Source organism: Granulicoccus phenolivorans DSM 17626 = NBRC 107789 = JCM 15570 (assembly GCF_000423085.1).
Lineage (GTDB): Bacteria > Actinomycetota > Actinomycetes > Propionibacteriales > Propionibacteriaceae > Granulicoccus > Granulicoccus phenolivorans.
Map to the genome: position 1 here is coordinate 1 of NZ_AUHH01000014.1, position 55,592 is coordinate 55,592.

The 55,592-nt window shown below is 69.5% G+C and carries 57 protein-coding genes and 1 riboswitch (1 of these 58 running past the window's edge); of the genes, 23 read left to right on the forward strand and 34 right to left on the reverse strand.

Annotation, left to right across the window (positions count from 1 at the left end; translation table 11 throughout):
* The coding region (locus G531_RS21105; protein ID WP_035758144.1) for a hypothetical protein at nucleotides 1–351 on the reverse strand (351 nt) is incomplete at its 3' end.
* 335 nt (nucleotides 352–686) lie between these two features.
* Nucleotides 687–2,276 (reverse strand): malate synthase A, encoded by a 1,590-nt coding sequence (gene aceB, locus G531_RS0107130; protein WP_026926710.1) that lies wholly within the window; start codon nucleotides 2,274–2,276, stop codon nucleotides 687–689.
* 208 nt (nucleotides 2,277–2,484) lie between these two features.
* On the opposite strand from aceB, the gene G531_RS0107135 reads away from it, so the two are divergent.
* Entirely contained in the window at nucleotides 2,485–3,960 is a 1,476-nt protein-coding gene (locus tag G531_RS0107135) for an XRE family transcriptional regulator (RefSeq protein WP_026926711.1), read from the forward strand.
* A 4-nt stretch (nucleotides 3,961–3,964) separates the two neighbouring features.
* Here the strand turns inward: G531_RS0107135 and ribH are convergent, their stop codons facing one another.
* The 4 genes from ribH to ribD are packed head-to-tail and all read right to left on the reverse strand — an operon-like array spanning nucleotide 3,965 to nucleotide 7,410.
* Nucleotides 3,965–4,432: a 6,7-dimethyl-8-ribityllumazine synthase gene (gene ribH / locus G531_RS0107140; protein ID WP_026926712.1), complete on the reverse strand. Its 468-nt coding sequence runs from the start codon at nucleotides 4,430–4,432 to the stop codon at nucleotides 3,965–3,967.
* A gap of 3 nt (nucleotides 4,433–4,435) precedes the next feature.
* Nucleotides 4,436–5,722: a 3,4-dihydroxy-2-butanone-4-phosphate synthase gene (gene ribB, locus G531_RS21110; RefSeq protein WP_051215188.1), complete on the reverse strand. Its 1,287-nt coding sequence runs from the start codon at nucleotides 5,720–5,722 to the stop codon at nucleotides 4,436–4,438.
* Nucleotides 5,715–6,329 carry a riboflavin synthase gene (locus G531_RS0107150; protein WP_026926713.1) on the reverse strand — a complete coding sequence of 205 codons (615 nt, stop codon included), beginning with the start codon at nucleotides 6,327–6,329 and terminating at the stop codon, nucleotides 5,715–5,717. Before G531_RS0107150 ends, ribB begins: the two co-directional genes overlap by 8 nt.
* Nucleotides 6,310–7,410 (reverse strand): bifunctional diaminohydroxyphosphoribosylaminopyrimidine deaminase/5-amino-6-(5-phosphoribosylamino)uracil reductase RibD, encoded by a 1,101-nt coding sequence (gene ribD / locus G531_RS21115; RefSeq protein WP_373277318.1) that lies wholly within the window; start codon nucleotides 7,408–7,410, stop codon nucleotides 6,310–6,312. Before ribD ends, G531_RS0107150 begins: the two co-directional genes overlap by 20 nt.
* A gap of 177 nt (nucleotides 7,411–7,587) precedes the next feature.
* A riboswitch (FMN riboswitch) is annotated at nucleotides 7,588–7,723 on the reverse strand.
* Between the two features lie 128 nt (nucleotides 7,724–7,851).
* On the opposite strand from ribD, the gene G531_RS24440 reads away from it, so the two are divergent.
* Complete coding sequence (locus G531_RS24440; protein WP_145978761.1) at nucleotides 7,852–8,832, forward strand: hypothetical protein; 981 nt, start codon at nucleotides 7,852–7,854, stop codon at nucleotides 8,830–8,832.
* 97 nt (nucleotides 8,833–8,929) lie between these two features.
* Nucleotides 8,930–11,290, forward strand: coding sequence for a HelD family protein (locus tag G531_RS21125; RefSeq protein WP_245630528.1), 2,361 nt, complete (start codon nucleotides 8,930–8,932; stop codon nucleotides 11,288–11,290).
* Here the strand turns inward: G531_RS21125 and metF are convergent.
* Nucleotides 11,226–12,140: a methylenetetrahydrofolate reductase [NAD(P)H] gene (gene metF / locus G531_RS0107170; protein ID WP_026926715.1), complete on the reverse strand. Its 915-nt coding sequence runs from the start codon at nucleotides 12,138–12,140 to the stop codon at nucleotides 11,226–11,228. The two genes, G531_RS21125 and metF, sit on opposite strands and share 65 nt — an antisense overlap.
* A 49-nt stretch (nucleotides 12,141–12,189) precedes the next feature.
* Here metF and G531_RS0107175 point away from each other — a divergent pair, with 49 nt between their 5' ends.
* A complete protein-coding gene (locus G531_RS0107175; RefSeq protein WP_026926716.1) occupies nucleotides 12,190–13,296 on the forward strand; it encodes a polyprenyl synthetase family protein in 1,107 nt (368 codons plus the stop codon).
* Nucleotides 13,297–13,336: 40 nt separating this feature from the next.
* Here G531_RS0107175 and G531_RS26900 read toward each other — a convergent pair whose 3' ends face one another.
* Genes G531_RS26900 through G531_RS0107190 form a run of 3 tightly spaced genes read right to left on the reverse strand, consistent with a single transcriptional unit; the run spans nucleotide 13,337 to nucleotide 14,963 of the window.
* Nucleotides 13,337–13,690 carry a barstar family protein gene (locus tag G531_RS26900; protein ID WP_051215190.1) on the reverse strand — a complete coding sequence of 118 codons (354 nt, stop codon included), beginning with the start codon at nucleotides 13,688–13,690 and terminating at the stop codon, nucleotides 13,337–13,339.
* Complete coding sequence (locus G531_RS26680; RefSeq protein WP_245630527.1) at nucleotides 13,687–14,223, reverse strand: guanyl-specific ribonuclease; 537 nt, start codon at nucleotides 14,221–14,223, stop codon at nucleotides 13,687–13,689. The genes G531_RS26900 and G531_RS26680 overlap by 4 nt, the downstream gene beginning before the upstream one ends.
* Nucleotides 14,220–14,963: a thiamine phosphate synthase gene (locus tag G531_RS0107190; RefSeq protein WP_026926718.1), complete on the reverse strand. Its 744-nt coding sequence runs from the start codon at nucleotides 14,961–14,963 to the stop codon at nucleotides 14,220–14,222. The genes G531_RS26680 and G531_RS0107190 overlap by 4 nt, the downstream gene beginning before the upstream one ends.
* Before the next feature lie 157 nt (nucleotides 14,964–15,120).
* Here G531_RS0107190 and thiS point away from each other — a divergent pair, with 157 nt between their 5' ends.
* The 3 genes from thiS (at nucleotide 15,121) to G531_RS0107205 (ending at nucleotide 18,270) form a co-directional block, all read left to right on the forward strand.
* Entirely contained in the window at nucleotides 15,121–15,312 is a 192-nt protein-coding gene (gene thiS / locus G531_RS0107195) for a sulfur carrier protein ThiS (protein WP_026926719.1), read from the forward strand.
* Nucleotides 15,313–15,491: 179 nt separating this feature from the next.
* The gene (locus tag G531_RS24445; RefSeq protein WP_060930026.1) at nucleotides 15,492–17,864 is read left to right on the forward strand and encodes a Stk1 family PASTA domain-containing Ser/Thr kinase; all 2,373 of its coding nucleotides are present in this window, start codon (nucleotides 15,492–15,494) and stop codon (nucleotides 17,862–17,864) included.
* 88 nt (nucleotides 17,865–17,952) lie between these two features.
* Nucleotides 17,953–18,270, forward strand: coding sequence for a hypothetical protein (locus G531_RS0107205; RefSeq protein ID WP_026926720.1), 318 nt, complete (start codon nucleotides 17,953–17,955; stop codon nucleotides 18,268–18,270).
* 486 nt (nucleotides 18,271–18,756) lie between these two features.
* Here the strand turns inward: G531_RS0107205 and G531_RS0107210 are convergent, their stop codons facing one another.
* The 4 genes from G531_RS0107210 to G531_RS0107225 all read right to left on the reverse strand — a co-directional run bounded on the left by G531_RS0107210 (nucleotide 18,757) and on the right by G531_RS0107225 (nucleotide 22,889).
* Nucleotides 18,757–20,136 (reverse strand): class II 3-deoxy-7-phosphoheptulonate synthase, encoded by a 1,380-nt coding sequence (locus G531_RS0107210; protein ID WP_026926721.1) that lies wholly within the window; start codon nucleotides 20,134–20,136, stop codon nucleotides 18,757–18,759.
* A gap of 119 nt (nucleotides 20,137–20,255) precedes the next feature.
* Complete coding sequence (locus G531_RS0107215; RefSeq protein ID WP_026926722.1) at nucleotides 20,256–20,924, reverse strand: response regulator; 669 nt, start codon at nucleotides 20,922–20,924, stop codon at nucleotides 20,256–20,258.
* Nucleotides 20,921–22,129 (reverse strand): sensor histidine kinase, encoded by a 1,209-nt coding sequence (locus G531_RS24450; protein WP_051215192.1) that lies wholly within the window; start codon nucleotides 22,127–22,129, stop codon nucleotides 20,921–20,923. The genes G531_RS0107215 and G531_RS24450 overlap by 4 nt, the downstream gene beginning before the upstream one ends.
* Nucleotide 22,130: 1 nt before the next feature.
* Nucleotides 22,131–22,889 carry a lysophospholipid acyltransferase family protein gene (locus G531_RS0107225; RefSeq protein WP_026926723.1) on the reverse strand — a complete coding sequence of 253 codons (759 nt, stop codon included), beginning with the start codon at nucleotides 22,887–22,889 and terminating at the stop codon, nucleotides 22,131–22,133.
* Nucleotides 22,890–23,018: 129 nt separating this feature from the next.
* On the opposite strand from G531_RS0107225, the gene G531_RS0107230 reads away from it, so the two are divergent.
* Nucleotides 23,019–23,831, forward strand: a complete 813-nt coding sequence (locus G531_RS0107230; RefSeq protein ID WP_026926724.1) for an alpha/beta hydrolase — start codon at nucleotides 23,019–23,021, stop codon at nucleotides 23,829–23,831.
* The gene (locus tag G531_RS0107235) at nucleotides 23,824–24,309 is read left to right on the forward strand and encodes a hypothetical protein (protein ID WP_026926725.1); all 486 of its coding nucleotides are present in this window, start codon (nucleotides 23,824–23,826) and stop codon (nucleotides 24,307–24,309) included. The genes G531_RS0107230 and G531_RS0107235 overlap by 8 nt, the downstream gene beginning before the upstream one ends.
* A 135-nt stretch (nucleotides 24,310–24,444) precedes the next feature.
* On the opposite strand, the gene G531_RS0107240 is transcribed toward G531_RS0107235, so the two are convergent.
* Both G531_RS0107240 and G531_RS21145 read right to left on the reverse strand, forming a co-directional pair.
* Nucleotides 24,445–25,644: a C40 family peptidase gene (locus G531_RS0107240; RefSeq protein ID WP_145978759.1), complete on the reverse strand. Its 1,200-nt coding sequence runs from the start codon at nucleotides 25,642–25,644 to the stop codon at nucleotides 24,445–24,447.
* Nucleotides 25,645–25,778: 134 nt separating this feature from the next.
* Nucleotides 25,779–26,045: a hypothetical protein gene (locus tag G531_RS21145; protein ID WP_174522485.1), complete on the reverse strand. Its 267-nt coding sequence runs from the start codon at nucleotides 26,043–26,045 to the stop codon at nucleotides 25,779–25,781.
* 122 nt (nucleotides 26,046–26,167) lie between these two features.
* On the opposite strand from G531_RS21145, the gene G531_RS21150 reads away from it, so the two are divergent.
* Nucleotides 26,168–27,883 carry a DEDD exonuclease domain-containing protein gene (locus tag G531_RS21150; protein ID WP_051215194.1) on the forward strand — a complete coding sequence of 572 codons (1,716 nt, stop codon included), beginning with the start codon at nucleotides 26,168–26,170 and terminating at the stop codon, nucleotides 27,881–27,883.
* A gap of 74 nt (nucleotides 27,884–27,957) precedes the next feature.
* Here G531_RS21150 and qcrB read toward each other — a convergent pair whose 3' ends face one another.
* The 4 genes from qcrB to ctaE form a co-directional block, all read right to left on the reverse strand.
* Nucleotides 27,958–29,667 carry a cytochrome bc1 complex cytochrome b subunit gene (gene qcrB, locus G531_RS21155; RefSeq protein ID WP_081683914.1) on the reverse strand — a complete coding sequence of 570 codons (1,710 nt, stop codon included), beginning with the start codon at nucleotides 29,665–29,667 and terminating at the stop codon, nucleotides 27,958–27,960.
* Nucleotides 29,667–30,797 carry a cytochrome bc1 complex Rieske iron-sulfur subunit gene (qcrA, locus tag G531_RS0107260; protein WP_081683915.1) on the reverse strand — a complete coding sequence of 377 codons (1,131 nt, stop codon included), beginning with the start codon at nucleotides 30,795–30,797 and terminating at the stop codon, nucleotides 29,667–29,669. The genes qcrB and qcrA overlap by 1 nt, the downstream gene beginning before the upstream one ends.
* Nucleotides 30,794–31,639, reverse strand: a complete 846-nt coding sequence (qcrC, locus tag G531_RS0107265; protein WP_026926728.1) for a cytochrome bc1 complex diheme cytochrome c subunit — start codon at nucleotides 31,637–31,639, stop codon at nucleotides 30,794–30,796. The genes qcrA and qcrC overlap by 4 nt, the downstream gene beginning before the upstream one ends.
* A 70-nt stretch (nucleotides 31,640–31,709) precedes the next feature.
* Nucleotides 31,710–32,399, reverse strand: a complete 690-nt coding sequence (gene ctaE / locus G531_RS0107270; protein WP_428829748.1) for an aa3-type cytochrome oxidase subunit III — start codon at nucleotides 32,397–32,399, stop codon at nucleotides 31,710–31,712.
* Nucleotides 32,400–32,561: 162 nt separating this feature from the next.
* Between ctaE and G531_RS0107275 the strand changes: the two genes are divergently transcribed.
* Entirely contained in the window at nucleotides 32,562–33,002 is a 441-nt protein-coding gene (locus G531_RS0107275) for a response regulator transcription factor (RefSeq protein ID WP_051215195.1), read from the forward strand.
* Entirely contained in the window at nucleotides 32,999–34,045 is a 1,047-nt protein-coding gene (gene trpD / locus G531_RS0107280; protein WP_026926731.1) for an anthranilate phosphoribosyltransferase, read from the forward strand. Before G531_RS0107275 ends, trpD begins: the two co-directional genes overlap by 4 nt.
* A gap of 7 nt (nucleotides 34,046–34,052) precedes the next feature.
* Here trpD and G531_RS24455 read toward each other — a convergent pair whose 3' ends face one another.
* The 3 genes from G531_RS24455 to G531_RS26975 form a co-directional block, all read right to left on the reverse strand.
* A complete protein-coding gene (locus G531_RS24455; RefSeq protein ID WP_145978758.1) occupies nucleotides 34,053–34,730 on the reverse strand; it encodes a prepilin peptidase in 678 nt (225 codons plus the stop codon).
* A gap of 10 nt (nucleotides 34,731–34,740) precedes the next feature.
* Entirely contained in the window at nucleotides 34,741–35,280 is a 540-nt protein-coding gene (locus G531_RS0107290) for a hypothetical protein (RefSeq protein WP_026926732.1), read from the reverse strand.
* 241 nt (nucleotides 35,281–35,521) lie between these two features.
* The gene (locus G531_RS26975) at nucleotides 35,522–36,607 is read right to left on the reverse strand and encodes a sunset domain-containing protein (RefSeq protein WP_035758157.1); all 1,086 of its coding nucleotides are present in this window, start codon (nucleotides 36,605–36,607) and stop codon (nucleotides 35,522–35,524) included.
* A 123-nt stretch (nucleotides 36,608–36,730) separates the two neighbouring features.
* Between G531_RS26975 and G531_RS0107300 the strand changes: the two genes are divergently transcribed.
* From G531_RS0107300 to G531_RS0107320, 5 genes are all read left to right on the forward strand, one after another.
* Entirely contained in the window at nucleotides 36,731–37,240 is a 510-nt protein-coding gene (locus G531_RS0107300) for a peptidylprolyl isomerase (protein ID WP_026926733.1), read from the forward strand.
* A gap of 2 nt (nucleotides 37,241–37,242) precedes the next feature.
* Nucleotides 37,243–38,262 (forward strand): rhomboid family intramembrane serine protease, encoded by a 1,020-nt coding sequence (locus G531_RS0107305; protein WP_026926734.1) that lies wholly within the window; start codon nucleotides 37,243–37,245, stop codon nucleotides 38,260–38,262.
* 77 nt (nucleotides 38,263–38,339) lie between these two features.
* A complete protein-coding gene (locus G531_RS0107310; protein WP_026926735.1) occupies nucleotides 38,340–38,615 on the forward strand; it encodes an Lrp/AsnC family transcriptional regulator in 276 nt (91 codons plus the stop codon).
* Nucleotides 38,616–38,649: 34 nt separating this feature from the next.
* A complete protein-coding gene (locus tag G531_RS0107315; RefSeq protein ID WP_026926736.1) occupies nucleotides 38,650–38,862 on the forward strand; it encodes a hypothetical protein in 213 nt (70 codons plus the stop codon).
* 21 nt (nucleotides 38,863–38,883) lie between these two features.
* Nucleotides 38,884–40,347, forward strand: coding sequence for a GuaB1 family IMP dehydrogenase-related protein (locus G531_RS0107320; protein ID WP_026926737.1), 1,464 nt, complete (start codon nucleotides 38,884–38,886; stop codon nucleotides 40,345–40,347).
* 125 nt (nucleotides 40,348–40,472) lie between these two features.
* Here G531_RS0107320 and G531_RS0107325 read toward each other — a convergent pair whose 3' ends face one another.
* The 9 genes from G531_RS0107325 to G531_RS0107365 form a co-directional block, all read right to left on the reverse strand.
* A complete protein-coding gene (locus G531_RS0107325; RefSeq protein WP_026926738.1) occupies nucleotides 40,473–40,901 on the reverse strand; it encodes a cytochrome c oxidase subunit 4 in 429 nt (142 codons plus the stop codon).
* On the reverse strand, nucleotides 40,898–42,670 hold the full coding sequence (ctaD, locus tag G531_RS21170; protein WP_051215197.1) for an aa3-type cytochrome oxidase subunit I: 1,773 nt from the start codon (nucleotides 42,668–42,670) through the stop codon (nucleotides 40,898–40,900). The genes G531_RS0107325 and ctaD overlap by 4 nt, the downstream gene beginning before the upstream one ends.
* Before the next feature lies 1 nt (nucleotide 42,671).
* On the reverse strand, nucleotides 42,672–43,538 hold the full coding sequence (gene ctaC / locus G531_RS26430) for an aa3-type cytochrome oxidase subunit II (protein ID WP_162143154.1): 867 nt from the start codon (nucleotides 43,536–43,538) through the stop codon (nucleotides 42,672–42,674).
* A gap of 224 nt (nucleotides 43,539–43,762) precedes the next feature.
* A complete protein-coding gene (locus G531_RS0107340) occupies nucleotides 43,763–44,446 on the reverse strand; it encodes a dihydrofolate reductase family protein (protein WP_051215198.1) in 684 nt (227 codons plus the stop codon).
* A gap of 27 nt (nucleotides 44,447–44,473) precedes the next feature.
* Nucleotides 44,474–45,079, reverse strand: a complete 606-nt coding sequence (locus G531_RS0107345) for a class III extradiol ring-cleavage dioxygenase family protein (RefSeq protein WP_035758161.1) — start codon at nucleotides 45,077–45,079, stop codon at nucleotides 44,474–44,476.
* A complete protein-coding gene (gene folP, locus G531_RS0107350; protein WP_035758164.1) occupies nucleotides 45,076–45,960 on the reverse strand; it encodes a dihydropteroate synthase in 885 nt (294 codons plus the stop codon). The genes G531_RS0107345 and folP overlap by 4 nt, the downstream gene beginning before the upstream one ends.
* A complete protein-coding gene (locus G531_RS21175; protein ID WP_051215199.1) occupies nucleotides 45,960–46,838 on the reverse strand; it encodes a glucosyl-3-phosphoglycerate synthase in 879 nt (292 codons plus the stop codon). The genes folP and G531_RS21175 overlap by 1 nt, the downstream gene beginning before the upstream one ends.
* A gap of 20 nt (nucleotides 46,839–46,858) precedes the next feature.
* A complete protein-coding gene (locus tag G531_RS0107360; protein WP_026926743.1) occupies nucleotides 46,859–47,917 on the reverse strand; it encodes an LLM class F420-dependent oxidoreductase in 1,059 nt (352 codons plus the stop codon).
* 92 nt (nucleotides 47,918–48,009) lie between these two features.
* Nucleotides 48,010–48,573, reverse strand: a complete 564-nt coding sequence (locus G531_RS0107365; RefSeq protein ID WP_035758167.1) for an HdeD family acid-resistance protein — start codon at nucleotides 48,571–48,573, stop codon at nucleotides 48,010–48,012.
* Nucleotides 48,574–48,815: 242 nt separating this feature from the next.
* Here G531_RS0107365 and G531_RS0107370 point away from each other — a divergent pair, with 242 nt between their 5' ends.
* Both G531_RS0107370 and G531_RS0107375 read left to right on the forward strand, forming a co-directional pair.
* Nucleotides 48,816–49,949 (forward strand): thiolase family protein, encoded by a 1,134-nt coding sequence (locus tag G531_RS0107370; RefSeq protein WP_026926745.1) that lies wholly within the window; start codon nucleotides 48,816–48,818, stop codon nucleotides 49,947–49,949.
* Between the two features lie 37 nt (nucleotides 49,950–49,986).
* Nucleotides 49,987–50,835: an alpha/beta fold hydrolase gene (locus G531_RS0107375; protein ID WP_026926746.1), complete on the forward strand. Its 849-nt coding sequence runs from the start codon at nucleotides 49,987–49,989 to the stop codon at nucleotides 50,833–50,835.
* A gap of 43 nt (nucleotides 50,836–50,878) precedes the next feature.
* Here G531_RS0107375 and G531_RS0107380 read toward each other — a convergent pair whose 3' ends face one another.
* Entirely contained in the window at nucleotides 50,879–51,541 is a 663-nt protein-coding gene (locus G531_RS0107380) for a FadR/GntR family transcriptional regulator (protein ID WP_035758170.1), read from the reverse strand.
* Between the two features lie 126 nt (nucleotides 51,542–51,667).
* Here G531_RS0107380 and G531_RS0107385 point away from each other — a divergent pair, with 126 nt between their 5' ends.
* The 4 genes from G531_RS0107385 (at nucleotide 51,668) to G531_RS0107400 (ending at nucleotide 55,121) form a co-directional block, all read left to right on the forward strand.
* The gene (locus tag G531_RS0107385; RefSeq protein WP_026926748.1) at nucleotides 51,668–52,552 is read left to right on the forward strand and encodes a fumarylacetoacetate hydrolase family protein; all 885 of its coding nucleotides are present in this window, start codon (nucleotides 51,668–51,670) and stop codon (nucleotides 52,550–52,552) included.
* A gap of 38 nt (nucleotides 52,553–52,590) precedes the next feature.
* The gene (locus G531_RS0107390) at nucleotides 52,591–53,352 is read left to right on the forward strand and encodes an alpha/beta fold hydrolase (RefSeq protein ID WP_026926749.1); all 762 of its coding nucleotides are present in this window, start codon (nucleotides 52,591–52,593) and stop codon (nucleotides 53,350–53,352) included.
* Nucleotides 53,353–53,436: 84 nt separating this feature from the next.
* Nucleotides 53,437–54,708, forward strand: a complete 1,272-nt coding sequence (locus tag G531_RS0107395) for a metal-dependent hydrolase family protein (RefSeq protein WP_060930025.1) — start codon at nucleotides 53,437–53,439, stop codon at nucleotides 54,706–54,708.
* Nucleotides 54,709–54,758: 50 nt separating this feature from the next.
* The gene (locus G531_RS0107400) at nucleotides 54,759–55,121 is read left to right on the forward strand and encodes a DUF1636 family protein (protein WP_026926751.1); all 363 of its coding nucleotides are present in this window, start codon (nucleotides 54,759–54,761) and stop codon (nucleotides 55,119–55,121) included.
* 15 nt (nucleotides 55,122–55,136) lie between these two features.
* Here G531_RS0107400 and G531_RS0107405 read toward each other — a convergent pair whose 3' ends face one another.
* Nucleotides 55,137–55,592: the 3' portion of a DUF488 domain-containing protein gene (locus G531_RS0107405; protein ID WP_211221792.1), read on the reverse strand. Its footprint extends 129 nt past the window's final position; only the last 456 of its 585 coding nucleotides appear in the window; its start codon lies off the right edge, out of view; it ends in the stop codon at nucleotides 55,137–55,139.

A 55,592-nucleotide genomic window follows, 5' to 3' on the forward strand; every position in this document is an offset into this window, starting at 1 on the left:
CTGCGACTTCCACCCGCGAAACGAGCTCATCCTCTCCTCGAGAAAGGCCTCCGCGGTCGTCTGCTTCAGGATCGAAGTTGGCTCGTCGACCCCGCCTTCGGCGGTAATCCGATCCTCTTCACGCAGATAGGTCCAGTAGGCCTCCACGAACTCCGCCTGAAGCCGCTGGGTCTCCGCCTCCTCCGCAGTGCAGGCGACCGTTCCCAGGGTACAACTGGGTGCCACCGTCAGAGCTGACTCCTCCGCCCCCTCCGGCTCACCCCCACCACATGCGGTCACCAATAACACACCCAACGCAACAACAACACCAGCCACACGCATGACAACCTCGGCAAACTCGGGGGCGAGCACTCCCGCCGATCCTGCCCCACCCCAGGCCCCCAGAACACCCGGCCACCGACCTATCCACACCCAACATTGCGTGAACACACCATGACCAACCCGACCCCGGAACCCCGACCAACCGTCACTTTCGGTGCACCAAAATCCCGAACCCACACGCCCCGAACGACATTTCCCCCAGTCAGAGAAAAATCCACCCCAACCGGGAAAAATCTGCTGCACCGAAAGCGACGGTTTCGCGGTCAAGCCCAGCCGAAAACGCCACCGGGGCCGGTCCGCGCCTCACGCGGACCGGCCCCGGTATGCCGTACCTCCCGGTCGTTTCCCGACCGGGAGGAACCGAGTCAGTTCTCCAGGTAGTGGTCGTACCCGGGGATGGTCAGGAAGGCCGGGTACTCATCGGCCAGCGCCACCTCTTCGAACAACTTGCGGGCGTTGTCGAACTTGTCCCCCTCGGTGCGCGGCAGCTTGGTGAACTCCTCCTCGATCAACTGCTCGATCCAGTCCCGGGTCACCGTCTGCCCCTCGGCGGTCTTCGATCCGCAGTGGATCCACTGCCAGATCTGCGAGCGCGAGATCTCGGCGGTGGCCACGTCCTCCATCAGGTTGTTGATGCCCGCGGCACCGTTGCCCCGCAGCCAAGCCTCGAGGTAGCGGATGCCGACCTCGACGTTGGTCCGCACCCCGGCCTCGGTGATCTGTCCGCCCTCGATCTTCAGGTCGATCAGCGACTTGTCGTCGGGCACGACGTCCTCACGCAACCGGTCGATCTGGTTCGGCTTGTCCCCGAGCACCGCGTCGAACTCCTCGCGGCAGATCGGCACCAGGTCCGGGTGTGCGACCCAGGACCCGTCGAAGCCATCATTGGCCTCGCGCTTCTTGTCCTCGTGCACTGCGGCCAGTGCCTTCTCGGTCACCTGCGGATCGCGCCGGTTCGGGATGAACGCGGCCATGCCACCGATCGCGTGCACGCCCCGCCGGTGACACGCCCGGACCAGCTGCTCGGTGTAGGAGCGCATGAACGGAGTGGTCATCGTGACCTGCTTTCGGTCGGGAAGCACGAACTCCTCCCCGCGCAGCCGGAAATTCTTGATGATCGAGAAGATGTAGTCCCACCGACCCGCGTTCAGGCCACCCATGTGGTCGCGCAGCTCGTAGATGATCTCCTCCAACTGGAACGAGGCGGTGATCGTCTCGATCAGCACGGTCGCCCGGATGGTGCCGGGGATCCCGAACTTCTGCTCGGCGTGGTTGAACAGGTCGTTCCACAGCCGCGCCTCGAGGTAGGACTCGGTCTTCGGCAGGTAGAAGTACGGCCCGCGCCCCACCGACAGCAGGTGCTCGGCGTTGTGGAAGAAGTAGAGCCCGAAATCGACCACGCCGCCGGACATCCGCTCACCGTCCACGGTGATGTGCTTCTCCTCCAGGTGCCACCCCCGCGGCCGCATCACGATCGTCGGGGTCTGCTCGTAGGGCACCTGCAGGCGGTACTCCTTGCCCTCCGGCGAGGTGTACTCGATCTGGTCGCGGTTGGCGTCGTACAGGCTGACCTGGCCGCCGATCACGTTCTGCCAGTTCGGGGTGTTGGCGTCCTCCTGGTCGGCCAGCCACACCTTGGCGCCGGAGTTCAGCGCGTTGATCGTCATCTTCTTGTCGGTCGGACCGGTGATCTCGACGCGACGATCGGCCAGGCCCGGCCCGATCGGGGCGACCCGCCAGGAGTCGTCCTCGCGGATGTGCTTGGTCTCCTCCAGGAAGGTGGGGTTGAAGCCGGCGCCGATCTTGTCGCGCAGTTCCTGCCGCGCCTGCAGCAGTTCGGCGCGGCGGCCGGCGGCGATGTCGTGCAGTTCGACCAGAAAGTCCAGCGCCTCGGGGGTCAGGATCCGCTCCTGGCCCTCGACCGGAGCGCCGTTGATCTCAATGCGGGAGTTCACAATTGGGTCCTTTCGTTGCAACCTCGACAGACGACCGGACCCAAGTCTTCCCTGCTCGCCGACCGGCCGGTCCGCGGGGTAGGACGACCGGGTCGGTCCTGGCGCTGGGGCGCTTCCTGCGCCACTCGCGAACAACAATGCTGGAAAAGGGCGCCGTCGGTGCACGAAACCGAACGAAAGATTTTGAAATCTTCTCTACACTGAAAAGGTGACCGCTCCCGCCTCGGCTCTGCCCGTCCGGCAGACTCCCGCCGCCGATCTTCTCGACAGTTTCTCCGTCGGCCGCCACCTGCGCCAGCTGCGCAAGCAGCACAACCTGACCCTCGCCCAGGTCTCCACCGCCACCGGCATGGCGTCCTCCCAGCTCTCGATGCTGGAGAACGGCAAGCGGGAGGCCAAGGTGTCCCAGTTGCACAAGCTCGCCCAGTTGTACGCCGTGAGCCTCGACACGCTGACCTCCGGCACCCCCGACCGGCGCACCGCGCTGGAGATCGAGCTGGACCGGGCGATGAACTCCCCGCTGGCGCAGCAGCGAAATCTGCCCCAGGTGCGCATCTCCCCGCGGATGTCGACCGAGGTGCTGGAGGCGCTGGTCGGTCTCTACCGCGAGATCGAGCATCAGGCCGATCAGACCGCCGCTACGCCCGAGGAGGCCCGGCGGGCCAATGTCGACCTGCGGGCCGAGATGCGGGCCCGCAACAACTACTTCCCCGAGCTCGAGGCCGAGGCCGGCAAGCTGCTGGCGAAGGTGGACTATCACCAGGGTCCGCTGTCCCAGCACGCGATCGGCGCGATCACCGAACACCTGGGTTTCACCCTGCACCACGTGACCGACCTGCCCCACTCGACCCGGTCGGTGACCGACCTGGACCAGATGCGGATCTACCTGCCGCAGGCGCGCAACTCCGACCACGATCCGCGCACGGTGCTGCTGCAGGCACTGGGCCACTACGTCCTGGGCCACCGGGCGCCGACCAACTACGGCGACTTCCTGCGCCAACGGGTGGAGACCAACTACTTCGCCGCGGCGCTGCAGATGCCGGAATCCTCGACGGTGCTGCACCTGCGCACGGCCAAGAAGAACAAGCAGTTGGCCGTGGAGGACCTGCGGGACTCGTTCGCGGTCTCCTACGAGTCGGCTGCCCACCGGATGACGAACCTGCTCACCCACCACCTGGAACTACCGGTGCACTTCCTGCGGGTGCACGAATCCGGCACGATCTACAAGGCCTACGAGAACGACGGGGTGTGTTTCCCCGCCGATCACACCGGCGCGATCGAGGGGCAGCCGGTGTGCCGGTTCTGGACCGCCCGGCAGGTGTTCGAGGTGGCCGACCAGTTCAACTCCTTCGACTCCTACACCGATACCCCCAGCGGCACCTTCTGGTGCACCGCCCGGGTCGAGCATGCCTCCGGCGGCGATTTCGCGACCAGCCTGGGAGTGCCGTACGTGCACGCCAAGTGGTTCCGCGGCCGGATCACCAAGTACCGCGACACCTCCAGCTGCCCCGATGAGCGGTGCTGCCGCCGCCCGCCGGAGCGGATGGCGCGCCAGTGGGAGAAGCGGGCCTGGCCGAGCGCCCGCGCCCACTCGCACCTGCTCGCCGCGCTGCCGCCGGGTGCCTTCCCCGGGGTGGACGAGATGGCGGTGTACGCCTTCCTCGAGGCGCACGCCGAGGACTGAGCGCTCAGACCGCCGCGGCCAGCACCAGGGCCGTCGCCACCGCCGCGGTGGCCGCCTCGTGTCCCTTGTCCTCCGCCGATCCGGGTAGCCCGGCCCGGTCCCGGGCCTGCTGCTCGTTGTCACAGGTGAGCACCCCGAACCCGACCGGGGTCCCCGAGGTCACCGAGACGTCGGTCAGCCCCATCGTGGCCGCCTGGCAGACGTACTCGAAGTGCGGCGTACCGCCCCGGATCACCACGCCCAGCGCGACCAGTGCGTCGTAGCGTTCGGCGAGCCGACCGCACACCACCGGCAGTTCGAAGGCGCCCGGGACCCGGATCAGGTCCGGGTCGGTGATCCCGGCATCGGCCAGGCCACGCCGGGCGCCGCCGATCAGTCCGTCCATCACCTCGGTGTGCCAGGAGGCGGCGACGATCGCGACCTTCAGGTCGGGGGCAGCGACGTCGAGGGTGGGAGCTCCGTGTCCGGCCATGATTCAGGCGCCTTTCTGGGTGTGTTCGAGGTTGGTGTGGTCCGGATCGACGGGCAGCACCGGGATCCGGTGTCCCATCCGGTCCCGCTTGGTGCCCAGGTAGCGGGCGTTGTGCGGGTTCGATCCGGTCAGTGAGGGGATCACCTCGCTGACCTCGACCCCGAACTCCCGCAGTGCGTTGACCTTGGCGGGATTGTTGGTCAGCAGCTTCACCCGGTCGATGCCGAGGTCGGTCAGGATCGCCGCCGCCGCGCCGTACTCACGCGCATCGATCGGCAGCCCCAGTTCGACCTGGGCGTCCACGGTGTCGAAGCCGCCGTCCTGCAGTTCATAGGCGGCCAGCTTCTGCAGCAGCCCGATCCCCCGACCCTCGTGGCCGCGCAGATAGACCACCGCGCCGCCGTGCTGGGCGACATGGGCCAGGCCGTGGTTCAGTTGCGGACCGCAGTCGCAGCGCATCGACCCGAACACGTCCCCGGTCAGGCATTCCGAATGCAGCCGCACCGCGGGCGGATCCCCGATCAGCCCGAGCGGGGAGATCAACGCCATGTGTTCGGCCCCGGTCCGCAGGTCGCGGTACCCGTGGACGGTGAAGGTGCCCCATTCGGTCGGGAGCCGGGTGGTCGCGGTCCGTTCGATCCGCGGCCGGGGCGCGATGCTGGCGGCCGCGTCGATCGGATCGTGGGTGCGGCGCCACTGGGCCAGTTCCTCGATGGTGATCACCGGCAGGTCGAACTTCTCCCCCAGCCGCAGCACGTCGGGAGTCCGCATCATCGACCCGTCATCGTGGACGAGTTCCCCGATCACCCCGACCGGCTGCATCCCGGCCAACCGGCACAGGTCGACGGTGGCCTCGGTGTGCCCACGGCGGACCAGCACCCCACCGGTACGCGCGCGCAGCGGCACCACATGGCCGGGGCGGCGGAAGTCACCGGGGGTGGCGTCCGGGTCGGCGAGCAGGCGTACGGTCAGCGCCCGGTCGTGGGCACTGATCCCGGTGGTCGTGCCGACCGCCGCGTCGACGGTGATGGTGTACGCGGTGCGCAACAGGTCGGTGGACTGCTCGACCATCAGCGGGAGCTCCAGCCGGTCGGCCCACTCCTCGGGCATCGGCGCACACAGATAGCCCGAGCTGTACCGGATCGCCCAGCCCAGCCATTCGCTGGACAGGCCCTCGCCGGCGAGGATCACATCCCCCTCGTTCTCCCGGTCGGCATCGTCGAGGACCAGCACCGGCTTGCCGACGCGCAGTGCCGCCAGCGCCTCCTCGATCGCGGCAAACTCACTCATCGGTCTTGTCCTCCTCCTGTGACGCCCGATTCAGGCGTTCGACATATTTGGCGATCACATCGACCTCCAGATTCACCCGGTCCCCGGGCCGGCGCCGCCCCAGCGTGGTCAGCGCCAGGGTGGTCGGGATCAGCGAGACGCTGAACGTGTCGTCGGTGACCGCCGACACCGTCAGCGACACCCCGTCCACGGTGATCGAGCCCTTCTCCACCACATAGCGGGCCAGCGCCGGCGGCAGATCGAAGGTCAGCACTTCCCAGCGGTCGCCGGGTTCGCGGGTGAGCAGGACGGCGGTGCCGTCCACGTGCCCCTGCACGATGTGCCCACCGAAGCGGCCGTCGGCGGGCATCGCGCGTTCCAGGTTCACCGGATCGCCCACCGCGAGCGAGCCCAGGCTCGAGCGGTGCAGGGTTTCGGCCATCACGTCCACGCTGAAGCTCTCGGCATCGGAGTCGACCACGGTCAGGCACACGCCGTTGACGCTGATCGAGGCGCCGTGGGTGGCGTCGGAGACCACCAGGGGGCCGCGCAGCCGTAGTACCGCGGAGTCGGTCGCCGGCTCGATCGCGGCGACCTCCCCCAATTCTTCAACGATTCCGGTGAACATGGGCTTCCTCCTGGGCAGATCCGATGGGGTGGGTGGTTGATCCGGGCTGGGCGGGAGCCGACGGGGTCGGCTCCAGGGTCAGGCGCAGATCCGCGCCGATGCGGCGGACGTCGCCGAACTGCAGTCGGGTGATCCCGGTGATCGTGGTGATGCCGAGGTCGCCGATCGCGGTCGCGCCGGCGCCGAGCAGGGCGGGGGCGAGGTAGGCGTAGGTGCGATCGACCAGTCCGGCGCGCCAGAAGGCCGCGGCCAGCCGCGGGCCACCCTCGAGCCAGACCCGGCGGATGTCGCGGCGCTGCAGTTCGGCGAGCACGTCAGCCGGGGATCCGCTCAGCTGCAGGGTTTCGGCGGCGGTGTCGCGGACCCGGGCGTCGGCGGGGATCTCGGTCCGCCCGACGACGACCCGCAGCGGCTGCCGGTCGCGCAGGGTGCCGTCGGGCCAGCGTACGGTCAACTGCGGATCGTCGGCGAGGACGGTTCCGGTGCCGACCAGGATCGCCCCGGCCGTGGCGCGCAGGTCATGGACGTCGGCGCGAGCGGCGGGGCCGGTGATCCATTGCGAGGTGCCGTCGGCGGCCGCGCTGCGCCCGTCCAGAGTGGCGGCGTACTTCCAGATCACCTGGGGCCGGTGCCGGGTGACCGCGAAGCCCCAGGCCTCGTTCAGCGCCTCGGCCGCCGCGGCCAGATCGGGCGCGACCGTCTCCCCGGACGCCACCTCGACCCCGGCGGCGCGCAGGGTGGCCGCCCCGCCGCGGGCACTCGGGTTCGGATCGCTCGCGGCGTGGACGACCCGGACGATGCCGGCGGCCAGCAATGCCTGGGCGCAGGGTCCGGTCCGGCCGGTGTGGTTGCACGGCTCCAGGCTGACGTACGCCGTTCCCCCGGCGGCAGCCGCCCCGGCCGCCCGCAGGGCCTCGACCTCGGCGTGCGGCGTACCCGCACCGTGGTGGAATCCCTCCCCCACGATCGCCCCGGTCGGGTCGGTGATCACCGCCCCCACCCGGGGATTGGGGTCGGCGAGCGGCCCCAGCGCGGCCAGTGTCAGCGCGCGCTGCAGCAGATCCCGGTCCCGGGCCGGCAGTGGCGTCATCCGATCCTCCTCGAACACTTCCGCGGGACACGCAGTCATGCCCCGCCGTACGCAGGGGATCGAGGGAGGAAACACGGGCGTGACCGACGGCATCACGAGGATGCCACCAACACCGAGTGGACCCACCACAATGGGCACCCACCCATTGCGCCGGGGCCTGCCGGCCACGTACGCGCTGCCTCCCATCCGGACTTTCACCGTCGGTCTCGGAATTTCACCGAGTCAGCCGACCACCCGTTGCGGGGTGACCGGTTCGCGGACTATCACCGCCGGTTCGGAATTACACCGACCCCGGAGCACGTGCTACACAGTATGCCTCATTGCGGCGAGTCCTGCCGACCGGTCCGTTCCGGCCACCGAACCGCGGGTCGGTTATGTTCGGGACGCGAACCGACTCGGTTTCTGGGCCGAATCAGGCCTACGCTCGTGTTCATGAGCCGGATCAACGTATTGGGCGAGACCCTCGCCGGAATGGCTGCCGCGGCGCGGTTGGCCAAACTGGGCCATGAGGTCACCCTGATCAGCGACCCCGCTGCCGAAGCGGAGTTGGCATGCACCCCGCCCCTGCCGGAACTGCTGATGCTCCCCGCCGCCTGGCGGGACCTGTTCAAGAAGTCGGGCCGCCCGTTGGAGGCCGAACTGGCCCGGGCCGGGTGGCAGTTGCGCGCGGTGCCCTCCCGCGAGGTGCCGACCAGCCACGGCACCTTCGTCCTGCCGACCGATCGGGGCGAACAGTTCGTCGCGATCCGGGAGGCCTTCGGCACCGAGTACGCCACCTCCTGGCGCGACCTGCTCGACGGCCTGGGCCAGATCTGGCAGGCCCGACGGCTGTCCGGGATGGAGGCCGAACTCCAGCCGGAACACCTTGCGGAGATGAGCAGCACCTGGTGGTGGCACACCACCGTCGCCGAGGTGGCCACCGCCGTCGACCACCGGGTGCTGTCCCCGCTGGTGCTGGCCAGCGCCCAGGACGACGACCCCGAGCACTCCCCGGCCGCCGACACCATGTGGCTGAATGTGGAGCGGACCTTCGGGCTGTGGCAGGTCACCGATTCGGTCGGGATCCCGGTCGGCAACCAGGCGTTGATCACCGCCCTGCGGACCCGGCTGGAGACCCGCGGGGTACGCCGCGCCGACGAGCCGCCGGCCCACGCGGATGCCACGGTGGTGGCGTACGGGGAGATTCCGCGTCGCAAGGGGCTGCTCGGCCGGCGCCGGCCGGTCCCCTGGCATCAGCGCACCGGGCCCCGGTTCGAGGGGCGCTACACCTGCGGGCGGCACACCACAGCCGGGTCGAACGTTACCGGGCAGTTGCTGTCGGCCGCGCTGGCCACCTATGCGGTGCATCTGGACCTGACCGGGGTGAACGTGCACCCCAGCAACCGGGAGCTCAGCATCAGCCGGCTGGGCTGAGCGCGACCGAATCCGAACCGGGGAGCGAAACCGGACTTTCGTCCTCAGCGATTCTGCGGCGTAGACTCAGTTGTCTGTCTCCTGGGAGGACTCCGGTTTGACTTCGCACGATCGCACCCTGGACCGTCCGTCGAGCGACCGCAATGGATCGCCGGACTCCGAGGAACCCCTCGACCATTCCCACGATGCCGTCCTGGCCCGGGAAATTGCGATCGAGCAGCGCCACGTCGATCGGGTGTACGACCGCCTCGGGGACGCCCATCGCTCCGCCGAACAGGTGGCGGCCCAGGGGAAGACCCTGTTCGAGCGCGATCGTGCCGACTTCGTCCGCGAGGAGGACGGGACCGGGCTGTTCGAGCGCGATGTGTTCGCCTTCCAGTCGGCCCGCCGGTTGGCCACGCTGAATGCCGAGCACGAGGGGTTGGTGTTCGGCCGGCTGGATCTGTTGGCCGAGGAGATCCGCTACATCGGCCGGATCGGCGTCCGCGACGAGGACTACGAGCCGCTGGTGATCGACTGGCGCGCCCGCGCCGCCGAGCCCTTCTACCGGGCGACCTCCGCCGAACCGATGGAGGTCATCCGGCGCCGGGTGCTGCGCTCGCGCAGTGACCGGGTGATCGGCATCGAGGACGACCTGATCGACGGCGAGAACGCTCCCGAGGACATGGTGGTGATCGGCGAGGGCGCCCTGATGGCGGCCCTGAGCCGGGCCCGCGGACCCCGGATGCGGGACATCGTGGCCACCATCCAGGCCGAGCAGGACGAAGCGATCCGCGCCCCCTATCACGGGTTCACCATCATCGCCGGCGGCCCGGGCACCGGAAAAACGGTGGTGGCGCTGCACCGCGCGGCGTACCTGCTGTATTCGAACCGGCGGCGCTTCGAGAACGGCGGCGTGCTGGTGGTAGGCCCGTCGCGGGTCTTCATGAACTACATCGAACGGGTGCTGCCCAGCCTGGGCGAGGACTCGGTGACGCTGCGCGCGCTCGGGTCGGTCGCCTCCGATGTCTTCGGGTTCCGCACCGAACGGATCGATTCGGCCGAGGCCCATGCGATCAAGGGGTCGCTGCGGATGCTGCCGCTGCTGCGCCGGTTGATCAACGAACCGGTGCCCACCGGCGACCCCAGCGCCGGCGAGGCCACCGAGCTGCGGCTGCGGCTCACCGTGAAGGGCGAGGTGTTCACCATCGGCGCGGCCCAACTCGAACGCATCCGGACCGAGGTACTGCGCCATCAGAAGGTCAACCAGGCCCGGCCCTCGGCCGAGGCGGCGCTGCTGACCGCGCTGTGGCAGAAGAAGCCGGCCGATCTGGACCTGGAGCGGGCGGAGTTCGAGGAGTACGTCACCGAGTCCCAGGCCTGGCAGGACTTCCTGCCGCAGTGGTGGCCGTCGCTGCGCGCCACCCGGGTGCTGCGTCGGCTGGCCGATCCGGAGTTGGTCCGCCGGGTCGCCGCCGATCAGCTCTCCCCCGAACAGATCCGGATCCTGGCCGATTCGTACGCCGAACACACCGACTGGTCGATCGACGATTCCGCACTGCTGGACGAACTGGCGTACCGGCTGGGCCCGGTCACCGAGGAGACCGAGACCGAGGTTCCGCTGTTCCTGGCCGACGGCACCGACGTCACCGAGGTGGTGACCACGATGGAGCGGGTGCAGGCCCGGGTCACCGAGCGGGAGGAGTACGACGACGACTTCCGCACCTACGCCCACGTCCTGGTCGACGAGGCGCAGGACGTCACGCCGATGGCCTGGCGGATGTTGCGCCGCCGCGGCGCCCAGGCCTCCTGGACCGTGGTCGGCGATCCGGCCCAGAGTTCCTGGCCCGATGCCGCCGAGACCGACCGGGCGATGACCGATCTGGTCGGCAAGGCACCGGTACGCCGGTTCCGGATGAGCACCAACTACCGGTCCCCGGCGGAGGTGTTCAACCTGGCGGCCAAGGTGGTCGTCGAGGCGTACCCGGACGCCGACCTGCCCACCGCGGTCCGCTCGACCGGGGTCGAACCGGCCCTGCTGACCACCACCCCCGCCGATCTCATCGACACGATCATCGAACAGGTCACCGAGCTGGGCGAGGTGGTCGAGGGCAGCATCGGAGTGATCTGCCCGCCCAGCCGGATCGCCGCGGTGACCGCGGCCCTGCTGCCCGCCGCGGCGAACGGATCCGGCGAGGCAGCCGGGGCGAACGGATCCGGCGAGGCAGCCCGGACCGCCGGCTCGCCACTGCCCGCCGAGATCGCCGAACGGCTGGTCGTGATCGGCCCGCTGGAGGCCAAGGGGCTGGAGTATGACGCGGTGCTGGTCGTCTCCCCCGACGAGATCGTGGCCGAGTCGCCCGGCGGGGTCCGCGTCCTCTATGTGGCGCTGACCCGGCCCACCCAGCGGCTGGTCACCCTCGACCTGACCGGGGGCGGACGGTGGCGGCGATCTCTCGGGTCGCGCGGGACCGATTGAGCGTGTAGTAGTGCAGCCCCGGCGCTCCCCCGGCCAGCAGGGCCTGGGAGAGCTCGGTGGCGATGTCCACGCCGACCTTGCGGACGTCCTCGGGGTTGTCGGCGACCGCGTGCAGCCGGTCGGTCACCCGGGCCGGCAGTTCGGCGCCGGACAGGGCCGCGAACCGCTCGATCTGCTTGATGTTGGTGACCGGCTGGATGCCGGGAATGATCGGCAGGTCGCAGCCCAGGGCCCGGACCCGCTCGACCAGGCGGAAGTACGCGTCCGGATCGAAGAACAGCTGGGTGATGGCAAAATCGGCGCCCGCCTCGGCCTTGTCCACCAGGATCCGGGCATCCAGGTCGAAGTCGTAGTGCTCGGGATGGGCATCGGGGAACGCCCCCACCCCGACACAGAAGTTGCCCAGGCTCTTCACCAGCCGGACCAGCTCGGTGGCGTTCTGCAGCCCGTCGGGATGTGCCTGCCACGGCACCGTCGGCCCACCGGGCATATCGCCGCGGACCGCCAGAATGTGCCGGATCCCGGCCTCGGCATAGGACCCCAGGACGTGCCGCAGCTGGCTCACCGGTTGCGACACACAGGTCAGATGGGCCATCGTGCGCAGGCCGGTCTCCCGCTCGATGTCGCGGGTGATCCGGATCGTGCGGTCCCGGTTCGAGCCGTTCGCGCCGTAGGTGACCGACACGAAGTCCGGCCGCAGCCGCTGCAGCTCGCGCAGGGTCTGCCACAGCTGCTGTTCGGCGGCCTCGTCCTTCGGCGGGAAGAACTCGAAGGAGAACAGCGGCTCGCCGCCCTCGGCGAGCAGGTCGGCAATGGTGGCGGTCCGCGAGGCGGTTCGGGGTGCGGGCATGCCGCAAAGATAGGCGACGCCACTGGATCGGGCCCCCTAGGCTCAGGGTATGGTCCAGTTCCTTGATCCCGCCGTTCCCGTCTCGCCCGCGCTCCGAGCGGCCATCGGTGCCCAGATCACCGATTTCCTGGCCCGCCAGCAGCCGGTGCTGGAGGCGATGGGTCCGGAGATGTCGGATCTGGCCGAGCTGGCCGCGGCCTTCACCGCCGGCGGCAAGCGGCTGCGGCCGGCCTTCGCCGTGTGGGGGTACGCCGCGGTCGCCGGGGAGCCCGACGACACCGCCGCCGCGTCACTGCTGCAGGCGGCCGCCAGTCTGGACCTGCTGCACGTCTCGGCGTTGATGCACGACGACGTGATGGACGCCTCCGACACCCGGCGCGGGATGCCCTCGGCGCATCGGCAGTTGGAGGCCCGGCACACCGCGCGCGGCCTGCTCGGCTCGGGGGCCGACTTCGGGCGCGCCGGCGCGATCCTGCTCGGCGACCTGCTGCTGGTCTGGTCGATGGAGATGCTGGACACCGCGGGGCTGAGTGAATCGGCCCGGGCGCGGGTCCATCCGCTGGTGCATGCGGTGCGCACCGAGGTGACCTGTGGGCAGTACCTCGATGTGCTGGCCCAGCACCGGCCCCGCTCCGCGGATGCGGCGGCGGCATTGGCCGAGGTCAACCGGGTGGTGGAGTACAAGACGGCCAAGTACTCCGTGCAGCGCCCGGTCCAGATCGGCGCCGCCCTGGCGGCCGGTTCGGCCGCGCAGCAGGCGGCGCTGGCGGCGTACGGATCACCGCTGGGGCGGGCCTTCCAATTCCGCGACGACCTGCTGGGGGTGTTCGGGGACTCCGCGATCACCGGAAAACCCGCCGGGGACGATCTGCGGGAGGGCAAGCGCACGGTGCTGCTGGCCGAGGCGTACGCCCACCTCGGCACCGCCGCCGCGGCCCGGCTGGATGAGCTGGTCGGCAATCCGGACCTGACCGCCGACGGGGTCGCCGAGGCCCGCACCATCATCGCCGAGTCCGGGGCCGAGCAGCGGGTGGAGGCGCTGATCGCCGAGGCGTTCGACACCGCCGTCGCCGCGCTGGATGCCGCCGAGTTCACCGACCTGGGCCGGGCCGGCCTGATCGGCCTGGCCGAGGCCACCGTACGCCGGGCCCACTGAGCCCGCTCCTCAGCCCGCACCGGCTCAGACCAGCACCGGCTCAGACCAGTACCAGGGCGAACGGTGGGGTGAGCCGGGTGCGTTCGCTGAACAGGTCCAGCACGATCGCCCAGTCCCGGGGCTGGGCGATCGCCAGGTCGGCCCAGCCGGTCCACAGCACCGCGGTCGGTTCGGTGAGGTCGGTCAGCACGTCCCACAGTGCGTCGAGGTTGCGGCCGAAGTAGCTCGGCAGGCTCATCTCCCGGGCCAGGGCGGCCAACAGCCCCGCCTTGTCCGAAGCGGTCACCGCGTACGTGTGCCAGCCGGGGAGATTGTCGGGATCGACACTGCCCCGGTAGATCCCGCCGCGCCCGGCGTACAGGTCGGCGGTGTTGTGGTGCGCCGGGGTGGTCATCGGCGGATCCGGGCGAAGGTGGCGTAGTGGTCGTCGGTCCAGAAGTAGACCTTGTTGTTGTTGCCGGTGACGATGCGGCGCGCCCCGCGGTCGTTCTCGCCCGGGGTCACCACGGTGTACTCCCGGTAGTAGCCGCGCGGCTGGTCGGGCAGGACGCGCTCGAAATTCCCGAAGGTGGCGCCGTCCTTGTCATAGGGATAGGGGCCACCCCGGTCGATCAGGGTCAGCGTGTCCCGGGCCTGGGCAGGCAGGGCGGAGGCATCGATCCAGCGCAGCCCGGTCTCCGGATCGGTCGCCTGCTGCGCACTGCCCTGCTTGCTCTTCTGTTGGTCCGTGCCCGAGCTGCGCGAGGCGGCCGCGGAGGGAGCCGCCCCGGCTGTCTTGGTGGCAGCGCTGTCGGCGTGGGTGGCCGGGTTCGCGGAGCCGGCCCGACCGGAGGTGCCCGACCCCGGCTGGAGCAGCAGGGCCACCACCACCGCGATCGCCACGACCACGGCCGCGGCCCAGGACAGGGTGCGACGCGACAACTTCACCGGCGACCCCCACGCTTGCGCTGCGGGCCCCGGAAGGCCTTGGCCAGATAGTCCTGCATCGCCGGATCCTCGTTCCAGGCGCGGCGCAGCCGGTTCGCCAATCGTTCGGCGGTGGCCTGCGGATCGGTGGACTCGGCCAGAGCGCGGATCACGGCGATCCGCCGGGCCCCGGCGGCCAGCACCTCCTCCAGGTTGTCCTCACTGACTCCGCCGCCGGCGAACCAGGGTCGGGATTCGATGTCCCCGGGTGGGGCCACGGTCGCGGCGTATCGCACCAGGTCCGTCCCGCCGGACGCATCGGGGAAGTCCGGGGTCGGATAGACCGGGCCGACGGTGAGGTAGTCCACGTCGGGATCGGCCAGGGCGGCGTCGATCTGCTTCGGGGTCCGGGCGCCCTGACCGATCAGCCCCCACTGATGCAGGGACGGGCGGGCCTGCTTCGGGGCGATCCCCCCGGGGCGCAGATGCAGCACATCGGCCTGGAACGCCCGGGCCACCGTCGGGGAGTCGTTGACCACCACCAACCCCTCGAACGGGAAGGAGAGTTCCCGCAACTTCTCCAGCGCCGCCAGCTCCTGGCGCTCGGTCAGCCCGGGCTGGCGAATCTGGATGACGTCGACCCCACCGTTCAGGCAGGCAGAGACGAACTCGATGAAGTCGCCCTGGCGTTCCCGCAGATCGGTGCACATATACAGGCGGGCAAGCCGCAGCCGCACATCGAGGCCCATCAGAACAGTCACCCATCCAGCCTACCGAACCGCTGCCGCGCGGGCGTCGATCGACGGGCCCCCGGGCCGGGCCGCCGCGGGCGGATGTGAGCAGTACCGCACCACGGCGGGGTTGCAGAGCATTGCCCAGCCCCAGCGGGATCGGTACCGTGGAACAAAAGGAGCGACGATGCTGATCAAGGTCAACGGAGAAGTCCGCGACATCCCCGAAGGCACCACGGTGGCCGACCTGGTGACCACTATCTCCGACGGGAACTACCGCGTGCTGGTCGACGGGCGGTCACTGGAGCCGCGGGAGTGCGCCAAGCACCTGCTGGACGACGGTTCGATCGTCGAGATTCTGCACTGCCGGCACGACTGACCCTCTCGCCCCAGCCGTCACATCGCCACATCTGTCACACCAGCCTGATCCGTCACACAGGCAAACCGGGCACACGGCGCGTCGGTAACGAGCCGGTTGCGGCCCGCTCCCTAGAATCGACACCAGCCAGCACGGCCTTCCCCTTCTTCCCCGAACCGTGACGGAGCATTCTCGTGACGATGACCAGCGTGAGCGACCCCTTGGTCGGTACCCTCCTCGACGGACGGTACGAGATCCGGGCCCGTGTTGCTCGGGGCGGCATGGCCACCGTCTACCGAGCGATGGATCGCCGATTGACCCGTGAGGTCGCGATCAAGGTGATGCACGAGGGCCTGGGCGACGATCAGGATTTCGCCCGCAAGTTCGACCGCGAGGCGCGCGCGGCGGCCAAGCTGTCCCACCCCAACATCGTCTCGGTGTTCGACCAGGGAGTCGACCTGGGCCGCCCCTACATCGTGATGGAGTATGTGGCCGGGCGTACGCTGCGCAACCTCATCTCCCGCGAGGCACCGCTGGACCCGCTGCGCGCCCTGGAGATCACCGACCAGATCCTGTCGGCCCTGGTGGCCGCGCACGAATCCGGCCTGGTCCACCGTGACGTGAAGCCGGAGAACGTGCTGATCTCCCATCGGGGCCAACTCAAGGTGGCCGACTTCGGCCTGGCCCGGGCGGTCACCGCGCAGTCCTCGACCGCGACCCAGGGCCTGCTGATCGGAACCGTGTCCTACCTGCCGCCGGAGCTGGTCACCACCGGCAAGGCCGACACCCGCAGCGATGTCTACTCCACCGGCATCGTGCTGTTCGAGATGCTGACCGGCTCGAAGCCGCACACCGGGGACACCCCGATCCAGGTCGCGTACGCCCATGTGCACAACGATGTCCCGGCGCCCTCGACGCTGTGCAGCCACGATTGGCGTACCTCCCGCTCGGGCATCCCGCCCTACCTGGACGCCCTGGTCCGGGCCGCGACCCGGCGCGAACGCGATGAGCGACCCGACGATGCGCGGACCATGCTGGGGATGGTCCGCACCGCTCGGGAGGCGCTGTCCTCCGGGGTGATGGACGACCCGTCGCTGACCCTGCAGTTCTCCCAGACCTTCGCCGGGTCCAACGAGCCGACCGCGGTGGTGGCTCCCCCGCCGCCCACCCCGCCGACGCCGCCGACCCCGGTCAGCCCGCACAGCACCGCCCTGCACGCCAGCCGGCGGATCCCCGTGCGGCCCTACTCCTCGCGTTCGCAGTCGGCCTCCAGCCCGGCGATGATGGACGCCTACGACCGCTTCGAGGCCCCCGAACGCGAGGTCGTCTCCGCGATCCCGCTCCCGGTCGCCGCGGAGGACGAGGCCCCGGTCCGGCCGGCGAAGTCCGCCAAGCAGGCCGCGTCCACCAAGCAGGCCGCGTCGGCGAAGTCTGCCGCGTCGAGCGGCGCCCCGCGTACGCTCGCCGCCCGGGTCCGGGGTCTGCTGTCCGGCGCGAACCGCCCGACGTCGACACCGGCCACGCCGGCCCCCGCCGCGGCGAAGGCCCCGGTGGTCACCGCTGGGACAGCCCCGGCGGCCGGGAAGAAGGTCGCCCCGCAGCCCCCGATCCCCGACCCCGTACCGGCCCGGAAGCCGGCCGCCGGCCCGGTCCGGTCCACCGCCCACCCGTCCACCGCACACCAGCGCACCGTGTTCCGGCGTCGCCGCACGCTCCTGATCGGCCTGCTGCTGGTGCTGCTGGCCGTCGGTGGCGGCGTCGGCTACTGGTACGCCGAGGGCCGCTGGACGACCAGCCCGCAGTTCGCGAACCAGCCGGTGGACCAGGCGGTCCGGGCGGCCCAGGCGGCCGATGTGACCGTGACCCAGGAGGACGCGTTCGACGAGACGGTTCCGGCCGGGGCGGTGATCAGCTCAGATCCCGCCGCCGACACCCGCCTGCTGCGTGGCAGCAGCGTGCACCTGGTCGTCTCGCGCGGCCCGGAACGGTTCGCGATGCCCGAGGTGGCCGGTAAGTCCCGCGACGAGGCCCAGCAGGCGTTGGCCGGGGTCAATCTGAAGGTCGGGAAGGTCACCGAGTCCTGGAACGCCGAGGTCCCGGCCGGAAAGGTGGTGGAGGCCTCGGCCGCCCCCGGGGACCAGTTGAAGCGGGACACCGCGATCGACCTGACCGTCTCCAAGGGCCCCCAGCCGATCAAGATCGAGGACTGGACCGGCCGCTCCACCACCGACGCGAAGGCGGCGCTGGAGAAGGCCGGATTCACCGTGAAGGTGACCAGTGAGTACTCGAACACCCCGCAGGGCAATGTGGCGCGCCAGGATCCGAAGAACGGTGCCGGGATGCGCGGCGGCACGATCACCCTGGTGGACTCCAAGGGTCCGCTGATGGTGAAGGTGCCCGAGGTGAAGGCGATGAGTGCTCAGGACGCCCGCGGGGTGCTGGAGAAGGCCGGCTTCAAGGTGGAGACCACCAAGGCGCCGAACTACGTAGGGTTGGAGGCGGTCTCGGAGACCAACCCCGCCGGCGGCACCGAGGTGGCCCAGGGGTCCACGATCACCCTCAGCCTCGTCTGAACCGGTCCCGTCCGAACCAACCTCGTTCGAACCGGCCGGGTGCGGCCCCCGGGTGGCCGCGCAGCCGGCCACGGGCCAAGATGGACCCATGACTTCCCATGACTTCATCATTCCCGGGGACCTCGCCCGCTCCGCTCGGGCCCTGACCCAGGTGTCCTATGCCATGGTGGCCGAGGCCGCGGATCTTTCGGCGCAGCGGCTGCGGGCGTACGAGCAGGGTGACGGGACCCTGGATGCCGAGGAGAACCTCCGGCTGCGGCGGGCGCTGGAGGAGTTCGGGGCCCTGTTCGTCGCCGAGGACGAGCGGGCCGGCTACGGCGTACGCAAGAAGTGGTCGGAGAGCACCACCCAGCGGGTGGAGACCTGGGAGGGCGAGGGCGGCCTGGCCGGCGACGACGACATCTGACCCGACCGCGCCCATCCGACCGCACCCGACCGGAAACATCAAGACGCACCGTCGCGGGAAACCGCACGCGGCCAGAACCCCGAGGGGTCCCGGCCGCGTGGCGCTGCCAGGGGCGGACGGTCGGCCGGCTCAGAGCTCGGCCGGCACGGACGCCTGGACCCCAGTGCTCCGCGCAGTCCCGGTCCCCAATCACGGAAGCGGGCATGGCGTTGCGCGGGTCTTCCACCACTTCGCGGGTGCTCGTGCCGGCCCGCTGGTCCGCATCCGGCCCGCGGCCCCTGCAGGACCCGCCCGGCCGAACCCGGCCCGCGTACGCAAACTGCCCCCGCACACCGAACCCGCCGAACGCCCACCGGGATCCACCTCGCCGGCGCAGGCACCTGGCCCCGCGCGGGCGCTCCCCCGGTTCGCAGGCGCTCCCCCGGTTCGCGGGTGCTCGTGCCGGTCCCGGCCGCGTGGCGCTACCAGGGCGAACGGTCGGCCGGCTCAGAGTTCGGCCGGCACGAACGCCTGGACCGGGTTGTGCCGGTTGATCCGGCCGTCGGTCAGCCGCTCGGCGACGGTGAAGGCCAGCTCCAGCGACTGATCGCGGTTCAGCCGCGGGTCGCAGACGGTCTCGTAGCGGGACTCCAGATCCTGCTCGATCAGCCCCCCGGACCCACCGACACACTCGGTGACGTCGTCCCCGGTGAGTTCGATGTGGACGCCGCCGGGCCAGGTGCCCAGATCGTCGTGCACGTCGAACCACCCGTTGACCTCCTCGACCACGTCGCTGAAGGATCGGGTCTTGTAGCCGTTCTTGGCGGTGAAGGTGTTGCCGTGCATCGGGTCGCACACCCAGACCACCTTGCGGCCGGTCTGCTCGACGGCCTCGATCACCGGCGGCAGCGCCTCGCGCACCTTGCCCGCCCCCATCCGGGTGATCAGCGTCAGCCGGCCGGGTTCCTGCTCCGGGTCGATCTTCTCGACCAGGCCGAGCACGTCCTCGGGGGTCACCTTCGGGCCGAGCTTGATGCCGACCGGGTTGCGGACGCTGCTCAGCAGTTCCACGTGGGCGCCGTTGAGGTCGCGGGTCCGCTCCCCGATCCAGACCAGGTGGCCGGAGGTGTCGTAGGGCTGCTGGGTCCGCGAATCGATCCGGGTCATCGCGTGCTCGTAGTCGAGCAGCAACGCCTCGTGGGAGGCGAAGAAGTCGACGGTCTTCATCTGATCGCCGTCGATCCCGCAGGCCACCATGAAGCGCAGCGCCTGATCGATCTCGTCGGCCAGCTTCTCGAAGCGGGCCATCGCCCCACCGGCGACGAAGTTACGGTTCCAGTTGTGCACCCGGCGCAGATCGGCGAAGCCACCGGTCATGAACGCCCGGGTCAGGTTCAGCGTGGCCGCCGAGGCGTTGTAGACATCCAGCAGGCGCTCCGGATCGGGCACCCGCGCCGCGGCGGTGAAGTCGAACCCGTTGACCGCGTCGCCGCGGTAACTGGGCAGGCTGACCCCGTTGCGGGTCTCGGTGTCGCTGGAGCGCGGCTTGGCGTACTGCCCGGCGATCCGCCCCACCTTGACCACCGGCACCTGCGCGGCATAGGTGAGCACCACCGACATGGCCAGCAGCACGGTGAGCTTGTTCTTCACGTTCTCCGCGGTCACGCCGTCGAAGGTCTCGGCGCAGTCGCCGCCCTGCAACAGGAACGCCTCGCCGGCGGCAACCTTGGCCAGCTTCTCGCGCAGGTCGTCGCATTCGCCGGCAAACACCAGCGGCGGCCGCGAACGCAGCCGCTCGACGACCTGGTCGACCTTGCCCTGGTCGGGATAGCTGGGCTGCTGCTTCAGCGGGAGCGTACGCAGATGTTCGAGTGTCGGGAAAGTCACGGGGAAAGGGTAGCCCGGGCCCGGGAATTCTGCCGCATATTGTGTCAGCCCCGGACAGTGGGGGTCTGCCCGGTCAGTCCTGGTGGCGATGGTGGGTCAGTCCTGGTGGCGGTGGTGGGTCAGTCCTGGTGGTATCCCTGCTCGACCGCGTACAGCGCCAGCTCGACGCGATTGTGCAGTTCGAGTTTGCGCAGCACGTTCTGGACATGGTTCTGCACGGTGCGGTGGGACACGAACAGGCGCTCGGCGATCTCCCGGTACGCCAGCCCCTTGGCCACATAGCGCAGGACCTCGATCTCCCGCTTGGTCAGCGTCGGGCCGGTGTCGTTGTGGGCCTGGGCGGTGCTGACCATCCGGCGGAACTCGCCGAGGACCATCCCGGCCAGGCTGGGGGTGAACACGGCCTCCCCGAGCGCGGTCTGGCGGACCCCTTCGACCAGTTCCTCCGGGGCGGCCGACTTGAGCAGGTAGCCGCGGGCGCCGGCCTTCACCGCCCGGAGCACGTCGGTGCGTTCCCCGGAGGCCGAGATGACCAGGATCCGCATCTGCGGAAATTCCTTCATCAGCAACTCGGTACAGGTGGCGCCGTCGGGGGCCGGGATCTGCAGATCCATCACCACCACCTCGGGCCGGGCCGCCCGGGCCCGGGCCATGCATTCCTCACCGCTGCGCGCCACCGCCACGATCTCGAAACCGTCGTCCTCCAGGTCTCCCCCGAGGGCCTCCAGCCACATCGGATGATCGTCGACCAGCATGACCCGGCGGGGCATGTCGGGCTGGTGTGTCACGGCAGTACCTCCAGCGGAACGCGGAATTCCCATTCGACTCCCCGGCCGGGGGCCGTATGCAATGTTGCCACGCCCCCGAGGTCGCGGATCCGGCCGTAGATCGAGTGCTTCATCCCGAGCCGGCCGTTGCGCATGGCGTCCTCGAAGGCGCGCGGGTCGCCCCCGACGCCGTTGTCGCGGATGGAGACCAGTACGTCGTTGTCCTCGGTCTCCAGCAGCACCCAGGCGCGCGCCTGCGGCCCTGCGTGTTTGGCGACGTTGGTGAGCGCCTCGGTGATCGCGGCGTCCAGTTCCCGGGCCCGCGCCCCCTCCAACAGGATCGGGTCGGCCGGGGTGGACACGGTGACCCGGCCCGAGGCGTGCCGATCCAGGATCGAGGAGAAGTTCCGATGGGTCATGTCGGTGCGCTGGGCGCGCTCGGGATCGATGTCGAAGTCCTGCAGCAGCGAGCGCAACTGGTGTTCGGCCTGCAGCGCCTGCTCCCCCAGCAGCGCCCCGCGCGGGCCGAGGCTGCGACCGTCGCGGGCGACCATCGCCAGCACCTGCAGGACGCCGTCGTGCACGATCCGGTTCAGCCGCTGCCGCTCCGACATGGCCGCGGCGGCGAGTTGGAAGCGTTCCCGCTCGCCGGTGCTCTGATGCATCTGATCCACCATCCAGCCGATCCCGGTAGTCACCACGATCATCGTCAGCGGCATCCCCCAGGTGACCGGATCCGCGCCCGGCCGGAGCGCGAACACCACGATCGCCAGAATCGTCGAGGACAGCGCACCGCCCCGACAGCCGTACGCCGCGGCGAGCAGCAGCGGGGAGGTGAGCAGCCAGAATCCGGTCACCGGCAGGTACGCCGCCGGCTCCGGTACCGGGTCCAGGGCCGGCAGTGAGAGGAGGGTGAGTCCGGCGGTGAGGACCAGGTCGGCCCACAGCGCCGGCCGCGGGCAGGGCCGGCGCCGGCGCAGCAGCAGGTGCACCACCACGGTGAGCGCGATCATCGCGGCCAGCACGACCAGCACCAGTGCCGGCATCCGGGCCTGGGGCAGCCGGACCAGGTTGGCCGCCACGGTGATCGCGAGCAGGGCGTACCGGACCATCACCAGGACCCGGAACTGGGGTCGCTGCAGATCCTCGGTCAACGGCACCGAGGTGGCCGCGCCGGCTCCCGCCGGCGCCGGGACCGCGTTCAGCATCGGCTGTCCCGGACCCACCTCACGGCTCCGCGGTGGTGATCGCCGGGGGCCGGCCCGCGTTGCCCGGCCGGTCCTGGACCCGGGCGCGGAGCTGCTCGGGGGTGAAGTTGCCCGCCTTGACGCTGGAGGAATACGCGTCCACGTACTCCTGACCGGTCAGATCCTGGATCGCGGCCATGATCTCGTCGGTGACCCAGCGCAGTACCTGCCGGTCCTCGACCTGGTCGGCGTACGCGGAGAAGTCCAACGGCCGCCCGATCCGGACCCCGGGACGATCCAGATAGGGAATGACCCCGAACAGCTTCTTCACCCGGGTGGTCCCCACCGTCCCCACCGGGATCACCGGGACGCCGTGGTGCAGGGCGAGCCGGGCCGCTCCGGTGCGGCCCTTGTACAGCCGCCCGTCGGGCGAGCGTGTCCCCTCGGGGTAGATGCCCAGCAGGTGGCCGTCGCGCAGCACCTGGGCGGTCTCGTTCAGCGATTCCTCGCTGGCCCGGCCCCCGGTGCGATCCATCGGCACCTGACCGATCGCCCGCAGGAACCAGCCGACCACGCGGCCCAGGAAGCTCTTCTGGTGGAACAATTCCGCCTTGGCGGGGAAGGTGACCCGGCGGCGGGACATCAGGGGCAGCACGATCGTGTCCACATAGGCGAGATGGTTGCTCGCCAGGATCGCGCCTCCGGAGGACGGGATGTTCTCCGGATTCTCGATCCAGGGGCGGCAGACGCTGCGCAGTACGGGCACGAAGAGTGCGAACTTGAAAAACCAGTAATACACCGACACCTCCTGAGTCGAACCAAACCCTAGTTCACCGGGCCCGTTCCCGCGTCCTCGCGCGACCGAGCGGACCCTCGGCGGCAGTGGGCACCCGGCCCGGCGGTTGCGCTGACGGCCTAGGATTGGCATGTGCCGTACACCGACAGTTCCGCACCCGAGGCCGCCGGAGCCAAACCCGGCTTTGCCGAACACACTCGTGCCTTCGAGGGTGGGTCCGGTGAACTCGGCGTGCTGTTGTGCCATGGCTTCACCGGATCGCCGGGGTCCCTGCGGCCCTGGGCCGAGCATCTGGTCGAGGCCGGCTTTCGGGTCCGGTTGCCGCTGCTGCCCGGCCACGGCACCACCTGGGAACAGCTCAACGAAACCAGCTGGACCGACTGGTACGCCACCGTCGAGACGGCGTTCCGGCTGTTGCGGCAGGAATGTCGCGCGGTATTCATCGGCGGGCTGTCGATGGGCGGCTCGCTCGCGCTGCGGCTGGCCGAACGCTACGGCGACGACGTGGCCGCGCTGGCGCTGGTCAATCCCGCGGTCTCCTCGGCCAACCCCGCTCTCAAGGCGCTCCCGGTGCTGCGCCGCTTCGTCCCGTCGGTCAAGGGCATCACCAACGACATCGCCCGCGGCGGCGACGAATGGGGCTACGACCGCACGCCGCTGCAGGCGCTGTCCTCGATGACCGAACTGTGGCGCAACGTCCGCCAGAATCTGGACCGGGTCGATCAGCCCCTGCTGCTGTTCCGCTCGGCCACCGACCATGTGGTCGACCCCGGGTCCGCCAAGACGATCCTGGCCGGGATCAACAGCCACGACGTGACGGTCCGCACCCTGGAGCGCAGCTACCACGTGGCGACCCTGGATTACGACGCCCCGGCCATCTTCGCGGAGTCGGTCCGCTTCTTCCGGGCCCACGACCCGCGTCGCGCGGAGGCCGATCATGGCTGAACATCGCGAACGGCGTCCCGAGGACTACGAGCGGGACTTCGCCGACCTGGTCTCCGGCCTCGAGCTCGACGAGGTCAGCAGCTACCCGACCGGCTCGGCCGCGCCGCCCTCGGAGACCGCCGGTTTCACCGCCGGGGAACCGGAGGATCTGCGCCCGGCGCATCGGCGTACCCGGCACCCCCAGCGGGACTGGTTCAACCTCGAGGAGGCGGTCGAGCGGACCGACAGCAGCGAGCCCGAGCGCTCGGAGTGGACGCCGGAGCCGCTGCCCGAGCTGAATCGACCCGCCCTGCCTTCGGTGGTCGGCTGGCTGTGTTTCGCGTTCAGCCTGGGGGCCGTTCTGGTCACGCTGTTCGGCGTACGCCTGCCCGGCTGGATGGGCATCGCGGCCGTGCTCGCGTTCGTGGCCTCGATCGCCATTCTGATCTGGCGGCTGCCCAACAAGCCCGATTCTGACGGGAACGGCGCGGTCGTCTGACCCCACCGGGTCGGACGCCCCCGGCCCCCGACACAGCAGTAACACGACACTGCAAGTGAACGACAACGCAGCGAACGACAACGCCCGGCCGGGTGATTCCCGGCCGGGCGTTGTCGTTCAGTTCTGTTCGTGGCCTCAGCCGACGCGGCGCGCCCCCATGTAGGGCATCGAGTCGAGCGGCGCGTAGCCGAGCGGCTTGCTCGGGTTGGACGCGTGGAAGATCATCCCGTCCCCGACGTAGATGCCGACGTGGCTGATCCCGGAGTAGTAGAACACCAGGTCGCCCGGCTGCAGGTCGGACTTCGCGACCGGCGTACCGACCCCGTACTGCGCCTGGGACGTACGCGGCAGCGAGACGCCGGCGGCCTTCCAGGCAGCACCGGTGAGCCCGGAGCAGTCGTAGGAGCCGGGGCCGGTGGCGCCGAAGGAGTAGGGCTTGCCATTCTGGGCGATGGCGAACGCGACCGCGGTGGCGGCCCGGCCCGAGGCACCGGCCGGGGCCGGAGCGGCGGCGGCAGCCTCGGTGGGCTGCGCGGCCGACTTCGACGGGCTGGCCGACTTGCTGGCACTGGCCGAGGGGGACGCCGACTTGCTGGCACTGGCACTGGCAGACGGCGAGGCCGACTTGCTGGCACTGGCCGACGGCGAGGCGCTCGGGCTCTGCGTGGTTGCAGCGGCGCTGGCGGCCTCGGCCCGGCGGGCGGCAGCGGCCTGTTCCTCTTCCTGGAGCTTCTTCAGCCGGTCCCGTTCCTCGGCCGACAGCTTGTCGAGCACCTGCTGAGCGTCGGCGAGGTTCTTCGCCGACTCCGCCTGGAGGCGCTTCACCTCGGCGGTGGAGTCGTTGATGGTGGTGACATCGGCGGCCGCCCCACGCTTCAGATCGTTCAGGTTCGCCTGCTCGGTCTGGTAGTTCTGCAGCAGCGCGTTCTGGTTCTGGTTGACCTGCTGAACCGTGGAGTACTGGGTCAGGAAGTTCTGCGAATCGTTGCGGGAGACCAGTTGCAGGGCCGGCGCGGAATCGCGGGTCTGGTACTGGGTCAGCGCCACCCGGCTCGCGCCCTGGCGCAGCTGCTCGACCTTGGCCTCCTGGGACTTCACATCACCCTCGCGGGTGGTCAGCCGCTTCTGCGCGCCGTCGAGCCGGAGCTGGGCGTCCAGCGCCTTCTGCTCCACCGCGGCCGACTCCATCGAGAGGCGCTCCACCTCGGACTTGGCCTTCTCGACCGCCTGCGGATCGGCATGTGCCGTACCCGGCAGTCCGGTCACCGCGACGACGACGACACCGGCGGCCAACAGGCCTCGGCACACGTTCAGGGCAGTCCGGCGAACAGCCACGCTGTCTCCTTCGTAGAACGGGGATGAAGCTTTCGGTGGCCCTTGTCGAGCCACCGAAACCCTAGATCACGAAAAAGTCACGCGCAAACTGAGCCGAGTCACTCAGGAATCTCAGACCCCATAGATCACTGTGGTCACGGGAAATCGTCATTCTCCTGAGAATTGTGGACCAGAAGTCTCAGCGGCGGCAGCATCCCCTCCCCGGCCAGCGCATGCAGCGCCCGCCGCTCGTCATCGGCCAGGGCCAGCGGCTCGGTGGCCGGCTCCCCGAGCAGCACGGACACCACACAGTCCGCGCAGGCCACCTCGCGCATCACGCAGGTATGGCAATCGATCAGCACCGGCTCGGCCTCGGGCTGTTGGCCCCAGTCCCGGGCCATCGGGTTGCGTGCATCGTTCATGGCCCCCACCGTGCCGAGGCCCACTGACACTTTTTCGTCCTCCCCCGCCCCGGGCCGGGAAAAATCACAACGATGTGATCTTCGGCCGAATTCTGTCGGAGGCCCGGCCTAGCGTCTGGGACATGAGCCTTGCATCCCTCCCCCACACCCGGGCCACGGCCGCCGCCGACCCGGCCTATCAACCCAGTTTCGAAGAGTTGGGTACGCCGCTGTCGGAGGTGACCTTCTGCGTGGTGGACCTGGAGACCACCGGCGGCGGCGCCGAGGACACCATCACCGAGATCGGTGCGGTGAAGGTGCGCGGCGGCGAGGTCTGTGGCGAGTTCCAGACCCTGGTCAATCCGAACACCACGATCGCTCCGCTGATCCAGGTCCTCACCGGAATCACCAATCAGATGGTGGCCGACGCCCCCTCCCTGTCGGCGAGCCTGCCGGGCTTTCTGGAGTTCGCCCGCGGCACCGTGCTGGTGGCCCACAATGCCGCCTTCGACATCGGCCACCTGAAGCGGGCCTGCGCCGACCGTGACACCCCCTGGCCGGGCAACCAGGTGCTGGACACCCTGGCGCTGGCCCGCTGCATCCTGCTGCGCGACGAGGTGCCCAATTTCAAGCTGGGCACCCTGGCCGCCCACGTGCACAGCACCGTCGAGCCGAACCACCGCGCACTGTCGGATGCCCGGGCCACCGTCGACGTGCTGCACGCCCTGATCGAACGGGTCGGCAGCCTCGGCGTCCACAGCCTGGAGGATCTGCGTGAGTTCACCCGGCGGGTGCCCCGGGCGCGCCGGGCCAAGCGGGGCTGGGCCGACGCGCTGCCCGCTGCCCCCGGGGTGTATCTGTTCCACCACGACCATCCCGATCCCGAGGCACCCGACGGGGTGCGCCGCGAGGTGCTCTACGTCGGCAAGTCCGGCAATCTGCAACGGCGGGTCCGCAGCTACTTCACCGCCTCGGAGAAGCGGGCCCGGATCAACGAGATGGTCCAGATCGCCACCGGGGTGAGTCATGTGGTGTGCCACACCGAGCTCCACGCCGAGGTGACCGAGCTGCGGATGATCGCCACCCATGCCCCGCGCTACAACCGACGCTCCAAGAATCCGCACCGGGCCACTTGGCTGCGGCTCACCGACGAGCTGTTTCCGCGGCTGTCGCTGGTCCGGACGGTGACCGCCGACGGGGTGCACCTCGGCCCGTTCCGGTCCCGGCGGACCGCCGAGGAGGTCCGCGATGCCCTGCACGACGCGTTCCGGCTGCGCCAGTGCACCGACCGGATCCCGGCCCGCCAGGACGGCAGCCCGTGTGCACTGGCCGGCATGGGCCGCTGCCCCGCCCCGTGCGACGGCTCGGTGTCCCCCGCGGCGTACGCCCGGATCGCCGGTGCGGCCGGGGCGGCGATGGCCGGCGACGTGGCCGGGGTGAACGGTGCGCTGACGGCCCGGATCACCCGGCTGGCCGACGCGGAGCGGTTCGAGGAGGCCGGCCAGGTCCGTGACCGGATGCTCACCTGGGCGGAGTCCCTGCGCCGGTTCCACCGATTCACCGCCCTGGCCCGCTGCCGCCAGCTGGTGGCCACCGCCCCGGTGGAGGGCGGCTGGGCGGTCCACGTCATCCGGTACGGCCGGCTGGCCGCGGCCGGGCTGGCCCGCCCCGGGGAGCATCCCCCGACCTTCGCGGCCGGCCTGGTGACCACCGCGGAGTCGGTGCCCGCTCCGTCAGCCCCGTTGCCGGCCGCGACCGTGGCCGAAACCGAGTGTCTGGCCGGCTGGCTGGAGCGCCCCGGCGTACGCCTGCTGGAGGTGGACGGGGAATGGAGCTGGCCGCTGCACCTGGCCGAGTGACCCGCGGCCTCAGCCGGCGAAGGCCCCCGGGTCCGGTGGGACTCGGGGGCCTTCGGGAGTGCTGCGCGCTGCGATCAGTGCTTGCCGGTCAACTCCGGATCGTGCACATCGTCGAGCTCGCCATGCTTCTCGTGCTCGATGTGATCGCGAGCCGCGATCAGTTCCTCTGCGGTCGGGATCTCCACCCGATCCTTGTAGAACCAGCGCGACCAACGGGACCGGTTCCGCGAGACGACGTCCTTCTTGGCCAGGCCATTGCGGTCGTCGGCCGCGGTCGCATCCAGCGGCATGTACTGCTTGTGCTGGGTGAGGGTCCAGGCCTCGTCGTGGGAGATCGGCAGATGCGGCTCGTAGTAGCCACCATCGGCGGTCCGCATCATCGTGCCGGTCTCCGAGCCGTGCAGCAGGCGCTCCTGATCCTTGCGCTGCAGACCCAGGCAGATCCGCTTGGTGATGATGAAGGCGAGGATCGGGGCCAGGAACACCATCACCCGCATCACCTCGGTCACCTGGTTCAGCGAAACATGGAACCGGATGGCCAGGATGTCGTTACCGCCGGACAGCCAGAACATCGCGTACACCGACATCGCGGCCACCCCGATCGCGGTCCGGGTCGCGGCGTTGCGCGGCCGGTCCACGATGTGGTGCTCGGAGTCATCCCCGGTGAGCCACTTCTCGATGAACGGATAGACACCGAGGCTGACGAACAGCAGGCCCAGGAAGCCCAGACCCGGAATCATCACGTTCCACGACCAGGTCGTGCCACCGATGTAGGACTCGATGTTCGGCATGATCCGGACCGCGCCTTCGGCCGGGCCCATGTACCAGTCGGGCTGCGAGCCCGCGGTCACCTGCGCCGGGTTGTACGGACCGACCACCCAGACCGGGTTGATCTGCACGAAGGTGCCCAGCAGGGTGAGGAAGCCGCTCACGATGAAGAACAGGCCACCGGCCTTGGCAGCGAAGGTCGGGAACATCGGGATACCGACGACGTTGGTCTCGGTACGCCCGGGGCCCGGGTACTGCGAGTGCTTGTGGTAGAAGACCAGCGCCAGGTGCGCGGCGATCAGACCCAGGATCAGGCCCGGCAGCAGCAGGATGTGCACCATGTAGAGCCGGGGCACGATCAGGGTCCCCGGGAACTCGCCGCCGAACAGGAAGAACTCGACCCAGGTGCCGACCAGCGGGATGGATCGGATCAGGCCGTCGGCGAACCGGAGACCGGTACCCGACAGCAGGTCGTCGGGCAGGGAGTAGCCGGCGAAGCCCTCGATGGTGCCCATGATGAGCAGGCCGACACCGAGCAGCCAGTTGATCTCGCGCGGCTTGCGGAAGGCGCCGGTGAAGAACACGCGCAGGGCGTGCACCATCATCGCCGCCACGAACGTCATCGCGGCCCAGTGGTGGATCTGGCGAACCAGCAGACCGCCGCGGATGTCGAAGGAGATGTTCAACGTGGAGGCGAACGCCTCCGACATCGGCAGGCCCTTCAACAGCTGGTAGGAGCCCTGGTATTCGATCTCACCCATCGACGGCTTGAACCAGATCGTCAGGAAGACGCCGGTGACCAGCAGGATGATGAACGAATACAGCGCGATCTCACCGAGCATGAACGACCAGTGGTCGGGGAAGATCTTGCGGAGCAGGAAGTTCCCGATCCCGCCGAGACCGACCCGGTCATCGCCCCATTTGGCGGCCGGGCCCAACTTCTTCAACGGGGGGTTCGGCTTGACCGCGTTGTGCGGCTGGACCACCTCCGTGGATACCTGTGCAGGCTTGGCCATCAGTACTCACCCTTGTCGTTCTCGCGGTTGAAGGGACGCTCGAAGAAGCTCGGTCCGACCGCCACCTCGAAGTCGCGCTGGGCAATCAGGTACCCCTCGGCGTCCACGGTGATCGGCAACTGCGGAAGAGCGCGCGCTGCCGGGCCGAAGACGACCTTGCCGTGGTTGCCCAGGTCGAAGGTCGACTGGTGACACGGGCACAGCAGGTGGTGGGTCTGCTGCTCCCACAGCGAGATCGGGCAACCGACGTGGGTGCAGATCTTGGAGAACGCCAGGATGCCGCCGACCTGCCAGTCCTCGCGACCGGTGATGTTGATCGTGTTCGGGTCCATCCGGACCACGATGATCGCGGACTTGGCCTTCTCACTCTGGAACCGCGCCGGATCGCTGTGGTGCAGTTCCTCCAGGTTGCTCGGCTCGCCGTTGATCAGCTGGCCGATCTCCATGTCGGAGGCCTTGATCCGCTCGTAGGTCACATCGTTGACCAGGTAGATGGTCTTGCTCTCGGTCTCGGCGAACAGGGTCCGCTCGAGGGTCCGGTGCCGGGTGCTGGGCAACGGCCACGGACCCGCGTCGGCCAGGGTCACCAGCGGCGCCAGGGCGGTCAGGCCCAGGGCGCCCAGCAGGCTCCAGCCGATGATGCTGCGGCGACCGTAGATGTTGGCGTCCTTGCCCATCGCCTCCAGCTTCTCCAGCACGAGCTGCTTGTTCTCCGGGGTGGAGGACAGCTGATGCCGCTCTTCGGCGATCTCCCGGTCGTTCATGATCCGGCGGGCCCACTGGACCAGGCCGATCCCGATCAGGAGGATGGCCAGGCCGAGGAACAGACCCATGTAGAAGTGCTGCGCCGACATGCCGAGCACCGGCACGATCGGACCGCCGTAGCTCTCCTCCGGGTTGCGACCCAGCGGACCGGGAATCGCGAAGTAGGCCACGATGAACGCGATCGCGAACAGCGGGGACAGCGCGAAGCAGGCAACGATCTGCCGGGTCGCGCGCCGGTTCGCGCCTTCGTCCTCATCGCTCCACCGGTTGACGTGCTCCTCGATCCCGGGGTTCGGCACCGGCTGCGCCTGAATCCAGCCGTGCTCGTTCACGTCCGGGGTCTTGACGTCGTTCTGCTCGCTCATTTGACCCGAGCTCCCTTCGATGCGATCCACGTGACCAGCAGGAGCAGACCACCGATACCGACGACCCAGGCGACCAGGCCCTCGACCACCGGACCGAGCCCACCCAGGCCGAAACCGCCGTAGTTGGGCTGGCTGTCGACCGACTTGAGGTAGCCGATGATCTGGTTGACGTCCTGATCGGTCAGATTCTTCTCACTGAACACCGGCATCTGCTGAGGACCGGTACGCAGGGCCTCCCAGATGTGCTTGTTCTCGACGTTGGTCAGCGCGGGGGCGTACTTGCCCTCGGGCAGTGCGCCACCCTGACCGGTGAGGTTGTGACAGGCCGAGCAGTTGGTCCGGAACAGTTCGCCGCCCTTGGCCACACCCTCGGGGTCGGTGGCCGGGTTGACCCCGGCGTACTGCTGCTCGGTCGGGATCTGCGGGCCCGGGCCGAGCGAATCCACGTACGCGGCCAGGTCGCGGATCTGCTGCTGGCTGTAGACGACGTTCTTGCGCGGGGCCTGCGCGCCCGGGTTGGCCATCGGCATCCGGCCGGTGCCCACCTGGAAGTCGACCGCGGCACCGCCGACACCGACCAGGGACGGTCCGGCGAACTGCTCGGGCTGGGCGTTGTCCGGCTTGAGCGAACCACCCTCACCGTTCATGCCGTGGCAGGAGGCACAGCCCACCAGGAACAGTTCCCGGCCCTTCGCGGCATCGCCGGGGGCCAGGGCCTCCTCGGCGGAGGACTTGCCGGCCGGGGCGAACCCGGCGTACAGGCCACCCACAATAAGTAGAGCGACCAGCAGCATCAGCGGCTTGAAGGCCGGATGCCGACGCTTGGCTGACAGGAAACTCACGAGTGCGTACCTTCCTGGGTGAGAATGATCTGGCGAGGCAGCTTAGCCACTGCCGAGGCGGTGCGGGTGCTCATCGCAGGAAGTACAGGACGCCGAACAGAATGATCCACACCACATCGACGAAGTGCCAGTAGTAGGACACCACAACAGCGGTGATGGCCTGCTCATGGGTGAACTTCCGGGCCAGATAGGTCCGGCCCAGCACCAGCAGGAAGGCGATCAGGCCACCGGTCACGTGCAGGCCGTGGAATCCCGTGGCCAGGAAGAACAGCGACCAGTACACGTTGGTCTGCGGCGCCATGCCGTGGCTGAACAGGGTGGCGTACTCATACACCTGACCGGCGATGAAGACCGAGCCCATCACGAAGGTAAGGATGTACCACTCGCGCAGGCCCCACTTGGCCACATTGAACATGCCCGCCGTGCGGCCCACCTGGCCCCGCTCGGCCGCGAACACGCCCATCTGGCAGGTCACCGAGGAGAGCACCAGGACCGCGGTGTTCCCGGTGGACAGGGGGATATTGAGCATCGAGGTACCCTCGGCCCACATGGCCCCACCGTCGAGGCTGGTCTGCGCCGCGCGGGTCGAGAAGTACGCGGCGAACAGCGCCGCGAAGAACATCAGCTCCGAGGCCAGCCAGATCAGCACCCCCACCGACATCATGTCGGGTCGACCCTTGACGCCGCCGGCGCGGACCGGGGAGACCGGGTGGAGGCTGCCCGGGGGCAGTTCAGTCGTCGTCTCTGCAGAAGTAGCCACGTCAGCATTATGTCGAGCTTTTCTCCGCAGGTCATGTCATCTGCCAAAAGTGGTCTCACGAGGTGATCCAGGGTTTCCCGCAGCCCACCGCGCGGGGCGCGCTAGCATGCGGCTTGGATGCCCACGTGGGGTCCGCCCAGCCGAGTCACGAAGGAGCGCAGCATGAGCGCGGAAGCCGCCGGGGCCCCTGCCGAAACCTGTCAGATCCTGGTCTATTCCGATGACCGCGCGGTGCGGGAGCAGACGGTGCTGGCCCTGGGCCGACGGGTCGCCGAGGATCTTCCCGAGATCGAAACGGTCGAGTGCGCGACCCAGGCCGCGGTGCTCGCCGCCCTGGACGAGGGCGGCTACGACCTGGTGATTCTGGACGGCGAGGCCGTTCCGGCCGGCGGGATGGGCGTGTGCCGCCAGATCAAGGACGAGATCTACGACTGCCCGCCGGCCCTGCTGCTGGTCGGGCGCCGCGATGACGCCTGGCTGGCGACCTGGTCGCGTGCCGACGGCGTGGTCACCCACCCCGTCGATCCGGTACGCCTCCCCCGCGCCGCCGCCGAACTGCTCCGGCTGCGTCGCAGCGAGCACACGCAGGTGGCCCGCGGATGACGGCGCAGACATTCACCTGGCCCGATGTGCTGAGCCAACTGGTGGCCCGTCGTGACCTGAGTGCGGAGCAGGCGACCTGGGCGATGACCGAGATCCTGGAGGGCAACACCTCCCCCATCCGGGTCGCCGGATTCGCCGTGGCGCTGCGCGCCAAGGGGGAATCGGTGATCGAGCTCGAGGCGCTGGCCGACGTGATGCTGTCGCTGACCAATCAGGTGCAGATCTCCGGGGTCGCGGTGGATGTGGTCGGGACCGGCGGGGACCGGGCCAACACCGTGAACATCTCCACGATGGCCTCGATCGTCGCCGCCGCTGCCGGCGCGCGGGTGGTCAAGCACGGCAACCGCTCGGCCTCCTCCCAGTGCGGGACCGCGGACGTGCTGGAGGCGGTGGGGCTGAATCTCACCGTCCCGGCCGACAAGCAGCAGCAGGTGATGGATGCCGCCGGCCTGGTCTTCCTGTTCGCGCCGATGTACCACTCCTCGCTCAAGCACGCCGCCGGCCCGCGTCGGGAACTGGGCATCTCGACCACCTTCAACTTCCTCGGCCCGCTGGCCAACCCGGCCAAACCGCGGGCCCAGGCGATCGGGGTGGCGGATCGGTCGATGGCTCCGCTGATGGCCGGGGTGCTGGCTCGCCGCGGCAACCAGGGGATGGTCTTCCACGGCGGGGACGGCCTGGACGAGCTGACCACCACCACCGATTCCCTGGTCTGGCTGATCGCCGACGGGGAGGTCGTGGAGACCACCCTGGATCCCCGGGAACTCGGCCTGGCCCGGACGACGCCGGAATCACTGGTCGGCGGACCGCCGGAGGTGAACGCCCGGATCCTGCGGGAGACCTTCGCCGGCGCCCCGGGACCGGTACGCGACATCGTGGTCCTCAACGGCGCCGCCGCACTGCTGGCCCACGACAAGCCGGACCTGTCGGTCTCCCTGACCGAGCAACTGCGGGATCGGGTGGACCGGGTCCGGGCAGCGTTGGACGAGGGTGCCGCGGCCGAGCGGTTGGACCGGTGGGTGAGCGCCAGCCAGGCGGTCTGAGGACGCCTCACCCCACGGCCAGGGCAGCGAACGCACCGGCGACCAGGGAGGGTCCGTAGGGGAACGGGCCCCGGCCGTGCCGGATCAGGTGCACCAGGCCGGTCAGCGCGCCCAGTGCGGTTCCCAGCACCAGTGCGGCCAGCAGCGTCTGTCCCCCGTACGCCGCGGCAACCGCACCGATCACCGGCATCAACCGGACATCGCCGAACCCGATGCTGCCGCTGATCCGCCAGACCAGCCAGAAGAAGCCGCCGGCGATCGCGGCACCGATCAGGGGTGGCCACCAGGCTGCCCCGGCCAGGCAGGCGGCCAGCCAGGCGGCGACGGTGAGGCCCCACAGCCCCTGGGTCAGCCGCAGCGGGAGCCAAGTGGTGACGGCATCGATGCAGACCAACAGCACCCCGACAGTGGCCAGCGGCCAGGCGAGCCAGGTCCGCGGCTCCCCCGGTACGCCGGTGGCCAGCACGCTCAGCGCCGCGGCGGCCACGAACGCGCCGACCGCCTGGGCGAACCTCGGGGTGGCCAACGCGGCGTAGCGGATCTTGCCGCCGGGCGCCGTGTCGTCCGGCTCGGCCAGCCGGCGCAGCACGGGGCCGCCGGCCAGCCCGACCAGCAGGCCGAGGACGGCGGCCACGGCCAGTGCCATGAAAGCATCGGCGAGGAGGGTATCGGCGAGGGTCGACACGGGAGCCACCCTAGGCCGCTCGGGGTCGCAGGACCCGGTGGCCGCGGGCGTCCCGGTGGCGGCCCGCGTCCCGCTGGCGGCCGGCGGCCCGGTCCTGCCGGGTGGCTTCGGCCAGCAGCAGGGTCAGCGCCGACACCAGCACCGGTTCACGCCGGCGGATCCGGCGTACCTGGTCGGGCGTGAGCCGGAGTTGGCGGCGTACCTCGACCTCCGGCACCCCGGCGGCCAGCAGCCGGCCCACCGGGAGCGTGAGCTGCTCCGCCGGCACGAGGGTGCGCCGGACCTGGTGCAGGTCGGCTGCCTCCAACTCGAACAGGGCTCGGGCGTGGGGTGGGTACAGCCGGCGCAGCGGCCGTCCCCCGGTGCGTCCGAACAGCAGCGTCCGCACCGGCTCCAGCGGGACGCCCGCGGCGACCGCGACGGCCTGCCAGGGCAGGTCGGTCTCGGCCATCAGCAGGCGAAGCTTCGCCCGGAACGGGGCGGCCTCCACCCAGCTCTGCGGCCCGGGGATCGTCGAGGTCGGACAGCATGGTTCGCGGACGGATTGCATGGGCACCTCCAGGACGAAAAAACTCTCTTCACCTGGAACAGGCCCAAAAATGACCTCCGATGTGAGGCACCGCGGATCACGATTGCGTCACGGTCCCGCTCGCTGCGGGCTGAGGTCCCGTTCGCCATCGACCACCAGTCCCGCGCCCCGGCGGAGATGCGTGAGGGGGCGGACACCGTCGGTGTCCGCCCCCTGCGAAGGTGGGTCCGGCCGCCGTACGGCGCCCGGTCGGTACCTCAGCTCAGCGCTGAGCCTTGGCGAAGCCGGCGCCCTCGGCCGCCTTCTCCGAGTTGAACCACACGTCGGCGATGGTGCGCTCGTAGCCACCGGTGCCGGGGGTATGGAACTTCTTCGAGCGCTCGTTGCCCTTGATGTCGAAGCCGGCCGGCGGCTGGTCCCCGACGTAGGCACCCTCGCCGTACTTGGCGCCGGCAGCGCTGTCGGCCGCGGCAGTGCCGGCGGCGGCAGCGGTGCTGCCGGTGGCAGCCGAGGTGGAAGCCGGGTCGGTGACGCCGTAGTCACCGGCTGCGCCGTAGGTGGCCGGCTCGGTGGTCGCAGTCGCGGCGGCCGCGTCGGTGGCCTGGGCGGCCGGGGCGGCGGTCTCGGCGGCCGGGGCTGCGGTCTCGGCGGCCGGGGCTGCGGCTTCGGCAGCCGGGGCGGCGGTCTCGGCGGGCACCTTGACCTGCTCGGTGAAGGACTGGCTGGTGCCGGTCTGCTTCGCCGCGGCCTGGTCGGTGTCCGGGTTCGAGGTGTACGCCGAGGCGCTGTGGCTCTGCCATTCGTTGTCGGCGGGGGCCATGAACTTCTTGTACAGCAGCACGGCGATGCCGCCCAGACCGGCGATCACCAGCAGCGGAACGAACCAGCCCTTGCCGCCCTTGCCCTTGGCCTTCTTCTCGGCCCTGGCCAGCGCCTTGTCGGCCGCCTTGGCGGTCTGCTCGAGCTCCTTGGCCCGGATGTTGGCCCGCTTGGCGGCCTCCTTGGCAGCCTTGCGACCGACCGGGGCGGCGGCCAGCACGACCGGCTTGGCGGCCTCGTCCAGCGCGGCCTGGGCCTTGGGCACCCAGGTGTTGATCGCGCCCTGGGCCGTGGCCACGGCGGGGGCAACCTTTTCCAGGACGTCGTTCACCTTCGGCTGCAGCGCATCCAGCGCCTGGTTGGCAGCGGAAGCTCCCCGGACCTTGGCCTGTTCGGCGAGGGGCGCCAGACGCTCCATCCCCTCGTTGTAGAGCGGGCTGAGCTTGTCCAACTCCTGGCCCACGTAGTCCTTGGCCGCGGCAAGGGTGTCCGCGGCCGTGTGAGTAGTCTCTGCGGCGGCGTGCTTCACGTTTCCTCCGTATTGGTAGGTTGGCTCCACATCGTGGAGTTGCTCCTCCACGGTATAGGGCACCGGGGAACCGCCCGAACAGGCCCCACCCGCGTGCCGTACTCGCAGCTAGGAAGGAATCCTGTGACCACTGCCACCCTCCACACCAATCACGGTGATGTGAAGATCAACCTGCTGGACACCCACGCCCCCACCACGGTGGCCAACTTCGTGGGCCTGGCCAACGGCACCAAGGAGTACGCCGATCCCGAGACGGGCAAGGCGACCACGGGCAAGTTCTACGACGGACTCACCTTCCACCGCATCATCCCCGGCTTCATGATCCAGGGTGGCTGCCCGCTGGGCACCGGCACCGGTGGCCCCGGCTACGACTTCGCCGACGAGTTCCACCCCGAGCTGCAGTTCTCCAAGCCCTACCTGCTGGCCATGGCCAACGCCGGGCCCAACACCAACGGCTCGCAGTTCTTCATCACCGTTGCCCCGACTCCGCACCTGAACCGGCGCCACACCATCTTCGGCGAGGTCGCCGATGAGGCCTCGCGCAAGGTTGTCGACGAGATCGCCAACGTGCGCACCGGCCGGATGGACCGCCCGGTCGAGCCCGTGGTCATCGAGTCGGTCGAGATTTCCTGACCGTGTCCGACCGCGACGCCACCCCCGACGACCCGCGCGACCGGCCCGGGGGCATCGACCCGGCCGATCCGCAGGGGTCGATCGACCATCCGAATCCGTCCGACGGGAGCTCGGCTGAGTCGAGCGACGCCGGAGCGATCGACGAGACGTGGGCGGCGTTCGCGCGCTCGGGCGGTGGGGCGGCGCCGTCGGAGGACAGTCGCTTCCAACCCTGCTACCGACATCGGGAGCGGATGACCGGGATCACCTGTCAGCGCTGCTCCAAACCGATCTGCGGGGCCTGCATGCACCCGGCCTCGGTCGGCTTCCAGTGCCCCGACTGTGTCGGCGCCGCCGCGGCGGCCGAGCACGAACACCGCCGCCGTCGCGGTGGTGTCCCGCGGTGGCTGCGCAAGATCGGCGAGTCCGGCACCCTGGCCCTGGTCGCGGTGCTTGCCGTGGTCGGGGTGGCGGATCTGATCACCGGCAACCTGCTGTTCGCCTGGCTCGGCTATTCCGGACCGTGGATCGCCGCCGGGCAGTTCTGGCGTCCGCTGACCGGCACGCTGTTCAGCGTCGGCGCGTTCAGTCTGCTGATCAATCTGGTCTTCCTGTACCTGATCGGGCGCAATGTCGAGAGCGTGCTCGGTCGCTGGCCCCTGATCGGGGTCTGGCTCGCCTCCGGTCTCGGGGCGGCTGCCGCGCTCAGCCTGTTCTCCCCCGTCGAATACTGGCCGCTGACCAATGCCGGCATCCTCGGTCTGCTGGCCGCGGTGATGATCCTCAAGCACCACGCCCGGATCGACATTCGGCCCGACCTGATCCTGCTGGGCCTGCTGGTCGGGTTCTCGGTGCTGATGGGTCTGTTCGGCGGATCGGCCGCATCCTGGATCAGCCAACTCGGCGGGATCGCCGCCGGCTGCGGCGCCGGGGCGCTTCTCGCCTATCCGCGGGGGCGTACCCGCGTACGCACCCAGCGGCTGGGCGTGATCGGGCTGATCGTCGTGCTCTGGGTCGTGGCCGTGGTCGGCACCCTGATCTGATCCCCGAGCGCCGAGCAGTCCGCGCCCGATAGTGGCCTGCCGCTAGAGTCGGGCCGTAGCGCTACGAAGGAGGATGGATGTTCACCGCGATCGTGTTCGTCAATGCCGAGGTCGACAAGATCCCCGAGGTCGCCCAACAGATTGCCGATCTGGACGGGGTGACCGAGGTGTACTCGGTCACCGGACACATCGACCTGATCGTGATGGTGCACGTACGCGACCTCGATCAGGTTGCCGAGGTGGTCTCCGATCAGCTCAACAAGGTCCCCGGCGTGGTGGAGACCGAAACCCACATCGCCTTCCGTGCGTTCTCCCGCCATGACCTCGACGCCGCCTTCTCGCTGGGCGACTGAGCCCGCGTCCCGGCCGCGCCGGGCCCATCCCGACGTGCCCGGACCGGTTGTCCCGGCCGCGCCGGGTCTGCTGCATGCGGAGGTCGATCCGCTGCTGACCGGCACCCGACGGTGGTTCGCCTCGAACCGGCTGGTGGCGATCACCGCGCTGGTGTGTACCGGCATCGCGCTCGCGGTGGTGATCATCACCGTGGTGCTGCTGCAACCCGGCCTGCCCGCCGACCCGGTCTCGATCCCGCCGCGCTGACCGTCCGGGTAACGTGAAGCCGTGCGCTTCCTCAATAACCAGGTCCCCCAGCAGGATCTGACCTACAACGACGTGTTCATGGTCCCCTCCCGCTCCGCGGTCTCCTCGCGGCTGTCGGTCGACCTGACCTCCACCGACGGGATCGCGACCCCGCTCCCCCTCGTCGTGGCGAACATGACCGCCATCTCGGGCCGCCGAATGGCCGAAACGGTGGCTCGGCGGGGTGCGGTGGCGATCCTCCCGCAGGACATTCCCACCGAGGTGGTCGCCGAGGCGATCGCCAAGGTCAAGGCGGCCCACACCCAGTTCGACACCCCGGTGGTGGTCAACCCGAACACCACGGTCGGTGAGGCGATGGCCCTGATGCCCAAGCGGGCGCACAATCTGGTCGTGGTCGTCAGCGGCGACCGGCACAACGGCCGGCTCACCCCGCTGGGTGTGCTCAGCCCGCACGACACCGTCGATGAGGACCGGTTCGCCCAGGTCGGCGATGTGATGAGCACCGATCTGGTCACCGTCACCGCCGACGCCTCCCCCCAGGAAGTGTTCGACGAACTGTCCGACCATCACCTGGACGCCGCCCTGGCCGTCGACGGCGACGAACTGGTCGGCCTGGTCACCCGGAAGGGAGCCCTGCGTTCGGCGCTCTACCAGCCGGCCGTGGACGCCGACGGGAAGCTGCGTATCGGCACCGCGGTCGGGATCAACGGCGATGTGCAGGGCCGGGCCGAGGCGCTGCTGCTGGCCGGCAGCGACATTCTGGTCGTCGACACCGCCCATGGTCACCAGGAGAAGATGCTCGAGGCGTTGCGCACGGTGGCGAAGGTCCGGGATCAGATCGCCCCGCACATCCGGATCGTCGCGGGCAATGTGGTGACCGCCGACGGCGTCCGGGATCTCGTGGACGCCGGGGCCGATGTGGTCAAGGTGGGCGTGGGGCCGGGGGCGATGTGCACCACCCGGATGCAGACCGGCGTCGGCCGCCCGCAGTTCTCCGCCGTACTCGAGTGCGCCGAGGCCGCCCGGGAACTGGGCCGCTCCATCTGGGCCGACGGGGGCGTCCGGTATCCCCGCGATGTCGCCCTCGCCCTGGCGGGCGGGGCCGGCTCGGTGATGATCGGGAGCTGGTTCGCCGGGACGTACGAGTCGACCGGCGAGTTGAAGGTCGACGCGGAGGGGCGGCAGTACAAGGAGTCCTTCGGGATGGCCTCCGCGCGGGCGGTACGGATGCGTACCCGGGACCAGTCCAGCTTCGAGCGGGCCCGCGCCGGCCTGTTCGAGGAGGGCATCTCCAGTTCCCGGATGTACCTGGATCCGCAGCGTCCGGGGGTGGAGGACCTGATCGACTTCATCACCTCCGGGGTCCGCTCCTCGTGCACGTACGCCGGGGCCGCCGACCTGACCGAATTCGCCGACCTGGCCGTGGTGGGGCTGCAGTCCCGCTCGGGCTACGACGAGGGCCGCCCGCTCGACCGGAGCTGGTGACCCTCCCCGAGCCGACCCGCCCCCCAGCGCCCGGAAACACGACGCCCGGAAACACGACGCCCGGAAACACGACGGCGCCCCTCCCTGCGGAGGGGCGCCGTCGGCGGTTCAGTGAGCCGTGGGGCTCAGTGGGCGTACTCGCCGCGGTAGTACTGGTAGGACCAGCCGCACATGGCCCAGATCCCGACGATCCCGCCGAGGATGGTGAGCCACCAGCCGAGCACCGTGCCGAGGAACATGACCGCGGCGGTCAGCGCCGCCCAGAACGGCCAGATGCTGGCCGGCGGGAAGAAGGCGACGTTCCCCTCGCCGTCGGCGACCTCCGCGCGGAGGGAGTCCTCGGGCTGCGGATCCATCTTGTTCGAGGTCAGGGTGAGCACCACCGCGATCATCAGCACCATGACGGTGGTGAGGATGAACGCGGTCAGCCCGACCCATTCGATCTGGTACTGGCCGTTGCCCACCGGGACCCGGCCGAAGATCCCGTACGCCACCGTGACGATGGCGAGGAACAGGGCCAGCGGGTAGAACGTGACCTGTGCCTGACGCTTCACTTGGTGCCTCCCTGGGAATCGGTGTCGTACTGGCCGGCGCCGACGGTGACCTTCTCGGCATCGACCTGCTTGCGCAGTGCGTCCACCCGCAGCGTCGGGTCGTCGTCATTCAACTCGTACTCCCGCAGGGCGATCTCCGGGTAGTGCAGATCGAAGGCCGGGGACTCCGAGCGGATGCGCGGCAGCTTGTTGAAGTTCTTCTTCGGCGGCGGGCAGGAGGTCGCCCACTCCAGCGACCGGCCCCAGCCCCACGGGTCGTCGACGGTGACCTGCTGGCCACTCATCGCGGTCCGGATGACGTTGATGAAGAACGGGATGAAGGAGATACCCAGCATGAAGGCGCCCACGGTGGAGACCTGGTTCAGCAGGGTGAAGCCCTCATTGGGCAGGTAGTCGGCGTACCGGCGCGGCATGCCCTCCACACCCAGCCAGTGCTGCACCAGGAAGGTGGTGTGGAAGCCGAAGAACAGGATCCAGAAATGGACCTTGCCGAGGGTCTCGTTCAGCATCTTGCCGGTGAACTTGGGCCACCAGAAGTAGAAGCCGGCGAACAGCGAGAACACCACGGTGCCGAACAGGGTGTAGTGGAAGTGCGCCACCACGAAGTAGGTGTCGGTGACCTGGAAGTCCAGCGGCGGGGAGGCCAGGATGATGCCGGTCAGACCACCGAACAGGAACGTGGTCAAAAAGCCCATCGTCCAGATCATCGGGGTGTCCATCTTGATCGATCCTCGCCACATCGTGCCGATCCAGTTGAAGAACTTCACCCCGGTGGGGACGGCGATCAGGAAGGTCATGAAGGAGAAGAACGGAAGACTGACCGCGCCGGTGGCGAACATGTGGTGGGCCCACACCGCCATCGACAGACCAGCGATGGCCAGGGTGGCGGTGACCAGGCCCACGTAGCCGAAGACCGGCTTGCGGCTGAACACCGGGATGATCTCGGTCACGATGCCGAAGAATGGCAACGCCAACACGTACACCTCGGGGTGTCCGAAGAACCAGAACAGGTGTTGCCACAGGATCGGTCCGCCGTGTTCGGCACCGAAGACGTGTGTCCCGAGGACGCGGTCGGACAGCAGGACCAGCAGGCCGGCGGCCAGCACCGGGAAGACCATCAGGATCAGCAGCGAGGTGACCAGGGTGTTCCAGGTGAAGATCGACATCCGGAACATGGTCATGCCCGGGGCGCGCAGGGTGAGGATCGTCACGGTGAAGTTGACCGCACCGAGGATCGAGGACAGACCCACCAGGTACAGACCGGCCAGCCACAGGCTGCCACCGACACCCGGCGAGTGCGTCGCGGTCGACAGCGGCACGTAGGCGAACCAGCCGAACCCGGCCGCACCCTGCGGGCTGAGGAAGCCACTGCACACGATGATCGCGCCGAACACGTAGATCCAGAAGGAGAACGCGTTCAGCCGCGGGAAGGCAACGTCGGGGGCGCCGATCTGCAGCGGCATCACGAAGTTGGCGAACCCGGAGAACACCGGCGTCGCGAACATCAGCAGCATGATCGTGCCGTGCATCGTGAACGCCTGGTTGAAGGTCTCGGGCTGCATGAACTGGATGCCCGGGAAGGCGAGCTCGGCCCGGATCAGCAGCGCCAGCAGGCCACCCAGCAGGAAGAAGAAGAAGGCGACGCAGAGATACATCTTGCCGAGCAACTTGTGATCGGTCGTCGTCAGGATGTCGATGACCATCGTGCCCAACCGCCGGTTCGGTTGCGCGGACGTGGTGGGTGCCGCGACCCGTTGGGTATATGCCATGTCAGTTGCCTCCGTGCGCCTGAGTGGAGCCGACCTGCTGGGTGGTTCCGGTCTGATAGCTGATCTGTCCGGTCTGGCCCTTGCTCCGCAGCTCGTCCATCTTCGCCTGGTAGGTCGCCTGATCGACGACCTGGACGTTGAAGAGCATCCGCGAGTGGTAGGTGCCACACAGCTCGGCGCACTTGCCGGCATAGCTGCCGATCTTGGTCGGGGTCACCTGGAAGGAGTTGGTGCGACCCGGAATCACGTCGAGCTTGAAGTAGAACTGGGGGACCCAGAAGGAGTGGATCACGTCCGGCGAATCAAGGGTGAAGTTCACCGGCTGATCAACCTGCATGTACAGGTCCGGGATCCGCTCCACGGTGCCGACATCCCAGACGTTGGCATCGGTGTAGTTGAACGTCCACGACCACTTCTGGCCGATCACCCCGATCGTCCGCGCGGCGGGCATCCCCTGGGCGGCCAGCTCGGCGTCGGTGTAGTGCTTGCGGACGCCGTCCTGGGCGTTGACGGTGTAGAAGAACAGCACGCCGACGATCAGGAAGGGAACGATCGTGTACATGACCTCCATCGGGAGGTTGTACCGGGTCTGCTTGGGGATCTCGTCAGGGCTGCGGCGACGGTACCGGATGGCGGCCCAGATCATCAGACCCCACATCAGGACACCGATCGCGAGCGCGGCGATCCAGAAGCCGTGCCACAGGTTCCCGGTGAACGGAGCCCGGTCCGAAACGGGTTCCGGCAGGCCGAATCGGGCCAATTGCCCCGGCCCCCCGGTGCCACCGGCACAGCCACTCAGCGCCAGCGCGGCCAACCCGAGCACGGCTGCTCCGGTCAACCGGCGGGTTGTGGATGTCTTCACACTCACGTGTCGCCCTTCCCTACGTCTACCGGCACAGGAGGAACCCGGAAACCGGCCATGTTGATCGCACTCACGATAACGCATTTCGGGCAGTGTGGGTGGCCGCCCGAGCAAGTCCGAGAGGGGTACGCCCGGGCACTGGACGGGGTAACCGGCCCCCTGCCCTGAAGTTGGGGCATCGTCCCTTGTCGGCGCGGAGAAATAGGTCTGTGGCACGGAGTTGATCCGGCTCAGCGCGAAGCCAACGCCCAGCGACCGAGCAGGGTCGAACCACTGCTGATCATCGTACGCAGAGTCAGTCGGCGCGGCACTGCGGTGGACCCCAGCAGCGGCACGGGGACACCGGTCAACCGAGGGCTGATGGTGTGGCACAGTTCGTCGACCAGATCGGCGGCAATCAGGTGGCCGAGCAGGGTCGGTCCCCCTTCGGTCAGGACGCGCTGCCCGGCCAGCCGATCCAGGACGCCGGGCAGGTCCACCCGGTCGGCCCCCACCCGCCAGACCTCGACCAGATCGCGGACCTGATCGGAGACCGCGGCAGCCTCGGTGGTGACCAGCACCACCTGCCCGGGATGCTCGGGCAGCAGCGGCAACAGATGCTCCGGGAAGCGGCCCCGCCCGCTGACGATCACCAGGCGCGGCCCGTCGGGGACCCCGTAGTGCTCGGCCCGGACCGTCCCCGCACCCATCAGAATCACATCCGACAGGCTGCGCAGGGTCGCGAAGACGGCATGGTCGGCGGCATCGTTCAGGCTTCCGGAGAGTCCGTCGGAGCCGGTGACCGACCCGTCCAGCGAGGTGATCATGTTGGCGCGGACCCGATCGCCGGGCGCCCAGGCGTACACCTCGGGCAGGTCGGCGACGGTGATCGGCCGGGCCTGCGGCAGGAGCTGCCGGAACTCGGGGTCACTCATTCCCCTATTGTCCGGGTTCGGACCGGGCTACGGCTTCGGGGTGGGGTGCGGGAGCCAGGTGGCCACGGCGTACTGCACCCCGAACGGGTCATCGGCCCACCAGTACGCGGTCCGGGTGTCGGGCAGGACGCGGGCGAGCACCTGCCAGCCCAGCCAGCCGGCGGCCAGCAGTTCCCGGGCCGTGCCGGCGTCCAGGGCGGCCAGCGCGGCCGGATCCGGCGCGGCCAGGGCTCGGCACACCTCGGCATCGAAGGCCGCGGCCCGCGGGTCGAAATGCCCCGGCGCCTTCGGGTCGCGACGCGCTGATCCGTCGCCGGTGACCAGCAGGGCGGTGCCGGCCGCGGCCGCGGTCACCTCGGCAACGACGGCGTCGATCGTCTGCTCGGTGACCGGCAGTTCCCGCACCGGGAGATCGGCCAGGGCGCTGTCGGCCAGTACGGCGGCGGCCACCCGGAACCCGGGCGAGGCCTGCTCGGCGATCACCGTCACCTGCTCGGGTCCGGCCCCGGCTACCTGTGCCAGGGCGGCGTGGCAGTGCGCCCGCAGTTCGGCCGCGGGGTCGGCGAGCGAGGCGTACGCCGGCAGCAGCAACAACGGCTTCGGGATCAGGGTGACCGCGGTGATGGAGCTCATGCCAGCCCCCGGACCGCGCGCGCCGGGAGCCGCTCGCCCCGGATCACCGACACCATGTCGAGCACCTGGCGGGTCTCGGCCACCTCGTGCACCCGGTAGATCTGGGCGCCCTGCCAGGCGGAGATCGCGGTGGTGGCGAGGGTACCGACCACCCGCTGCTTGACCGGGCGATCCAGCGCTTCCCCGACGAAGTCCTTGTTCGACAAGGAGACCAGCAGCGGCCGGCCCAGGGCGGCGAGTTCGTCCAGCCGGCGGGTCAGTTCGAGGGAGTGGAAGGAGTTCTTGCCGAAATCATGGGCCGGGTCGATGATCACCCGCCGGGCGGGTACGCCGGCGGCCTCGGCCCGGGCCGCCTGGGCCTGCAGGGAGTCCAGCGCGGCGGCGACCACGTCGTCGAACTCGACCCGGTGCGGCCGGGTCCGCGGGGTGACGCCGCCGGTATGGGTGCACACCACGGCAGCCCCGAACTCGGCGGCGACCTCGACCAACTGCGGATCCGCCCCGCCCCAGGCGTCGTTGAGCAGGTCCGCGCCGGCGTCACAGACCGCCCGGCCGACCTCGTGGCGCCAAGTGTCCACCGAGATGATCAGGTCGGGGTACGCCTGGCGTACCCGGGCCACGAACGGAACCACCCGGCGGCACTCCTCGGCGACGTCGATCTCCTCGCCGGGGGCGGCCTTGATCCCGCCGATGTCGATCAGGTCGGCGCCCTGCTCGACGACCTCGGCGACCCGTTGGAAGGCCACATCCTCGGCCCAGGTGCGCCCCTGGTCGTAGAACGAATCGGGGGTCCGGTTGATGATGGCCATCACGAGCCGGTCGGTGGGGGCGAAGCCACGACCCCGCAGTTCCAGGAACGGTGGCTGGGTGTCCGGGCGCATCAGCAGGCCTCCCGGGTCGTCGCCGCGGTCGTGTCGTGGTCGGGCAATTCGCGCAGCGGCGGACGTTCGGTGGTCGGCACCGGACGCGGGGCCGGCCGGCCGCCGGCGAACTGGGTCAGGGTGATCGGGTCCTCGGCCACTCCCCCGGCCCGTCGGGTCGCCGCGGCGAGCACCTGGGTGGCCATCACGCCGAGTTGGCGCAGACTCTGGTGCCGGTGCGTACGCCGACCCAACCACGCCTGGCCGATCGCGTCCGCACCGTAGCGGGCCTCGATGTCCAGCAGGGTGGCGATCTCCACGCCGTACCCACAGGGCACCGCCAGGGCGGCGAAGGCGTCGCGGCGGATCGCCCACTCCCCCGCCAGCGGCTGCGCGATCCCGGCCAGGCTCGGCCGGTGCACCGCCAGCCAGGGCCGGGCCATCAGTTCGGTCACCCGGCCGCCGCCGTCGGTCTCCACGTTCCCGTCCGCGGCGTAGTCCCGGCCGTACCAGCCCTTCACCAGTTGGATCGACGGGTCGGCCAGCGGGGCCACCAGCCGCGGTACGAACTCGGTGCTCCACTCGACCAGGTCCGCGTCGAGGAAGACCAGCACGTCCCCGGAGGTGACGAACTGGGACTTCCACAGCGCCTCCCCCTTGCCCGGGTGGGAGCCCAGGTCGGGCCGCACGTCGGCCACCGCATGCACCCGGGCCCCGGCCTCGGCGGCGACCCGGGCGGTCGCGTCGGTGGAGTCGGAGTCCATCACGACCAGTTCGTGCAGCTGCCCGGCCAGGTCGGTACGCAGCCGGGTCACCATCGCGGCGACGGTGGCCTCCTCGTTCCGGGCGGGCAGGACCACCGACACTCGGAGGGGTTCCACGATCTGCGAGACGTACATGCGGGCAACTGTAGGCGGCGTCACAGCTTCTGCGCGAAGTCCTTGATCGCCTCGACGGTCTGCAGCCGGGCCGCGTGGTCCGGGCTGGGCAGGCCGAGCAGCAGGGTGTGGACACCGGCGCGGTCGTACGCCGCCAGGCGCGAGCGGACCTGCTCGGGGGTACCGATCAGGGAGACCGCATCGATGAACTCGTCGGGCACCGAGGCCGTGGCCTCCTGCACCTTCCCGGTCAGGAAGAGATCCTGCACCTTCTCCGCCGCCTCGCCGAAGCCGTAGCGCACGGCGAGGTCGTTGTAGAAGTTCTTGCCCTTGGCCCCCATCCCGCCGACGTAGAGGGCGAGGGTGCGCCGCACCTGGGTCCGCGCCCCCTCGATCGCCGCCTCGTCATCGCTGACCAGCGCGTAGGTGTCGGCGTACACCTGCAGGTCGCCGAGTTCGGGAGCCCGCTTGGCGCGGCCGGCCGCCAGCGATTCACCGAAGACCTCCTCGGCCTTTTCGGGGTAGTAGAAGATCGGCTGCCAGGCCTCGAACAACTCGGCGGCCAGTGCCACGTTCTTCGGTCCGATCGAGGCGAGCAGCATCGGAATCCGGTCCCGGACCGGGTGCCCGACCAGCTTCAACGGCTTCCCCAGACCCGAGCCGCCGCGGTCGGGCTGCAGCGGAACCTGGTAGTACTTCCCGTTGTGCACCAGCGCCTCGCGCCGCCAGACCTTGCGGCAGATGTCGACGACCTCGCGCACCCGGCCCAGCGGGGCGTCGTACTTCACCCCGTGGAACCCCTCGATCACCTGGGGCCCCGAGGCGCCCACGCCGAGCACGAAGCGTCCCTGCGACAGCAGGTCCAACCCGGCGGCGCTCATCGCGAGCACGGTCGGCGTCCGGGAGAAGATGTTGACGATGCCGGTGCCGAGCTTGGTCCGCTCGGTGCGCCCGGCGAGGAAACCGAGCACGCTGATCGCATCGAAGGTGTACGCCTCCGGAATCAGGGCCAGGTCCAACCCGACCCGGTCGTACGCGACGACATCCTCGACCAGCTGGCCGTAATCGGTGCCGAGGGAGAACATGGTTCCGATTTCCACGGAGCCTCCTTGTGTCCGGTGGCCGGCGTCGGTGCCGGTCGGGTCGAACGCAGCTTACCGGCCGGTCACTTGTTGGTGTGGCCGAGTTCAGCTCACAGGTGGGCGCCGAACCGGATGGCGCGCACGATCTGGACCACGCCGAGCACGGCGAGGGAGGCACCCAGCAGCATCCAGAGCACGGCCGCACCCCAGATCGGCGACAGCAGCAGTCCGATCCCGGCCAGGATGCTCACCACCGCCATCAGGATGGTCCAGACCTTGGAGGCCGAGTCGCCCAGCATGGTGAGGCTGACGATCCCCTCGATGATCCAGGCGATCCCGACGGTCACGCCGAGCAGCACGGCCAGCGCGGCGGTCGCGGCCTGCAGGTTGGTCAGCGCCAGCACCGCCACGACGATGAACACGATCCCGAGCACCACGTAGGAGACCCGCGGCCAGGCACCCAGCCGGCGCGTCATGATGCCGAGAAAGATGTTGATGACCCCGGCGATGAAGGCGTACACGCAGATGATGCCGGCCACCACGACCGCGGTCTTGGCGGGCCACACGAGTACCAGCACCCCGATCACCAGGGCGAGCAGGCCGCTGACCCCGAGCAGCACCCGCAGACCGGTGACCGTCGAGCGTTCCACTGAGTACAGGTCGATCGTGGGCATGATGACTCCTCGCAGAGATGACTGATGACCGGTCGGGCTCGTTCCCGGGCGTACCCCGGCGACGAGGGCAGGGCCCAGCCTAGCCCTGCCCCCAGGACCCCGCGGCCGGACCCCTGGGGTCATAGCCAGCGCCTATCGCCGCGACACCAAATCAATGACCATAGTTTCAATGAAATTGTTGACCATAGATTCTCTGCTGGGGTGAAATGGTCGGGTCCCTGCCTCATCTCACAGGAGTTCTCATGCGTGACGCCGTCATCGTGGACGCGGTCCGGGTTCCCATCGGTAAGCGGAACGGCGCGTACGCCGACCTGCACCCCGGCGATCTGGCCGCCCATGTCCTGACCGCCCTGGTGCAGCGGACCGGCTTCGATCCGGCCCGGGTGGACGACGTGGTCTGGGGGTGCGTGACGCAGAGCGGAGAGCAGTCCGGCAACATCGGCCGGGTGGCCCTGCTCGCGGCCGGATGGCCGACCTCGGTGCCGTCCACCACCGTGGATCGCAAGTGCGGCTCCAGCCAGCAGGCAGTCGCCTTCGCCGCCGCGGGCGTCATCTCGGGCCAGTACGACTTCGCCGTCGCCGGTGGGGTCGAGTCGATGTCGCGGGTCCAGATGGGCTCCAACGCCCAGGGCCAGGCGCAGTACCCGGATTCGGTGTTGGAGCGCTTCGGCGTACGGGGCTTCTCCCAGGGCATCGGCGCGGAACTGGTCGCCGACAAGTGGGGCTTCTCCCGGGCCCAGCTCGACGAATACTCCGTACGCTCGCACGAGCGGACCGCGGCCGCGATCGACTCCGGCGCCTTCGACTCCCAACTCGCCCCGCTGCCGGGGCGGATCACCGCCGATGAGGGCCTGCGTCGTGGCTCCACGGTGGAGAAGCTGGGCACTCTGAAGACCGTGTTCCGGGAGGACGGCGTGATCCACGCCGGCAACTCCTCGCAGATCGCCGACGGTACCGCGGCGCTGCTGATCACCACCTCGGAGCTGGCCCGGGCGAACGGGCTGACCCCCTTGGCCCGGATCCACACCACCGTGGTCGCTGCCGACGACCCGGTGATCATGCTCACCGCCCCGATCCCGGCAACCGCGAAGGCGCTGCGGCGCGCGGGACTCAGCATTTCCGACATCGGCGCCTTCGAGGTGAACGAGGCCTTCGCTCCGGTGCCGCTGGCCTGGCAGGCGGAGACCGGTGCTGCGGACGCGGTGACCAATCCGCTCGGCGGGGCGATCGCGGTCGGGCACCCGTTGGGCGGCTCGGGGGCGGCGCTGATGACCCGACTGGTCCATCACATGAAGGCGCAGAACATCCGGTACGGCCTGCAGACGATGTGCGAGGCCGGCGGTCAGGCGAACGCGACCATTCTCGAATTGCTCTGAATCCCACCCAGCGCACCGGCTGGGTTACGTTGACCGGGTGCAGACCGCTCCGTTGACCGTGCGAGCCCCCGACGGGCGCGTGCTCGCGGGTACCAGCAGCGGTCCCACCGATGGACGTCCGGTCCTGTTCGTCGCCGGCGCAGGGACGGGCCGGGCCATGACCTTCGGCGACGACCTCCTTGCCGCACGCAGTGTCCGCCTGATCACGATGGATCGTCCGGGCATGGGTGGCTCGGATCCGGACCCGGCGCGTACCGTCGCCAGCACGGCAGCGGACTACCGAACCTTTCTCAGCGGTGTCCTGGGCGGCGACCACGCCGCGGTACCGGTCGTGGCGAATTCGCAAGGGGCCCTGTTCGGCCTCGCCCTCGCGGCTCACGGTTGGCCGAGCACGCTGGTCCTGGTCTCGCCCGCCGACGAGGTCGCCCATCCCGACGTGCGCGCGCTGCTGCCCCAGGCGGCTCGGACGCTCCCCGATCTCGTCGCCGGGGACCCGGGTCGGGCGCGCGCCGTCCTGCACTCCTTCACCGCCGAGGGCATGCGGACGATGATCCTGGACAGCTCGATCCCGGCGGACCGGGCGGTGTACACCGAACCGGCCTTCGCCCGGCGCTGGGCGACAGCGCTCGACCAGGGTTTCGCCCACAACGGCGCCGGCTACGTGGTCGACACGATGGCGGCGATGGCACCCTGGCCCCTCGACCTTGCGCGGATCGCGTGCCCCACCGTCGTCCTGTACGGCGCCGAGGATGCCGGCCACTCCCCCGATCTCTGCGTGCTCCTTGCCTCCCGGATCCTGGGAAGCCGACGGATCGTGGTCCCGGGCGCGGGTGGCGCGCTGCTGTGGACCCACGCCGACCGGGTGCTCGACCTGGCGTTGTCCTGACCCGATCGCCCGCTGCCTGCACTCTCAGGGGCGACTCGACTCCTCAGTGATGATCCAGGAGGTTCGCGGACACCGTCCGGAGGTGGCTGCGCATCGCGTCGGAGGCTCCGGCCGGATCGCGGTCGTGCAGCGCCTCCACGATGACCGTGTGCTCCCCGTGGTAGCACTGCCGCCGCTCCGGGGTGGAACTGCGTCGCTTCGAGGTCCCCCACACCGGAAGTCCCCGGGCGGCGTTCATGACATCGAACATGCTCAGCAACAAGGCATTGTGACCCGCCTTCGCGATGGCGTGGTGCAGCCGGCCGTCCCAGGCCTCGAAGTCACCGTGGTCGGTTGCCGCACCCCCGGCCTGCAGACAACTGGTGACCAGGTCGAGGTCGGCCTGCGTCGCCGCCTGGGCGGCGATCGCGGCCAACGGCGGCTCGAGCGCCAACCGCGCCTGCATGATTTCGGCCGGGCTGGTGTCCGGGGGTGTCGGCGCCACGAAGCGGGGCGTCCGGTCGGCCAGATAGGTCCCGCGTCCGACGTGCCGGGTGATCAGCCCCTCGGTCTCCAGCACATCGAGGGCGCGCCGGATCGAGCCCCGGGAGGCCTGAAGGCGTTCCACGAGCTCGCGCTCGGTCGGCAGCTTGCTGCCGGGCCCCAGTTCGCCGGCTGCCACGGCCTCGTCGAGCAACGAGCGCAGCGAACTCTCGATTGTCAGCATGCACCGAGGATACGACAAACCAATACAGACCAATATCATTCCGGCAATTTCGCCTTTACAACGGCCCCTTCGCTGCTTAAGGTTACCCATATCGCAGGATTGGTCCTATTGGTTAGGAATGGTTCAATGAAGTTGGTGACGTTCAGCGCCCGTGATGGCGCCGCCCGCGTCGGGGTCGTGGATAGCCAGGCCGGGATCGTCCGGGACGCCTCCCCCGTGCTCGGGGAGGCCGGCGTCCTGGACGTGATCCGGGATTGGGAAACCCGAGGCCCCCAGTTGGCGCAGAGTCTCGCCGACCTGGCGTCGCTTCCACTGGACGAGGTGAAGCTCCATGCACCGATCCCCGTGCCGGCGCGCGACATCTTCGCGGTAGGCAAGAACTACAGCGAGCACGTCAAGGAGTTCGGGCGCAGTGGCTACGACCAACCGGACAAGTCCGAAGATCTGCCCACCGATCCGGTCGTGTTCCCGAAGGCGACCACCGCGGTCACCGGCCCCTACGACGACATCGAGTCCCATCCGGGCGTGACCGACGAACTCGACTACGAGGTCGAGCTCGGTGTCATCATCGGTAAGGGCGGGCGTGGCATCTCCCGCGAGAACGCCTACGACCACGTCTGGGGCTACGTCCTGATCGACGACTTCACCGCCCGCGACCTGCAGAAGAAGCACAAGCAGTGGCTGATCGGGAAGTCCCTGGACACCTTCTGCCCGATGGGCCCCTACGCCGTCAGCGCCGACGAGATCCCCGACGTCACAGCTCTGGAGGTACGCAGCAAGGTCAACGGCGAAGACCGTCAATACGGCAAGGTCGCCGACCTCATCTTCGACATCCCCGAACTGATCGCCGTGCTCTCCGCCGGAATCACCCTCCAACCCGGCGACATCATCGCCACCGGAACCCCGGCCGGCGTCGGCATCGGCTTCGACCCGCCCAAGTTCGTGCACCCCGGTGACGTCATCGAGATGACCATCACCGGCCTCGGCACCCAGCGCAACACCGTCGTCTGAACCCACCGTCCGAACGCCCACGCGCAGAGGAGATCCCCATGGCACCCACCACACTGACCACCGAGATCCAGGGCGACGGCCCCGCCGTCCTGATGATCCACGGCCTCGGCGGCACCTCGAACTTCTACCAGATCCAGACCGACGCCCTCACCGACTTCCACACGGTTATCCGTCCCGACCTGGCCGGCGCCGGGCGCTCCCCGCTCCCCGACACCGCAGCGGTTAGCATCGCCAGCCACGTCGCCGACCTGATCGCCCTCCTGGACGACCTCAAGGTCGACCGGGCCGCCGTCATCGGACACTCGATGGGCACCCTGGTGGCCCGCGAACTGGCCGCCACTCACCCCGATCGAATCACCAAGGTGGTCCTGCTCGGGGCCGTCGCCGAACCGACTGACGCCGGCCGCCAGGCCCAACGCGACCGGGCGGCCACCCTCCGCGCCCAGGGCACCGGCGTCGTCGCCCCCGGCGTGGTCGCCAATGCCCTGTCCGAACGAACCCGGCAGGACAACCCCCTGGCCGCTGCTCTGGTCCGGGAACTGGTGATGCGCCAGCCCGCCGAAGGCTACGCGCAAAACTGCGAGGCACTGGCCGCCGCCGGCGCCCCCGCCCCGGTGAACCCGGCAACCCCGTTGCTGCTCATCACCGGGACCGAGGACAAGGTCGGCCCCGCCGCTGTCAGCGAAGAACTGGCCCAGGCACACGGCAACGCGTCCGTGCACGTCATCGACGGGATCGGCCACTGGACCGCCCTCGAGGCCCCCGCCGAAGTCTCCCGGCTGCTGCGCGACTTCCTCTGACCCTCCGACCCACCCGTCGGGTGCGCCGCACCGGCGCGGGGCACCCGACACCCCACCACTACTCAACGAAGAGAGTGACCAACCGTGCCCACCTACACACCTCGTGGCCGCGTCCTGATCCGCGGCGCCAACATTCTCGACTCCACCGGAGCCGTTCCCTATCCCGGTGACGTCCTCATCGAGGACGGCCGCATCACCGCCGTCGGCTCCGTCCCCCAAGAAGCCGCAGCCGGCGACGACATCGAGATCGTCGACGCCGACGGCAAGACCGTCATGTCGGGCCTGTGCGACGCCCACACCCACTTCTCGTGGAACAACTCCGCCGACCTGGACGGCCTCGGCACCATGCCCGTCGAAGAACACCTGCTGTTCTGTCTGGAATCCGCCCACACCTACCTCGACTACGGCTACACCATGTGCGTGGGCGCAGCCTCGGCCAAGCCCCGACTCGACGTCGTCTGCCGCAACGCGATCGAGGAACACCGCTTCCCCGGCCCCCGCTACCTCGCCAACGGACCCGAGATCGCCGTGACCGGCGGCGCGCTCATCCCCAGCATCACCAAGTTCGCCGACGGCGCTGAGGGGATGCGCCTGGCCGTCCGCGAACTGGTCGGCCTCGGGGTCGACCAGATCAAGCTGTCGATGTCCGGGGAGGAGATCACCGGAACCCTGCACGCCGACGACACCTACTTCACCGAGGAAGAGGTCCAGGCCGCCGCCGACGAGGCCCACCGCCGCGGCATCCGTGTCTGCGCCCATGCCCGCAGCGCCGAATCGGTGAAGATGTGCGTACGCCACGGCGTGGAGATCATTTACCACGCCTCCTACACCGACGCCGAAGGCATGGACATGCTGGAGGCCGCCAAGGACCGGGTCTACGTCGCCCCCGGCATCAACTGGCTGGTCGGCACCCTCTACGACGCCGAATCCTTCGGCTACCCCCAGGCCGCCGCCGAGGCCGCTGGCTACCGCCACGAACTCGAGACCGCGATCGAAGGTCTGAAGGAGATGCACCGGCGCGGCATCCGGATCCTTCCGGGCGGGGACTACGGCTTCGCCTGGACCCCGCACGGCACCTACGCCCGCGACCTGCAGCACTTCGTCGAACTGCTCGACTTCACCCCGATGGAAGCGATCCTCGCCGCAACCGCCCAGGGCGGGGAAATCATGCTGCGCCCCGACGAACTCGGCAAGGTCCGACCCGGGTACCTGGCCGACCTGATCATCGTGGACGGGAATCCCCTCGAGGACATCACCATCCTCCAGGACATCACCCGGATCACGCACGTCATGAAGGACGGACGGTTCCACCGTGCCCCGGGCCAGCACCACTACCGCGGCCTGCATATCGGCTGAAACCCACCGGTGCTCCCGCCCACCGCGGACGGGAGCACCGGGAGCCTGCTATGACCCTGCACATCTGCACCACCTGCCCACGCTACGACGCGCTGCACCAGGGAGACTTCGCCCAGTCCCTGCACGATGAGGTCGAGGCCGCCCACCTGGCACCCCGCTACATCGCCTGCCTGGGCGGCTGTCCCACCGACGGCGTGGTCTCCCTGGACGCCCCGGGCAAAACCCGGATCCGCTTCGGCCACCTCACGGTCGCCGATCTCCCCGACCTGGTCCGGGCAGCCCAGGCCTACGACGCTACGGAGACAGGCGAACTCGCGCACCTCTCCCTTCCCGCATCCCTCACGTCCCGGATCACCTCAGTCCGCCCAAAGCTGGTGCGGCCGGCCACCGCCACGCCAGCGGACCAGAAGTGAACGGCCCGGTCATCCTCACGCGGTGTCGTCCGGTCCCGGATAGGTGAGCGTGGAACCGTCCACCCGGGCGAACGGGGTGAGCCGGGCCGGGCGGGGCTGCCCCTCCCCCACGATGTCGAAAACCGGCACGCCCCGGATCAGGAGCGCGTCGGTGATCAGCCGCCGGTGGCAGCGCCACGGGACCGCTTCGCTGCACATGATCGCCGGCACATCACCCGGGAGCAGGCCGAGCAGTTCCTCGAGGCCGGCCGCGAACGCCGGGGTGCCCATGTAGTCGGCGTAATCGCGGAATCCCTTGACCCGCCAGCCCCCGTTCGGACTGGGCGTCCCCGCGGGCGTGTGACGCCGACCGCCCAGCGCCCGGATCCAGCGATAGGTGAGGTCACCGGGCAGCGCGTCGATGATCGCGGCCTGATTCCACTGCGGGTGGATCCGCGAGGACGGAAAGGCCCGCACGTCGACCAGCACCGT

What these genes read in the sequence shown, in the direction of transcription:
- G531_RS0107290 (WP_026926732.1), bottom strand. Translation starts at nt 35,280, where the DNA reads ATGCAATCCGTCCGCGAACCATGCTGTCCGACCTCGACGATCCCCGGG.
- G531_RS24440 (WP_145978761.1), top strand. Translation starts at nt 7,852, where the DNA reads ATGAGCCGGATCAACGTATTGGGCGAGACCCTCGCCGGAATGGCTGCC.
- ribB (WP_051215188.1), bottom strand. Translation starts at nt 5,722, where the DNA reads ATGAGTGAGTTTGCCGCGATCGAGGAGGCGCTGGCGGCACTGCGCGTC.
- G531_RS0107340 (WP_051215198.1), bottom strand. Translation starts at nt 44,446, where the DNA reads ATGAGTGACCCCGAGTTCCGGCAGCTCCTGCCGCAGGCCCGGCCGATC.
- ctaD (WP_051215197.1), bottom strand. Translation starts at nt 42,670, where the DNA reads ATGGCATATACCCAACGGGTCGCGGCACCCACCACGTCCGCGCAACCG.
- G531_RS0107385 (WP_026926748.1), top strand. Translation starts at nt 51,668, where the DNA reads ATGAAGTTGGTGACGTTCAGCGCCCGTGATGGCGCCGCCCGCGTCGGG.
- G531_RS0107150 (WP_026926713.1), bottom strand. Translation starts at nt 6,329, where the DNA reads ATGTTCACCGGAATCGTTGAAGAATTGGGGGAGGTCGCCGCGATCGAG.
- G531_RS24445 (WP_060930026.1), top strand. Translation starts at nt 15,492, where the DNA reads ATGACCAGCGTGAGCGACCCCTTGGTCGGTACCCTCCTCGACGGACGG.
- G531_RS0107175 (WP_026926716.1), top strand. Translation starts at nt 12,190, where the DNA reads ATGGTCCAGTTCCTTGATCCCGCCGTTCCCGTCTCGCCCGCGCTCCGA.
- G531_RS0107205 (WP_026926720.1), top strand. Translation starts at nt 17,953, where the DNA reads ATGACTTCCCATGACTTCATCATTCCCGGGGACCTCGCCCGCTCCGCT.
- qcrA (WP_081683915.1), bottom strand. Translation starts at nt 30,797, where the DNA reads ATGAGCGAGCAGAACGACGTCAAGACCCCGGACGTGAACGAGCACGGC.
- G531_RS0107365 (WP_035758167.1), bottom strand. Translation starts at nt 48,573, where the DNA reads ATGCCCACGATCGACCTGTACTCAGTGGAACGCTCGACGGTCACCGGT.
- metF (WP_026926715.1), bottom strand. Translation starts at nt 12,140, where the DNA reads ATGCCCGCACCCCGAACCGCCTCGCGGACCGCCACCATTGCCGACCTG.
- G531_RS0107275 (WP_051215195.1), top strand. Translation starts at nt 32,562, where the DNA reads ATGAGCGCGGAAGCCGCCGGGGCCCCTGCCGAAACCTGTCAGATCCTG.
- folP (WP_035758164.1), bottom strand. Translation starts at nt 45,960, where the DNA reads ATGCGCCCGGACACCCAGCCACCGTTCCTGGAACTGCGGGGTCGTGGC.
- G531_RS0107380 (WP_035758170.1), bottom strand. Translation starts at nt 51,541, where the DNA reads ATGCTGACAATCGAGAGTTCGCTGCGCTCGTTGCTCGACGAGGCCGTG.
- G531_RS21175 (WP_051215199.1), bottom strand. Translation starts at nt 46,838, where the DNA reads ATGTACGTCTCGCAGATCGTGGAACCCCTCCGAGTGTCGGTGGTCCTG.
- thiS (WP_026926719.1), top strand. Translation starts at nt 15,121, where the DNA reads ATGCTGATCAAGGTCAACGGAGAAGTCCGCGACATCCCCGAAGGCACC.
- G531_RS0107400 (WP_026926751.1), top strand. Translation starts at nt 54,759, where the DNA reads ATGACCCTGCACATCTGCACCACCTGCCCACGCTACGACGCGCTGCAC.
- G531_RS0107390 (WP_026926749.1), top strand. Translation starts at nt 52,591, where the DNA reads ATGGCACCCACCACACTGACCACCGAGATCCAGGGCGACGGCCCCGCC.
- qcrB (WP_081683914.1), bottom strand. Translation starts at nt 29,667, where the DNA reads ATGGCCAAGCCTGCACAGGTATCCACGGAGGTGGTCCAGCCGCACAAC.
- G531_RS0107345 (WP_035758161.1), bottom strand. Translation starts at nt 45,079, where the DNA reads ATGAGCTCCATCACCGCGGTCACCCTGATCCCGAAGCCGTTGTTGCTG.
- G531_RS21150 (WP_051215194.1), top strand. Translation starts at nt 26,168, where the DNA reads ATGAGCCTTGCATCCCTCCCCCACACCCGGGCCACGGCCGCCGCCGAC.
- trpD (WP_026926731.1), top strand. Translation starts at nt 32,999, where the DNA reads ATGACGGCGCAGACATTCACCTGGCCCGATGTGCTGAGCCAACTGGTG.
- G531_RS0107370 (WP_026926745.1), top strand. Translation starts at nt 48,816, where the DNA reads ATGCGTGACGCCGTCATCGTGGACGCGGTCCGGGTTCCCATCGGTAAG.
- G531_RS0107235 (WP_026926725.1), top strand. Translation starts at nt 23,824, where the DNA reads ATGGCTGAACATCGCGAACGGCGTCCCGAGGACTACGAGCGGGACTTC.
- ribH (WP_026926712.1), bottom strand. Translation starts at nt 4,432, where the DNA reads ATGGCCGGACACGGAGCTCCCACCCTCGACGTCGCTGCCCCCGACCTG.
- G531_RS21145 (WP_174522485.1), bottom strand. Translation starts at nt 26,045, where the DNA reads ATGAACGATGCACGCAACCCGATGGCCCGGGACTGGGGCCAACAGCCC.
- G531_RS26900 (WP_051215190.1), bottom strand. Translation starts at nt 13,690, where the DNA reads ATGACCACCCCGGCGCACCACAACACCGCCGACCTGTACGCCGGGCGC.
- G531_RS0107310 (WP_026926735.1), top strand. Translation starts at nt 38,340, where the DNA reads ATGTTCACCGCGATCGTGTTCGTCAATGCCGAGGTCGACAAGATCCCC.